Origin of the sequence: uncultured Corynebacterium sp., from assembly GCF_902489365.1 — a bacterium.
In the GTDB taxonomy this organism is placed as follows: domain Bacteria; phylum Actinomycetota; class Actinomycetes; order Mycobacteriales; family Mycobacteriaceae; genus Corynebacterium.
This window is the reverse complement of record NZ_CABTZR010000008.1, coordinates 1-51,781: the sequence shown is the minus strand read 5'-3', so window position 1 is coordinate 51,781 and position 51,781 is coordinate 1. Positions and strand designations below refer to the sequence as shown.

General features: G+C 61.7%; 46 protein-coding genes, 1 tRNA gene and 2 pseudogenes. 17 read left to right on the top strand and 32 right to left on the bottom strand.

Going from position 1 to position 51,781, the window contains the following annotated elements; translation table 11 throughout:
- Both RDN59_RS02525 and RDN59_RS02520 read right to left on the bottom strand, forming a co-directional pair.
- Positions 1 to 2,687 (bottom strand): adhesin domain containing protein (locus RDN59_RS02525; RefSeq protein WP_308606445.1); only part of this gene is annotated, 2,687 nt, incomplete at its 3' end.
- Positions 2,688 to 3,036: 349 nt separating this feature from the next.
- A complete protein-coding gene (locus RDN59_RS02520; protein WP_308606444.1) occupies positions 3,037 to 3,813 on the bottom strand; it encodes a hypothetical protein in 777 nt (258 codons plus the stop codon).
- 161 nt (positions 3,814 to 3,974) lie between these two features.
- Here RDN59_RS02520 and RDN59_RS02515 point away from each other — a divergent pair, with 161 nt between their 5' ends.
- Positions 3,975 to 5,114, top strand: coding sequence for an Mrp/NBP35 family ATP-binding protein (locus tag RDN59_RS02515; RefSeq protein WP_308606443.1), 1,140 nt, complete (start codon positions 3,975 to 3,977; stop codon positions 5,112 to 5,114).
- A 7-nt stretch (positions 5,115 to 5,121) separates the two neighbouring features.
- On the opposite strand, the gene RDN59_RS02510 is transcribed toward RDN59_RS02515, so the two are convergent.
- The 3 genes from RDN59_RS02510 to sigE all read right to left on the bottom strand — a co-directional run bounded on the left by RDN59_RS02510 (position 5,122) and on the right by sigE (position 6,990).
- Positions 5,122 to 5,697 carry a Sec-independent protein translocase TatB gene (locus RDN59_RS02510; RefSeq protein ID WP_308606442.1) on the bottom strand — a complete coding sequence of 192 codons (576 nt, stop codon included), beginning with the start codon at positions 5,695 to 5,697 and terminating at the stop codon, positions 5,122 to 5,124.
- Between the two features lie 83 nt (positions 5,698 to 5,780).
- Positions 5,781 to 6,230, bottom strand: coding sequence for an anti-sigma factor (locus RDN59_RS02505; protein WP_308606441.1), 450 nt, complete (start codon positions 6,228 to 6,230; stop codon positions 5,781 to 5,783).
- A gap of 94 nt (positions 6,231 to 6,324) precedes the next feature.
- Positions 6,325 to 6,990, bottom strand: coding sequence for an RNA polymerase sigma factor SigE (gene sigE, locus RDN59_RS02500; protein ID WP_308606440.1), 666 nt, complete (start codon positions 6,988 to 6,990; stop codon positions 6,325 to 6,327).
- Positions 6,991 to 7,153: 163 nt separating this feature from the next.
- On the opposite strand from sigE, the gene RDN59_RS02495 reads away from it, so the two are divergent.
- Positions 7,154 to 7,801, top strand: a complete 648-nt coding sequence (locus RDN59_RS02495; protein WP_308606439.1) for an O-methyltransferase — start codon at positions 7,154 to 7,156, stop codon at positions 7,799 to 7,801.
- A 404-nt stretch (positions 7,802 to 8,205) separates the two neighbouring features.
- Here the strand turns inward: RDN59_RS02495 and glgC are convergent, their stop codons facing one another.
- Positions 8,206 to 9,423 carry a glucose-1-phosphate adenylyltransferase gene (gene glgC, locus RDN59_RS02490; RefSeq protein WP_046648300.1) on the bottom strand — a complete coding sequence of 406 codons (1,218 nt, stop codon included), beginning with the start codon at positions 9,421 to 9,423 and terminating at the stop codon, positions 8,206 to 8,208.
- Between the two features lie 188 nt (positions 9,424 to 9,611).
- On the opposite strand from glgC, the gene glgA reads away from it, so the two are divergent.
- Complete coding sequence (gene glgA, locus RDN59_RS02485; protein WP_308606438.1) at positions 9,612 to 10,766, top strand: glycogen synthase; 1,155 nt, start codon at positions 9,612 to 9,614, stop codon at positions 10,764 to 10,766.
- An 11-nt stretch (positions 10,767 to 10,777) separates the two neighbouring features.
- Complete coding sequence (locus RDN59_RS02480) at positions 10,778 to 12,235, top strand: GH32 C-terminal domain-containing protein (protein WP_308606437.1); 1,458 nt, start codon at positions 10,778 to 10,780, stop codon at positions 12,233 to 12,235.
- 467 nt (positions 12,236 to 12,702) lie between these two features.
- Here RDN59_RS02480 and RDN59_RS02475 read toward each other — a convergent pair whose 3' ends face one another.
- The 7 genes from RDN59_RS02475 to dapE are packed head-to-tail and all read right to left on the bottom strand — an operon-like array spanning position 12,703 to position 17,607.
- Positions 12,703 to 13,590: a methyltransferase domain-containing protein gene (locus RDN59_RS02475; RefSeq protein ID WP_308606436.1), complete on the bottom strand. Its 888-nt coding sequence runs from the start codon at positions 13,588 to 13,590 to the stop codon at positions 12,703 to 12,705.
- A gap of 10 nt (positions 13,591 to 13,600) precedes the next feature.
- Positions 13,601 to 13,768, bottom strand: coding sequence for a DUF3117 domain-containing protein (locus RDN59_RS02470; protein ID WP_010187237.1), 168 nt, complete (start codon positions 13,766 to 13,768; stop codon positions 13,601 to 13,603).
- Between the two features lie 35 nt (positions 13,769 to 13,803).
- Entirely contained in the window at positions 13,804 to 14,157 is a 354-nt protein-coding gene (locus RDN59_RS02465; protein ID WP_308606434.1) for a DivIVA domain-containing protein, read from the bottom strand.
- Between the two features lie 3 nt (positions 14,158 to 14,160).
- Complete coding sequence (locus tag RDN59_RS02460) at positions 14,161 to 14,898, bottom strand: glucosyl-3-phosphoglycerate synthase (RefSeq protein ID WP_308606433.1); 738 nt, start codon at positions 14,896 to 14,898, stop codon at positions 14,161 to 14,163.
- Positions 14,899 to 14,901: 3 nt separating this feature from the next.
- A complete protein-coding gene (gene folP / locus RDN59_RS02455; RefSeq protein WP_308606432.1) occupies positions 14,902 to 15,714 on the bottom strand; it encodes a dihydropteroate synthase in 813 nt (270 codons plus the stop codon).
- Positions 15,715 to 15,740: 26 nt separating this feature from the next.
- A complete protein-coding gene (locus tag RDN59_RS02450) occupies positions 15,741 to 16,511 on the bottom strand; it encodes a TIGR00730 family Rossman fold protein (protein ID WP_308606431.1) in 771 nt (256 codons plus the stop codon).
- Between the two features lie 7 nt (positions 16,512 to 16,518).
- Positions 16,519 to 17,607 carry a succinyl-diaminopimelate desuccinylase gene (dapE, locus tag RDN59_RS02445; protein WP_308606430.1) on the bottom strand — a complete coding sequence of 363 codons (1,089 nt, stop codon included), beginning with the start codon at positions 17,605 to 17,607 and terminating at the stop codon, positions 16,519 to 16,521.
- Between the two features lie 91 nt (positions 17,608 to 17,698).
- Here dapE and RDN59_RS02440 point away from each other — a divergent pair, with 91 nt between their 5' ends.
- The 6 genes from RDN59_RS02440 to RDN59_RS02415 all read left to right on the top strand — a co-directional run bounded on the left by RDN59_RS02440 (position 17,699) and on the right by RDN59_RS02415 (position 23,586).
- Positions 17,699 to 19,057, top strand: coding sequence for an amino acid permease (locus RDN59_RS02440; RefSeq protein ID WP_308606429.1), 1,359 nt, complete (start codon positions 17,699 to 17,701; stop codon positions 19,055 to 19,057).
- Positions 19,058 to 19,075: 18 nt separating this feature from the next.
- Complete coding sequence (dapD, locus tag RDN59_RS02435; protein WP_308606428.1) at positions 19,076 to 20,047, top strand: 2,3,4,5-tetrahydropyridine-2,6-dicarboxylate N-succinyltransferase; 972 nt, start codon at positions 19,076 to 19,078, stop codon at positions 20,045 to 20,047.
- 126 nt (positions 20,048 to 20,173) lie between these two features.
- The gene (locus tag RDN59_RS02430; RefSeq protein ID WP_308606427.1) at positions 20,174 to 21,604 is read left to right on the top strand and encodes an amino acid permease; all 1,431 of its coding nucleotides are present in this window, start codon (positions 20,174 to 20,176) and stop codon (positions 21,602 to 21,604) included.
- Positions 21,605 to 21,998: 394 nt separating this feature from the next.
- Positions 21,999 to 22,859, top strand: coding sequence for a DUF559 domain-containing protein (locus tag RDN59_RS02425; protein ID WP_308606426.1), 861 nt, complete (start codon positions 21,999 to 22,001; stop codon positions 22,857 to 22,859).
- Positions 22,860 to 22,913: 54 nt separating this feature from the next.
- Complete coding sequence (locus tag RDN59_RS02420) at positions 22,914 to 23,123, top strand: helix-turn-helix transcriptional regulator (protein WP_308606425.1); 210 nt, start codon at positions 22,914 to 22,916, stop codon at positions 23,121 to 23,123.
- Positions 23,107 to 23,586 (top strand): transcriptional regulator, encoded by a 480-nt coding sequence (locus RDN59_RS02415; protein ID WP_308606424.1) that lies wholly within the window; start codon positions 23,107 to 23,109, stop codon positions 23,584 to 23,586. Before RDN59_RS02420 ends, RDN59_RS02415 begins: the two co-directional genes overlap by 17 nt.
- Before the next feature lie 122 nt (positions 23,587 to 23,708).
- Here the strand turns inward: RDN59_RS02415 and RDN59_RS02410 are convergent, their stop codons facing one another.
- The 8 genes from RDN59_RS02410 to typA form a co-directional block, all read right to left on the bottom strand.
- Positions 23,709 to 24,272, bottom strand: coding sequence for a GtrA family protein (locus RDN59_RS02410; protein WP_308606423.1), 564 nt, complete (start codon positions 24,270 to 24,272; stop codon positions 23,709 to 23,711).
- Between the two features lie 105 nt (positions 24,273 to 24,377).
- Positions 24,378 to 25,184 carry a pseudouridine synthase gene (locus RDN59_RS02405; protein WP_308606422.1) on the bottom strand — a complete coding sequence of 269 codons (807 nt, stop codon included), beginning with the start codon at positions 25,182 to 25,184 and terminating at the stop codon, positions 24,378 to 24,380.
- The gene (gene dapC, locus RDN59_RS02400) at positions 25,185 to 26,270 is read right to left on the bottom strand and encodes a succinyldiaminopimelate transaminase (RefSeq protein ID WP_308606421.1); all 1,086 of its coding nucleotides are present in this window, start codon (positions 26,268 to 26,270) and stop codon (positions 25,185 to 25,187) included.
- Positions 26,271 to 26,273: 3 nt separating this feature from the next.
- Positions 26,274 to 26,597 (bottom strand): ferredoxin, encoded by a 324-nt coding sequence (gene fdxA / locus RDN59_RS02395; protein WP_005327491.1) that lies wholly within the window; start codon positions 26,595 to 26,597, stop codon positions 26,274 to 26,276.
- A gap of 50 nt (positions 26,598 to 26,647) precedes the next feature.
- Positions 26,648 to 27,040 carry a hypothetical protein gene (locus RDN59_RS02390; RefSeq protein ID WP_308606420.1) on the bottom strand — a complete coding sequence of 131 codons (393 nt, stop codon included), beginning with the start codon at positions 27,038 to 27,040 and terminating at the stop codon, positions 26,648 to 26,650.
- Positions 27,037 to 27,903: a PIG-L family deacetylase gene (locus RDN59_RS02385; RefSeq protein WP_308606419.1), complete on the bottom strand. Its 867-nt coding sequence runs from the start codon at positions 27,901 to 27,903 to the stop codon at positions 27,037 to 27,039. Before RDN59_RS02385 ends, RDN59_RS02390 begins: the two co-directional genes overlap by 4 nt.
- On the bottom strand, positions 27,896 to 29,497 hold the full coding sequence (locus tag RDN59_RS02380; protein WP_308606418.1) for an ABC transporter family substrate-binding protein: 1,602 nt from the start codon (positions 29,495 to 29,497) through the stop codon (positions 27,896 to 27,898). Before RDN59_RS02380 ends, RDN59_RS02385 begins: the two co-directional genes overlap by 8 nt.
- A gap of 68 nt (positions 29,498 to 29,565) precedes the next feature.
- Positions 29,566 to 31,476, bottom strand: a complete 1,911-nt coding sequence (gene typA / locus RDN59_RS02375; RefSeq protein ID WP_308606417.1) for a translational GTPase TypA — start codon at positions 31,474 to 31,476, stop codon at positions 29,566 to 29,568.
- A gap of 278 nt (positions 31,477 to 31,754) precedes the next feature.
- Here typA and RDN59_RS02370 point away from each other — a divergent pair, with 278 nt between their 5' ends.
- From RDN59_RS02370 to RDN59_RS02360, 3 genes are read left to right on the top strand one after another with little or no spacing between them, the layout of a single operon-like run.
- Entirely contained in the window at positions 31,755 to 32,474 is a 720-nt protein-coding gene (locus RDN59_RS02370; protein ID WP_308606416.1) for a hypothetical protein, read from the top strand.
- A complete protein-coding gene (locus tag RDN59_RS02365) occupies positions 32,474 to 33,010 on the top strand; it encodes a DUF402 domain-containing protein (protein WP_308606415.1) in 537 nt (178 codons plus the stop codon). The genes RDN59_RS02370 and RDN59_RS02365 overlap by 1 nt, the downstream gene beginning before the upstream one ends.
- A 43-nt stretch (positions 33,011 to 33,053) precedes the next feature.
- Positions 33,054 to 33,974, top strand: coding sequence for a DUF808 domain-containing protein (locus RDN59_RS02360; RefSeq protein WP_308606414.1), 921 nt, complete (start codon positions 33,054 to 33,056; stop codon positions 33,972 to 33,974).
- A gap of 3 nt (positions 33,975 to 33,977) precedes the next feature.
- Here RDN59_RS02360 and zupT read toward each other — a convergent pair whose 3' ends face one another.
- Together zupT and RDN59_RS02350 are read right to left on the bottom strand one after the other, a co-directional pair.
- The gene (zupT, locus tag RDN59_RS02355; protein ID WP_308606413.1) at positions 33,978 to 34,775 is read right to left on the bottom strand and encodes a zinc transporter ZupT; all 798 of its coding nucleotides are present in this window, start codon (positions 34,773 to 34,775) and stop codon (positions 33,978 to 33,980) included.
- Positions 34,776 to 34,784: 9 nt separating this feature from the next.
- A pseudogene (locus RDN59_RS02350) lies at positions 34,785 to 36,675 on the bottom strand (BCCT family transporter).
- A gap of 202 nt (positions 36,676 to 36,877) precedes the next feature.
- Between RDN59_RS02350 and RDN59_RS02345 the strand changes: the two are divergent.
- The gene (locus RDN59_RS02345) at positions 36,878 to 37,711 is read left to right on the top strand and encodes a hypothetical protein (RefSeq protein WP_308606412.1); all 834 of its coding nucleotides are present in this window, start codon (positions 36,878 to 36,880) and stop codon (positions 37,709 to 37,711) included.
- 448 nt (positions 37,712 to 38,159) lie between these two features.
- Here the strand turns inward: RDN59_RS02345 and RDN59_RS02340 are convergent, their stop codons facing one another.
- The 5 genes and pseudogenes from RDN59_RS02340 to RDN59_RS02320 form a co-directional block, all read right to left on the bottom strand.
- Positions 38,160 to 38,459, bottom strand: coding sequence for a HigA family addiction module antitoxin (locus RDN59_RS02340; RefSeq protein WP_308606411.1), 300 nt, complete (start codon positions 38,457 to 38,459; stop codon positions 38,160 to 38,162).
- Positions 38,460 to 38,467: 8 nt separating this feature from the next.
- A pseudogene (locus RDN59_RS02335) lies at positions 38,468 to 38,749 on the bottom strand (type II toxin-antitoxin system RelE/ParE family toxin).
- A gap of 181 nt (positions 38,750 to 38,930) precedes the next feature.
- Positions 38,931 to 40,721, bottom strand: coding sequence for a selenocysteine-specific translation elongation factor (selB, locus tag RDN59_RS02330; RefSeq protein WP_308606409.1), 1,791 nt, complete (start codon positions 40,719 to 40,721; stop codon positions 38,931 to 38,933).
- A complete protein-coding gene (gene selA, locus RDN59_RS02325) occupies positions 40,722 to 42,008 on the bottom strand; it encodes an L-seryl-tRNA(Sec) selenium transferase (protein ID WP_308606408.1) in 1,287 nt (428 codons plus the stop codon).
- Between the two features lie 21 nt (positions 42,009 to 42,029).
- Positions 42,030 to 42,124: transfer RNA gene (locus tag RDN59_RS02320), tRNA-Sec, on the bottom strand.
- Positions 42,125 to 42,159: 35 nt separating this feature from the next.
- On the opposite strand from RDN59_RS02320, the gene selD reads away from it, so the two are divergent.
- Positions 42,160 to 43,137: a selenide, water dikinase SelD gene (gene selD / locus RDN59_RS02315; protein WP_308606407.1), complete on the top strand. Its 978-nt coding sequence runs from the start codon at positions 42,160 to 42,162 to the stop codon at positions 43,135 to 43,137.
- Here the strand turns inward: selD and nrfD are convergent.
- The 4 genes from nrfD to RDN59_RS02295 all read right to left on the bottom strand — a co-directional run bounded on the left by nrfD (position 43,127) and on the right by RDN59_RS02295 (position 49,527).
- Positions 43,127 to 44,221 carry an NrfD/PsrC family molybdoenzyme membrane anchor subunit gene (gene nrfD / locus RDN59_RS02310; RefSeq protein WP_308606406.1) on the bottom strand — a complete coding sequence of 365 codons (1,095 nt, stop codon included), beginning with the start codon at positions 44,219 to 44,221 and terminating at the stop codon, positions 43,127 to 43,129. The two genes, selD and nrfD, sit on opposite strands and share 11 nt — an antisense overlap.
- Positions 44,218 to 45,261: a 4Fe-4S dicluster domain-containing protein gene (locus RDN59_RS02305; protein WP_308606405.1), complete on the bottom strand. Its 1,044-nt coding sequence runs from the start codon at positions 45,259 to 45,261 to the stop codon at positions 44,218 to 44,220. Before RDN59_RS02305 ends, nrfD begins: the two co-directional genes overlap by 4 nt.
- Positions 45,262 to 45,270: 9 nt before the next feature.
- Positions 45,271 to 48,543 carry a formate dehydrogenase-N subunit alpha gene (fdnG, locus tag RDN59_RS02300; RefSeq protein ID WP_308606404.1) on the bottom strand — a complete coding sequence of 1,091 codons (3,273 nt, stop codon included), beginning with the start codon at positions 48,541 to 48,543 and terminating at the stop codon, positions 45,271 to 45,273.
- A gap of 123 nt (positions 48,544 to 48,666) precedes the next feature.
- On the bottom strand, positions 48,667 to 49,527 hold the full coding sequence (locus RDN59_RS02295; RefSeq protein ID WP_308606403.1) for a PRC and DUF2382 domain-containing protein: 861 nt from the start codon (positions 49,525 to 49,527) through the stop codon (positions 48,667 to 48,669).
- Positions 49,528 to 49,997: 470 nt separating this feature from the next.
- Between RDN59_RS02295 and RDN59_RS02290 the strand changes: the two genes are divergently transcribed.
- Together RDN59_RS02290 and RDN59_RS02285 are read left to right on the top strand one after the other, a co-directional pair.
- Entirely contained in the window at positions 49,998 to 51,068 is a 1,071-nt protein-coding gene (locus tag RDN59_RS02290) for a biotin/lipoate A/B protein ligase family protein (protein ID WP_308606402.1), read from the top strand.
- Between the two features lie 117 nt (positions 51,069 to 51,185).
- A partial coding sequence (locus RDN59_RS02285; RefSeq protein ID WP_308606400.1) for a cation:dicarboxylate symporter family transporter occupies positions 51,186 to 51,781 on the top strand: 596 nt, incomplete at its 3' end.

The following is a 51,781-nucleotide window of genomic DNA, read 5'->3' as shown; positions in this document are numbered from 1 at the left end:
CCGTCCTCGTAGGTCACAGTAACCGGGATCTTGACCTGGTCACCGGGCTTCGCATCCGCAGGTGCGGTTGCGGTGATCTGGCCGTTGTCATCAATGCTGACGGTCCAACCGGCAGGAGCATCGCCCAACTTGTATGGGTTTTCCTTCGCGACGTTGACGTTGTCCGGCTTGTCGAGAGCGACCGGCAGCGTAGCGGTCTCGCCCGGGTACACGGTCTCAACCGGGTATGTCGGCTCCGCCTCCCAATTGTTGGTCAGCTTCACCACCGTGGTGACAGGGACCTCGGGGGTAGAGCCGTCCGGGGTCTTAACGGTGACGTTGACGGTGTTCTTGTCACCCGGCTTAGCGTCTGCCGGCGGGGTGGAAGATACGACACCGGTGTTCGGGTCGACCTTGTACTTCCAGCCGTCGACATCCTGCTCGGTGATTGGCTCGCCATTGTCGTCAGCACCGAAGGAGAACGTCGACCCCTTCGGGGCGTCCTGAACGTGGTGTTCCACAGCCTGGTTCGGGCCGGTGACCTTGACGTCGTAGGTCGGAGCAATATCACTCTTGAGTACAACGACAGTGCCCTTGACCTGCTGTGGCTTGTCGGCGTTGTCGTAGTACGCGAGCACCGGGACGTTCAGGATGTAGCCCTCGGGTGCGGTCCTCGGGATCTTCGTGGTGATCTCGCCAGTGTTCTCGTCGATCTTGACGGTCCACGTACCGCTGTCGTCAGTGTGGGTGTACTCCGTTTTGCCGTCCTCGAAGGTGTAGCGCTTCGGTGCTTCATCGTTCGTGTTACCGCTCAGGCCACGCTCCGGAAGCGTCGGCAACAGGGAGACGTTTTTTCCGGGCTTATTGGTCACCGTGTCGTAATCGGGGATCTTGATGTCCACGATGGCTTGGAACTGTGTCTCAATCTCATCGGTGGTCTGATCCGGGTAGGTGGCCTTGATCTTTGGGGTGATGATGCTGCCCGGCGGGACGGTTTCATCCGCCTTCGCGGTAACCCTACCGGTCTCATCTATGGTGACGGTCCAGCCATCCGGAACGGAGTCAGGATCCACCTCAAACTTCGCGGGATGGACCGGACCATGGCCCTTCATGATGGACTTGGTGCCGACCTGCGCGGTGATCTCCTGACCCACCTTGCCCTTCGAAATGCCCGGGCGCACAAGGTCGGTGACCTGGGTGTGGTTCGGCTCGACAACGACGAGCAACTCAAGCTCATCGGTAGAGCCGTTCGAGTACTCAACAATGACTTTCGGGCGAGCGAAAGTACCCGGCCTCGGCTCTTCCGGAGCGGTGACGGTGACGTTATAGTCCTCGTCCATCTCGACGGTCCAGCCCTCGTAGACGTAATTCTCGTCGAGTTCGACCTTGGCTTCGAAGCCCTTTTCGCCCTTCTTCTTCGCCAGATCCTTGATCAGGTCCGGCGTCTGGGTGAAGGTCACCTTCTGCGGCTCGGTCGCAAGCGGGCCGGTCGCGCTATCAACGCCCGAGATGATCGAAGCGTCGGTCTTGTCGTACCTCGGGGAGTGGTACTCGGTGTCGTCCAAGGAGAACGCCTTCGAGTCGATCACGTTCGCCGTGTTATAGCGCGTCAGCGAATTCGAACTGTCGAAGGTCTTGCCTTCTTCGCCGATGTTGTTTTCAACGGCATTCTGGAGCTGGTCAACGGTACGTGGCTTCGCCAGAACGGAGAAGTTGACGTTCTTGTCAGTCGCCAAGTCAGTACCGCGGTACTCCGGCCAGGTGAAGTAGATGTCGCCGGTCGCTTCGTCGATTCGCAGCAGCTGCTCACCGCCGGAGGCTTCTGGGTCTGTGGTGCCGATGAACTTGCCGTTGCCGTCGTAAGCTTCCACGACCATGCGGGACATGGAATCGTCCTCGCCGCCGTTCTGCACAGCAGGAATGTTGACGGTACCGACCTTGGTTTCCTCACCAGGGACGATCACGTGCTTCCCGAAGTCCTCCCACGACACCGTGATGGGGTTACATTCGATGTTCTCGCTCGGCCACGGGTTTACAGTAGCGCCAAAAGCAGCGCTGGAGCCCTTGGTGGCATAGAGATTGCCACTATGGCCCTTCGTGTAGTTCCCCTGCCAGGCGTAGCGCACGGGATTGTCGGCAGTGGCCGAAGCGAATTGCTTGACCTTCTCCTCGGTCATCTCTGCGAAGATATTCAGGTTTCGTTGTACGCGAATACCATCAATGACGATGCTTTCGTCGGCCTTGTGAGTGACGCTCTTGTCAAGGAAGGTCTGGCCGGCCTCCATGGAAGGCACCTCGCCGGTATTCAAGAGTGCGCCAAGGTTACCCGTATTGGTGAAGTGCCAATCCGCGAACGTGCGGTCCTTCGAGTTATCAAAGGAGACACTCAGACCCCAAGCTTTCTTGTCGGGGCTGGTCGCACTCGGCTCCATGGTGTTCCAGCTGAAACCAGCCTGGCTTCCGCTCGGGGAATTCTCATAGACCACACACGAACCCGCCGGCAGGTCGGACGCCTTCTGCGCGTCCTTCTCCACCGCGCCGGACTTATCGCGGATGCCGCCGGTGAACGTAGCGGCGGCGGCCTCGGGGGCCACGGTATTAAAAGACGTGACGCTCAGCCCACTGAGCGCGAGAGTAATAGCGGAGACAGCGGCCACTCCCCTGCGGGAGGAGCGACGCCACGACGTACCACTGCTTTGTGCATTCATTCCAATAGACCTTTCCAATGCAACACTCTGCCTCGCCCCCCCGTGGGAAAGCATTGGTCTTAGGACTTGCCAAGCGCTCTCCCCACAAATACCCGAGAGAACAGACAGGGAATAGACAGGTTATCGGTTAAAATAATACCTACCAAGGAGGAGGAAAGCAAGAAAAAATACCTACTCATCAGCCATTTATCGACAACAGTTCACAGCATTTCGAAAGCTGAAAAGTCGCTGAATTGTCCACCCCATGAGACGGGCTGAGGTTTCTGCATGTAGGGCACGGGGAGACGTCGCCAAGCACAGCGCGCCCACCGTCATGAAAAGTACACGAACAAGCGGTTGGCACAACCTTTTAGGATTCCTCGTGGACCAAATCCGAGCCACCAGAGGAATTGGAGTCGCCCTCCTCGTTAAGGTTCTGCTGGAGATTGGCCTCCATCCAGGCACGCACGGCTGCCTCGAAATCCTCGGAGTCGTCCACTTCCCCTACGACTTCATCCAAGTCCTGCGCGGTGAGGAACTTGGTGAAGGACGCAATCTCTAGTTTCTCATCGCGGTTGAATAACCCGTCCTGGTAGACCACGACATAGTTTTGCGGCAGCTCCGGCTTGGAGTTGGGGCACCCCTCCGCACCCGCGGGCTCTACCACGGAGACCTCTGGGGGCAACGAGGCCATGAGCGCAACGTGGGTGCGCTCCAAGAAATCCACGTCCTTGGTCCCCTCATCCTTGGCGGCCACATAGTCCTTGGAAATCGTGCGGGCTTCCTCCGGGTTGTAGACGTTTAGAAACTCGCCAGTGCAACCAACGAAGAAGTTACCGTTCGTGCTTATCCCGCTGACGTGTTCACCGCCGCGCCGCACCAACATCGGTTTCCGGGAAACGGTAACCGCGCGCCCCTCATCACGCAGAGTCTGGCGGTAGATTTCCGCCAAAACGCGCTGCTCATGGGACGTCGGGTCAATCATGATAGTGATCGGCGCCGAGTTCACTGGGTTCGGATCCGGCTTGGGTTCATACCCAGAGCAGGCGCTTAACGACGCCCCCACAACCCCCACCAAGGCCACCCCAACAACGTGGGCGAAGGTGCGGGAACGTGCAATAAGGCGGGGCATCAGAATCAGGCGCATTCTTTCTATTCAACCGGACATGTCGAGCACACATGCCGCTGTTCTTCAGGGTCCTCAGTCCGCAGCGCTGGGCCGCAGCATCTGGCTGAATCTTACACACCCCGCTGGCCAGACGGCGGTGTGGCTCTCCCCGATAGCAAGTGACTAGACTAATGCGCGTTATGACTAGCGCTATTACTGAATCTTCCGTTCGCGACGCGCTTAGCCGCGTCGATGACCCAGAAATCGGCCGCCCCATCACGGAGCTCGGCATGGTGAAGTCCGTGGCCGTTAACGGCTCGGACGTGGATATCGAGCTGTATCTCACCATCGCAGGCTGCCCGATGAAGAGCACCATCGAGTCCAATACCCGCGCGGCCGTGGCAGAGCTCGACGGTGTCGGCGAGATCAGCATCTCCATGACGCCGATGAGCGACGAGCAGCGTAAAGAGCTCAAGCAGAAGCTGCGCGGCGGGCAAGCCGAACCGGAGATCCCCTTCGCCAAGCCCGAGTCCACCACCCGCGTTTTCGCGGTAGCCTCCGGCAAGGGTGGCGTGGGCAAGTCTTCCGTCACGGTGAACCTGGCTGCGGCCTTGGTCAAGAAGGGTCTCAAGGTGGGCATCGTGGACGCCGATATCTACGGCCACTCCGTGCCCAGCCTGCTGGGTTCTACTGCCGGGCCAACCGTGCTTGACGACGAAATGCTGCTTCCCCCCATCTCCCACGGCATCAAGCACATCTCCATTGGCCAGTTCGTGGAGGGCAATGCACCCGTCGTCTGGCGCGGGCCGATGCTCCACCGCGCCCTCCAGCAATTCCTCGCGGACGTCTTCTGGGGCGATTTGGACGTGCTCCTGCTGGACCTGCCGCCGGGTACTGGCGACGTTGCCCTGTCGGTGGCCCAGCTCATCCCCAATGCGGAGCTGCTCATCGTGACCACGCCGCAGGCGGCTGCGGCCGAGGTGGCTGAGCGCGCCGGTTCCATCTCGCAGCAAACGCGCCAACGCGTGGCCGGCGTGATTGAGAACATGGGTGCCATGGTCATGCCGGACGGCTCCACCATGGACATCTTCGGCTCCGGCGGCGGCAGCGTGGTGGCCGAGCGCCTCAGCGTACTGCTGGGCCACGAGGTTCCCCTGCTGTCCAGCATCCCACTGGATCCGAGCCTGCGCGCCGCGGGCGATGCCGGAACCCCCATCGTCATCTCCGCGCCCGACTCCCCCGCTACCCAAGCCATCACCAAGGTGGCCGATTCCATTGCGGTGCGCTCCGATTCCCTCGTGGGCAAGAAGCTCGGCTTGGGCGTGACCCGCAAGGGCTAAATAACCTTTAGGTGACATCCTCCCAGGAGGAGCTGCCCTCGCCGGTGGGTCCATTCCCACCGCGCGGGGGCTGTGTCGTTTTCGCCTTCTCCCCCGTCGGCTGCTGTGCTCCGGCGCCTAGGTCCGGGTAGACCTGCGAATAATCAAAAGTCGGCCGGCCAGTATTCTGCTCCGGCGCCGGTTGCGCCGGCCCCTGCTGCGTGTGCGCGGGTTGGTTGCTCATGTCCGCGTCGTGCTCGTACGGGCTGGTGCTCTTCTTGATGTCCTCCGCCATCTTCTTCGGGTTGAAATCATCCCAGGCGGAATCGTCGCCGTCGAAAAGCGCCTTGGTGATAACCCCGCGCGGGCCCATGCGCGTCCACTCCGCCGCCTGGCTCAAAGGCACCCGGAGATCATCGAACTCCGCACCGAGACCGCTCATTTCACCGTTGAGCTCCGCCTTGGCATTCGCAATGGCCTTGCGCGCCGCGTAGATAGCCGCACGGACATCCATGATCACACCGGGCAGACGCTCAGGGCCGATGATCACCAGACCCAGCAGCACGATGACGAGGATCTCTACCCAACCAATTGAGGAAAACACGAAACTATCTTAACTACTTCAACGAAGGCGACAGGCTAACGGGCACGCGGGGGCTTCGGGGCTTGAATTAACACCCTCTAGAATTATCCCCTCTGGTTATGCCGAATGGCACGCACAACCATCTCCACCTTGTCCAGGAAATCCTGGCGTGGCTGGTGAGCAGGCGCCTCCGCATCTGGCCCGGGGCCTGCCCCTTGATGGGCAATACCCGCGAGCTTCGCCATGAGCGAGTCCGGCGCCTTAACGTGAGAATCCACGCTACATTCGCGAACCCATTCGGCGGCGTTGCGCTGGTGGTGGATTTCTGCCCGGCATTCCGGGCAGTGCACGAGGTGGATGCGTACGCGGTGGGCATACTTGGCTGGCATTTCACCGTCAACAAAAGCGACGACTGCTTCAGGCCCCAAGTGGCCGATGGTATCGGCCCGCTGGGCCCGTGTCTTTGCCTTATCGCGAGCTTTGGCTTGGGCCTCGGTGAAGAACCCGGACAGGCTCAGGGAATGCCCGTCGCTGCTCTGCCCTTCTGCTTTCACCTCAACGTCACCTCACCTCAGTGCATGCTCTTCTGCAGTGGCCTCGTGCTTGGCTGCGGAACTCTCACGCTCCAGGACTCAAACGCTGCCCAGTCTAGCGCGTACGCAGCAGGCTGCGGGTGTCTGCGTTGGTCTGGGCTTCCTTTTCCAGAGCAGCACGCAGCTGGGAGCGGCCACGGTGGATGCGGGAGCGCACGGTGCCCATCTTCACGCCGAGGGTTTCAGCAATCTCGTCGTAGCTCATGCCCACGACGTCACAGAGAACCACCGCCACGCGAAAATCCGGTGCGAGGTTATCCAGTGCCGCCTGCAGCGCCGGATCGAGGTTAGCCTCCGTGTAGGCCTGCTCCGGGGTCATGTCAGTGCCGGGGACACGCTCATAATCCTCCGGCAGAGCTTCCATGCGGATCTTGGAGCGGTGGCGGACCATGTCCAAGAAGAGGTTAGTGGTGATGCGGTGCAGCCAGCCCCCAAAAGTTCCCGCTTGGTACTTATCCAAGGAGCGGAAGACACGCATGAAAGTCTCCTGCGTGAGATCTTCAGCATCGTGCTGGTTACCGGAGAGGCGGTAAGCCAAGCGATAGACATCATCGGCGTGCTCAGCCACGAGTTCGCCCCAGGAAGGCATATCGGCCTGGCCGGCGTCGAACGCAGCGGTTCCGGTCAACTTCTCAGTTTCAGCGCTGGCATCATGGCTGCCAATGGCAGAGGATTCGGTGGAACGGTGAGCGGGCTCAAACTCGCGCTGCTGTGTGGTCATGCCGAATATCTTTCTATAGTGCGCGGCGAAACTCCAGCCACGGCCCTGTGAGCAGCCTGTGAATCCGTCACACCGCTTACATGCGCTTCTTGCGTCACAGCTGAGGAGAGTTGCGGGCGATTCTCAGCACGCAATGGTGACGATTTCACTATGGTTTTCTTTTGTGACTACTACGGCTTATGACGCAATGCGAACCTATATTGAATCCACCAGCGAGGTCTCCGAGGTGCTCGCCGGCGCCCGCGCCCATGCGGAGGAGTACGGCCTGCCGGCCCCGGATGAAGCCACCGGCCAGCTGCTCAGCACGCTTGTGGCGGTCTCGTCCGGCACCACCTCGCGCCCCCAGGCGGTGGCGATTACTCCCGCAGCATCCGTCGTAGGCCTGTATCTGCTGGCAGGGATGCCGGACAACGGAATCCTGACCTGCATTGACCCGGAGGCAGAGCACCAAGCCAGCGCCAAGCGAACCTTCCGCGAGGCCGGCTACTCCCCTAGCCGTGGGCGCTTCTTGCCGTCTCGCCCGCTCGACATCATGGGCCGCCTGGCTAATGACACCTATCAGGTGATCTACGCCGAGGTCCCCGCACTCGAAATGCCCGCGTTGCTCAAGGCTGCGTGGCCCCTGCTGCACCAGCACGGCACCTTGGTGTTGGCCAATGCGCTTCTCGACGGCACCGTGGCCGACCCCTCCCGCACCGACCGCGACACCGCCGCCGCCCGCGAGGCCGACGAGGTTGCCCGCTCCCTTGAGGGCGCGGCCGTCACGCGCCTGCCCTACGGTGCGGGCCTGACGCTCATCACCAAGCTGTAGTCGCCTTCTGAAACTGCCCGATCTGCCAAAACCATCGCCCGTTTTTCGATCGGCACGGAGGTTTTCGTCATCTAGGGCACCGTTGGTTTAGCCACTGATACGTCTCCGAGCTAAACCCCGCCTTGCGTCGCCGGTGGCCTTTTTGCGCCGACTTTTTACTCCTTCTACGTCCCCACCCTTTCCCCCACCCTTCGCGCTCACCGTGGGGGCTTCGCTAGGCGGGCTGCGCGCTCTCGGTGAGCGCGAAGGGAGTGTACTGAAAGGTGCGGTGTTGCAGGGCGGTGTTGCGCAGGCTCCTGAAGCATTCCGGGACTCGTCGGCGCCACCAAAACCACGAAAAGCGGACGTGGAGTGGACTTCAATCCACCCACACGCCCGCTTAAGGCGCTGCGCTGTCTCGCGGCTTAGACCTTTACGTTCTTGCCCACGACAACCACGCCGCCTTCGGAAACCTTGAAGCGCTCCTCATCGCGCTCGCGGTCCACGCCGATGATGGCGCCATCGCTGACCACCACGTTCTTGTCCAGGATGGCGTGGCGGACCACCGCGCCGCGGCCAATGCGCACGCCCGGCAAGATGACGGAGCCTTCCACCGTCGCACCATCGGCCACATGCACGTCCGAGGAGAGCACAGAGTTGCGCACCGTACCGCCGGAGACGATGCAGCCCGGAGCCACCATCGAGGACTGCGCGATACCGTTCTGCACAAACTTTGCCGGCGGGAAGTTTGAATCATCCGTGGAGTGAATGGGCCACGAACGGTTGTACAGGTTGAAAATGGGGTGCACCGAAATCATGTCCATGTGCGCCTCATAGAAGGAGTCAATGGTACCGACATCGCGCCAATAGCCATGGTCACGCTCCGTAGAACCGGGAACCTCGTTGGCCATGAAGTCGTAGACGTGTGCCTGCTCGCGCTTGACGAAGTAAGGGATAATGTTGCCGCCCATGTCATGTGCGGAGTCCTCATTCTTTTCGTCTTCCAGCAAAGCGTCGATAAGCGCCTGCGTGGTGAAGACGTAGTTGCCCATGGAGGCATAGGTCATGTTCGGATCATCCGGGGTGGCCGGGGGATTCGCAGGCTTCTCGACGAACTCCGTAATCGTGCCCATCCCATCCGCCTGGATGCAGCCAAAGGCAGAAGCCTCCGAACGCGGCACGCGGATGCCCGCCACCGAGCAGTCCAGGCCGGTCGCGATGTGCTCCTCCACCATCTGGGCCGGGTCCATGCGGTAGACGTGGTCGGCGCCAAAGACGATGACGTAATCCGGCTTCTCGTCATAAATCAGGTTCAGCGACTGCAAAATGGCATCGGCCGAACCGTTGTACCAACGCTTACCGCGGCGCTGCTGGGCGGGTACGGAGGCGATGTACTGCGGGGTCGGCCCAGACAGGTTCCACGCCTGGGAAATGTGGCGGTCCAAGGAGTGGGACTTGTACTGGGTTAGCACCGCAATCTTGAGGTATCCGGCGTTAACGAGGTTCGACAGCACGAAATCGATCAGGCGGTAGGAGCCGCCGAAAGGAACGGCGGGCTTAGCGCGGTCTTCCGTCAGGGGAAAGAGGCGCTTTCCCTCGCCGCCGGCAAGGACAATGGCAAGGACATTAGGAAGGCTTCTCACACCACCCAATCTATAGACGTTTTCTGGATCGCGCAGACGAAGACTGCGTGATTTTACCCCCTTTACCGCCCACCCGCTTCCTGCGTCCTCTCCTTCCACTAGCTTCCTTAATTGGCGTGCCAGCCGCGCCTGTAGCGCGCAATATGAAGGTTTAGCGCGCACTGCAGAATGTCCGTATTCTGGCGAGTATGAGAGCCGGAATTTTTTCTAAGGAGTATCCGCCGGAGATTTACGGCGGGGCGGGCGTCCATGTTGCAGAGCTCACCCGTTTCATGCGCGAGATTATCGATGTCTCCGTCCACTGCATGGGGTCTGAGCGCGACGAGAAAGACGTCTTTGTCCATGGCGTTGACCCCGCATTGAAGGAGGCCAACGCCGCGCTGCAGACGCTGTCTACGGGTCTGCGCATGGCCAACGCCGCCTCCGACATCGATGTGGCTCACTCCCACACCTGGTACACGGGCTTGGGTGGACACCTCGCCAGCCGCTTGTACGGCATTCCCCACGTGGTCACCGCACACTCCCTCGAGCCGCACCGCCCGTGGAAGCGCGAACAGCTAGGCGGTGGTTACGAGGTCTCCTCTTGGTCCGAAAAGAACGCCATGGAGTACGCCGACGCCGTGATCGCAGTGTCCGCTGGCATGAAGGATTCCATCTTGGATGCCTACCCCCGCATCGACGCCGATAAGGTGCATGTGGTCCTCAACGGCATCGATACGCAGGTGTGGCAGCCGGGTGAGTCGGCGGTGCTGGATAAGCTGGGCGTCGATAAGCAGCGCCCCATCGCCGCCTTCGTCGGCCGCATCACCCGACAGAAGGGCGTAAAGCACCTGCTCAAGGCAGCCCAGAGCTTTGACGAAGACATTCAGCTCGTGCTGTGCGCGGGCGCGCCGGATACGCCGGAGATTGCGGCGGAGACCGAAGCCCTCGTGGAGGAGCTGCGCTCGCAGCGCGATGGTGTGTTCTGGGTTAAGGACATGCTGTCCCGCGAGGAGATTAAGCAGGTCTATTCCGGTGCCGATGTGTTTGTCTGCCCGTCGATCTATGAGCCGCTAGGCATTGTTAACCTCGAAGCCATGGCGTGCGGCACCGCGGTCGTAGCCTCCAATGTGGGTGGTATCCCAGAGGTCGTCATGGATGGTGAGACCGGCGTTTTGGTCAATTACGACGCCGCTGATGAAGCCACCTTTGAGGCTGATCTCGCCGCCGCCGTGAATCGAGTTGCAGCGGACAAGGAACTGACGCAGCGCTTTGGTAGCGCCGGTCGCCAGCGCGCCATTGATGACTTCTCGTGGGCCACCATCGCGCAGCAGACCGTAGACATTTACCGTTCGTTGATGTAGGAAGGACTGCCGTGACTCTTAACGAACCGCCTCATCGCCCAGAACTTCATTTCGTTCCCGATACCGGGTTGCTCGACGCCCCCGCGGGAATCGTCCGCGACGGTAACACGTGGCACCTGTTCCACCAGTACCGGACCGCGGCTGACCAGCCCGCACGCTGGGGCCATTCCACGTCCGAAGAAACAGCTTTTGAGTGGCTCGACTGCGACGACGTCCTCGCCCCCGTGGGCGGAGAGCTGTCGCTGCGTGCTGGCTCCGTCGCGGAGGGCAAGGACGCCCTCAACTTGTATTTCACCTCGGTGACTTCGGTGGGCACGAGCGTGCGCCTGGCGCGCTACACCGACTACGCCGATGAATGCGTCGTCTCCGATGACCCTTCGGCGCTCGACCCGGATGTTGTCCGCTTCGGCGAAGCTGTCGGTGCCAGCACCAATTACGACCGCTTCCGCTCTCCCTCCGTGGTCCCGGATTGGGCTAAGGAGGACCGCGAGGAAGGCCACGATGGCTGGCTCATGCTTGCCCTGACCGGGCACTCCGACGCACCAGTGCCGGTGATTCTGGATAGCCCCAACGGCGAAGCATGGACGCTGCTCGGACCGTTGAGCTTCGAGGGTGATCCTGGCTTCGAGGACGGCGAGGTTCCGGCCACCTCCCCCATCCCGCCGGTGGTCTCGCCGCGTTTGGTGCGCCTGCGCGACGAGGTCGATAGGGAAATCTACGATGTGCTCTTCGTGACCTTAGAGCGCGAGGGCCGCGATGTTTCCGGCTATATCGTGGGCCGCCTTGATGGCACTGTGTTCACTGTGGCGAAGGGTTTCCAGCGCGTGGACTTTGGCCATGATTTCTCCCGCCCGCGCAACACCAACACCACGACCGGAACGATTCCGCAGGAGTGCCGCTACGACCGCGCGGTCATCCTCGGTCTGCTCAACGGCAACGGCCGCGGTGACGATGCCACCAAGCACCCATCCTGGGAGGCGGAAGGCTGGGCTAATAGTCTGTCCCTGCCGCGCGCGGTCACGCTGCAGGGCGGTGTGCTGTACCAGACCCCGGCAGAAGGTCTGCCGGATGCGGTGAAGCTTTCCGATTATGCCCAATCCTGGACTGGTGTTTTGGAGGTTCCGGAAGGCTCCGCCGTGAGCGTGACGCTGAAGGACGGTAACGGTGACGCCGCCGCGGTCATCCGCCACACCGGCGAAGAGATCAGCCTGGATCGCTCAATGTCGAAGGCCTTCGATCACTACTTCAAGGACTCTGCTCCCGCGGTGGCCCAGCTGGCTGAGGGCGATTCGGACACGCTTACCGTCATCCAAGACGGCGCTAGCGTTGAGGTGTTTGTGGACGGTGGCTTGGTGGCCATGAGCTCTCGCGTCTACTTCGAGGGCGGTTGCTCCGCCATCGAGGTCAGCACGGAGGGCGAGGCTGTCATTGAGCAGTCGTGGAGCCGCAAGGGAACCAAGCGCTCTTAATCGCATCGACTGCGACACGGCGTATAGGAGGAGGACCGAGTTGTCTCGGTCCTCTTTTTAATGCGCTCCCCTACCCTTCCCGCTCACCGCGGACCACACACTTCTGCCGCCTCCCCTCTCGGTGAGCGCGAAGGGAGACTGGGGCAAAAGAACCGACACGCTAACTACACAACCTCGACGCACCCCAGTACGGCAACGCGCCCCGCGCCACAATGCGCTAAAAGGACCGAGGCGGGCTAGGTCGAGCCGGGCCACCCCTACCCTTCGCGCTCACCAAGAAACTCAAACAGCCACCGCGCCCAATCCCTGTGAGCGCGACGGGAGGCCGAGGCGGGCTGGGTCGGTCGCGCCACCCCCTTCGCGCTCACCGAGGGCCACAAACTTCCACCGCCCCCGCTCCTGGTGAGCGCGAAGGGTGGTTTCGAAGAGAAGCAGCGAAGGAAGGTCTAAAAAAGGAGCGTCAGTAGTTAGGCCGAACGCAGGCGGTCCAGACGAGCGTGAGCCGTCACGGTCAGCGACTGCGGCAAGGAGGCCATGCGCTCGGCCAGCTCTTCCGGGCTGATGTGGCGCGCCGACGGGCTCATGCCCACCTGCGCGGCGATGGAGGCCTTATCCAAGACGATGGGGAAGGAAATATCAACCGGGTCGGCCGCCTGCTCGAGGAAACCTTCCGCCTGCGCGTAGAGACGCTCCACCTTTCCTTCCTCGACGCCGAGGATGCCCAAAGGCTCCCGCAGCTCATCGAGGTGGCCGGCCTGCGGAGTCAGCACAATGACCTCCCCGCCGGGGGCGAGCACGCGTTGGAATTCCGCCGGGTTGCGCGGGGCGAAGACCACCGAGATGGCGTGAATCGAGTCGTCCTTGAGGGGCAAGCGCTCCCACACATCCGCGACCACGGCACCGACGCGCTCATGTGACTTGGCCAGGTGCTTGGCCGCATGCGTAGAGATATCCAGGCCCACGCCGCGAGCGCCCTCAATCGAATCGAGCGTGTGAGCTAGGTAGTAACCCGTGCCCGCGCCCACCTCAAGGAGCGCGGGGGCGGTGTCCTCATCGAGGCCTGCCGCGCGCTCAGCCGCATCCTGGGTTTCCAAAGAATCCTGGACCGCGCCGGTCACTGCCTCCACGAAGGGCGCGAAGTGCCCCATGGCAAGGTAGGTCTCGCGGGCGGTAACCATCGCGGCATCGTCGCCCTGATGTTTCAGGCCCGCGCCGGCCGCCAGCGTGACGTAGCCCTGCTTGGCCACGTCATAAGAGTGGCCGGTCTCCGACACGAGGCGAGAAAAATCATCCGCGCCTTGCAGGGCGCTGCCATCGGCGGGATCGGCCAGAATATCGACGATATGTGAAAGCATGCTCCCTAGACTAGCTAGAAACTGCTACGAGGAGGGAACCCAACTCCGCTGCTTCTTCTTTGCTGAGCTCAATAACAATGCGCCCACCCCCGTCAGAAGGAATGCGCATCACGATCTTGCGGGACTCCTCTACCGCTTCCATCTCTCCACCAGTGGTACGGGGCTTCATCGCTGCCATGTTGAGTCTCCTTCGACTATTTTTAGAACGTCCTTCTAGTCTAGCTCTTTTTCAGCCGACAGCGGCAGGCTCGTTGCCGCACCCGCGGGGGAAGGTTCCGCAGAATCATCTGCAGGACCATCACAAGCCACCGGCGCAGCGCCCAAGCGGCGCTCCACGGCGGCCAGCAGCGCATCCACTTGGTCCTGGCGGTAGCCGCGTGCCACGACGTCGAAACGCAGGTCATCGAAGCGCCCCTCCTCGAGGGCGCGCAGATTCTCCTCGTTGGTATCCACGGCCGTATCGGGAGCCTCCATCACGGTCCCCCGACCCACGATGGTTCCCCACGCCCATGTGCCAATGATGACGAGGGCGATGAGGACAACGATAAGAAGAATCCAGGACATCATGCGCTAAATCTTACCCAGCAGCGGCGGGCGTTGGGTAACGGGGCCAACCACGCCCGCGCGCGACAGGATGGTACGCGCGACCACATCAGCCATCGGGGCCAGCTCCTCGAGCGGGCGGTTGCGGTGGGCACGAGTGCCCAGGTCCACCTCGGCGATAGCATGGGGCCCATAGCGCTTGGCGACGTCTATCAACAACCCCGCCTCCACCCCATAGCCGGCCGCAAAAGGCAGACCTAGGGCTGCCTCGCGGCGAATCGCATACTCCCCTCCCAGAGGTTGATCGATGTGCGCGAGCTCGGGGAAGAACATGCGCAGCAGCGGCTTGGCGCTCAGCTCCGTGACCCGCCCGCCACCGGTGGGCTGACCGTTCAGACTACGCGCATAACGGGCTTTGACCATCTGCACGTGCGGGTCCACGAAGGGCTCACTCAGCGCGGTAACCATGCCGGGCCGCGCGGATTCTAAGTCCGCGTCAATGAACACGACCACTTCACCCTGGGCCGCGGCGACCCCGCGCCACAGGGACTCGCCTTTGCCCGGTTGCGGTTCCTCGTCCCGCACCTCGCGCCAGTTGCACACCCGAGCCCCGGCCGCGGCTGCCCGAGCGGCGGTCTCATCGGAGGAGTCGGCGTCGATGACGATGACCTCTAAAGGCTCATCCGCCAGGCAGGCGCGCACCACGTGGGCGACGGTGCGCTCCTCATTAAGCGCAGGGATGACAACGGAAACGCTGGAAGTCATAGCTTAGGCCAGCCCCCGGGTCGTCGCTAAGGGCGCCATTGTCCCCTGGATGGCGGCGGTCATGCGGATGACATCGAGTGTCGGCCCTACCTCATGCACCCGAAACGCCGCCACGCCGCGCGCGGCCGACCACGCCGTCGCCGCCAGCGTGCCCGCGACGCGCTGGTCCACGGCGCGGTCAAGGGTCTCACCCACAAAGTCCTTGTTCGACAAGGCCATGAGCACCGGCCACCCCGTCGCAACAATCTCATCAATACGCCGCAATAGCTCGAGGCCATGGAAAGTGTTTTTGCCGAAGTCGTGCGTGGGGTCGATGAACGTCAGCTCCTCCGGGCAACCGAGGTCTGCGGCTCGTTCGGCCAGCCGCGTGGTTTCCGCGATGACGTCGGCAACCACATCGTCGAAGTGCACGCGGTGCGGGCGGGTGCGTGGGGTCACGCCACCGGTGTGCGAACACACGTAGCCGACCTTGTGGTGGCCAGCCACCTCGATGAGCTCGGGGTCCCAGCCGGCCCAGGTGTCATTGACTAAACCGGCGCCAGCGGCGATCGCCGCTTCTGCCACCTCAGCGCGCCACGTATCCACAGAGATCAGCGCGTGCGGGCGGCGGCGGTGCAACTCCGCGATGGTGGGCACGACGCGCTCGATTTCCTCGGCCGCATCCACGTGCTCACCGGGCCCGGCCTTGACGCCGCCGATGTCGATGATGGAGGCGCCGTCGTCAAGCGCCTGCTCAGCACGCTGGATTGCGGGGTCGAGCTCGAAGGTAGCGCCCTTGTCGTAGAAGGAGTCGGGCGTGCGGTTCACGATCGCCATGACCCGCGCAAGGTTAGGGCCAGGGTTCACTTGCTTTCTTGCTCCCGCAGGCGCTTGTCCGACATCACCTTGTGCGCGGCCAGGATGTGGGCGACGGCTTCATCGATATCATCCGTGATGAGGAAGAGATCAAGGTCTTCGGGGTTAATGAATCCGCCCTCAGCCAGGGTCGTCTTCATCCACTCCACCAAGCCGGCCCAGTAGTCGGTGCCCATGAGCACGATGGGATAGTTGGTCACCTTGCCGGTTTGGACCATGCACATGACCTCGAAGAACTCATCCATGGTGCCCATGCCACCCGGCAGGCAGATGAAGGCCTGGGAGTACTTGAGGAACATGGTCTTGCGCGCGAAGAAGTAGCGGAAGTTCAGCCCCAGATCGACGTAGGGGTTCAGGCCTTGCTCGTGGGGTAGTTCGATTCCCAGGCCCACAGACAGTCCGCCGGCCTCATGCGCGCCGCGGTTGGCCGCCTCCATGATGCCGGGGCCGCCGCCGGTGATAACGGCATACTTGGCCTCTACTAGGCGGCGGCCCAAGGCAACGCCAAGCTGGTAATTCGGGTCCTCCTCCGGGGTGCGGGCGGAACCGAAGACGGTCACGGCCTTGGGCAGCTTGGCCAGCGCGTCAAAGCCGTCCACGAACTCGCCCTGGATGCGCAGGACGCGCCAGGGATCGGCGTGCTGCCACTCATGATCCGCGCCGGACTGCAGCAGGCGCTGATCAAAGGTGGAAGACTGCTCTCCAGCAGTGCGCACGAGGAGAGGTCCGCGCAGGGTGCGCAGTTGCTCAGGAGTCATGGTGGTTTTATCCCTTCAGGTAATTCAAGAGTGCTGTTGAGACTTCGGCGATCTGGGCGATGGGCACCTGCTCGTCCTTCTTGTGAGCAAAGCCCGGATCGCCGGGGCCGAAATTAACGGCTGGGGTACCCATCTCGGAAAAACGGGCCACGTCGGTCCAACCATACTTGGCGCGGACGTTGCCGCCGACGGCGTCGACAAGCGCGCGTGCCGCCGGCTGGCCCAAACCGGGCAGGGCCGCTCCCGCAATGTCATCGACGTCCACGGTGATGTTCTCGTGCTCGCCGAGGACCTCCATCAGGTGCGCCAGCGCCTCCTCGGAGCTGCGGTCGGGGGCGAAACGGAAGTTGACGAACATCCAAGCCTCATCCGGAATGGTGTTGGTGGCCACGCCGGATTCGAGGTGGACGATGTTGAGGCCTTCCTTGTAGATGCAGCCGTCAATCTCGACGTCGCGGGGCTGGTAGTTGGCCACGTTGAGCATCACCGGCGCCAAGGTGTGCGCGGCATTGGAGCCCAGCCAGGCGCGGGCCGAGTGCGCGCGGGTGCCGTGGGCGGTAACGCGCACGCGGATGGTGCCCTGGCAGCCGGCCTCGATCATGGCGCCAGAGGGCTCGCCCAGCAGAGCTAGGTCTCCGTGCAGCCATTCCGGGTGATCCTTCTGCAGGTGGCCCAGGCCGTTGAATTCGGTGGCGACCTCCTCGCCCTCATAGGCGATGACCGTGAGATCGTGCTTGAGCTCATCGGAGTCGTACAGCTGCGCAAAGGCGTTGAGGTAGACCGCCATGCCGGATTTCATGTCCACGGTGCCGCAGCCATACATGGTGGCGCCGTCTTCTGACATGGTGTGGGGCACGTTATTGGCCAGGGGTACGGTATCGATGTGGCCGGCGAGGACCACGCGGCTTTCGAAGCCCCGATTCGTCCGGGCGCAGACGGTGTTGCCGTAGCGTTCCACCTCTACCTTGTTCTGGTCCAGACCACGCAGGGCTTCCTCGACAGCATCGGCGATCGCCTGCTCGTGGTGCGAAGGGCTGGGGATATCCACCAGGGCCTTGGTCAGCTCGATGGGATCGGAGAAGAGATTTAAAGTCACAACCCGCCATGCTAGCGCCCCCGGTTGCTTAGTGCATTGCGTAAAGTACTTCCCGTTGCAAACAATCAACAGCGTTGAAGGTGATTTCCCTATGGCTGCGGCCACTCAACTCAAAACCCGCCACCTCACCATGATGGGCCTCGGCTCCGCGGTGGGCGCGGGCCTCTTCCTGGGCGTCGGCCTGGGCATCCAGGTTTCCGGTACCTCCGTTCTCATCTCCTATGCGGTGGCCGGTGTGCTCATCGCCTTGGTGATGTGGATGCTCGGCGAGATGGCCGCCGCCCGGCCTTCGTTGGGTGCGTTTTCCACCTATGCAGGCCAGGCTTTCGGGCCGTGGGCGCGGTTCACGCTGGGTTGGATCTACTGGTTCATGCTGGTCATGGTGATGGGCGCGGAGATTACCGGCGCCGCGGCCATCATCTCCAACTGGTTCGGGGTGGACCCCTGGATTCCGGCGTTGGTGGCCGTGGTCTTTTTCGCCATCGTCAACTTTGCTGCTGTGGGCGGCTTCGGCGAATTCGAATTCTGGTTCGCCATCATCAAGGTGGCCACAATTGTGGCTTTCCTCGGCGTCGGCGTGCTCATGGCTCTAGGAATTCTGCCCGGCATGGACCTCTCGGTGGCGGGGCACAATTTTACGGAGAACTTCCTGCCCAACGGCGGCCCTGGATTTGCCGCCGGCTTGCTCGCCGTGGCTTTCGCCTTCGGTGGCATCGAGCTGGTCACCATTGCCGCGGCGGAATCTGAGGACCCGGCCCACAACGTGGCCACCGCCGTGCGCGCCATCATCGTGCGCATCATGGTCTTCTACATCGGCTCCATTCTGGTCATCACCATGGCCTTGCCTTTCAGCTCCATCCAGGACGCCGATGTGGCCGCGGACTCGCCCTTCACGCTGGTCCTTGCGGCCGCGAAAATCCCCTTCGCCGCGGGATTCATGGAGGCCATCATCGCCCTGGCGCTGCTCTCAGCCTTCAACGCGCAGATCTACGCCACCTCCCGCTTGGTCTACGACATGGCCAAGGACCACAGCGCGCACCACGTCTTTTTAAAAACCAACGCTTCCGGCTCCCCTATCTTCGCGGTGGTGCTCTCCATCATCTTCGCCTTTGCGTCGGTGGTTCTGCAGTACTGGAACCCGCCGGGGCTTCTGGCCTTCCTCTTTAACGCGGTGGGCGGATGCCTGCTGGTCATCTGGTGTTTCATCGTGGCTTCTTATATCAAGCTGCACCCCCAGATGAAGGCCAATGGCGAGCTCACGACGCTGCGCGTCCCGGGCTTCCCGTGGCTGCCGTGGCTGACTGCCCTAGCACTGGTGGGTCTTACGATTCTCATGCTTTTCGACGCCTCCGCCCGCAACCAAGTCCTCGCCGTCCTCATCCTGACCGTGGCCCTGGTTGTGATCTTCCACCTACTACCGGGTAACTCACGGCGCAAGGCCGAGGCGTAGCTGCTAGGGTGTGAGCCTATGACTTCAGCATCCGCACGCGGCCTGGCAACCATTACCCACGACGGCACCGTCTTGGACGTCTGGTTCCCCGCAGTTCATACCGATATCTCTGTAGAAGCCAGCGGCACCGAGCGCTTGGAGGAGGTTCCGCAGCAATTCGCTGACCTGGTTGGCCCCGACGAGGAGCGCGGCGTCGCCCGCATCGCCGTGGAGACCTCCATCAAGGATCTGAACGAGGCACCCGCCGACACCTACGACGCTTACCTGCGCCTGCACCTGCTCTCCCACCGCGCAGTCAAGCCTCACGGCCTGAATGTGGACGGTATCTTCGGCAAGCTGGCCAACGTGGTGTGGACCAACTATGGCCCCTGCGCGGTCGCCGATTTCCAGATGGTCCGCGGCCGCCTCGCTTCCCGCGGTCCGGTCGTGGTCTACTCCGTCGATAAGTTCCCGCGCATGGTGGACTACGTTGTCCCGTCCGGCGTGCGCATCGGCGACGCCGACCGCGTTCGCCTGGGCGCCCACCTCGCTGAGGGCACGACCGTGATGCACGAGGGCTTCGTTAACTTCAACGCCGGCACCCTGGGCGCCTCCATGGTCGAGGGCCGTATTTCCGCAGGCGTCGTCGTGGGCGACGGCTCCGATATCGGCGGTGGCGCCTCCATCATGGGCACCCTGTCCGGTGGCGGCAAGGAGGTCATCTCCATCGGTGAGCGCTGCCTGCTCGGCGCGAACTCCGGCGTGGGAATTTCGCTTGGCGACGACGCCGTCGTCGAAGCCGGCCTCTACGTCACCGCCGGCACCAAGATCGCCGTCTTTGGCAAGATCGCGGAGGCACTGGGCCTGTCTGAGGGCGACACCATCAAGGGATCCAAGCTCTCTGGTGTTTCCGGCGTGCTGCTGCGCCGCAACTCCGTGACCGGCGCCGTCGAGGCCGTGGAGTGGAAGTCTGAGGCCGTGGCCCTCAACGAGGACCTGCACAAGAACTAAGCGCTGCTGCTTGAGGCCCCCGTTGCTGCGGGGGCCTTTCGTGATCGTGGGGTTGAGCCCTCCACTTTGTACAGAAGCGCTATTTAATCGCCCCTTTATGCCCAAACGCCTAGGCAGCTGCCTACAATGCTAAAGGTGACTGCTCAAAACGATTCCTCCTCTCGCTCACTCGGCAGCGGCTTGAAAATCCGCCACCTGACCATGATGGGGCTGGGCTCCACTATCGGTGCCGGCCTTTTCCTAGGCACCGGCGTAGGTATTTCCGCCGCCGGTCCGGCGGTTCTGTTGGCCTATCTCATTGCTGGTTTCCTTGCCATCTTGGTCATGCAGATGCTCGGTGAGATGGGCACGGTCATCCCCGCATCCGGCTCCTTTTCCGAATACGCGGAGCACGGCATCGGCCGCTGGGCAGGCTTTACGCAAGGCTGGATTTATTGGCTTGCCACCGTCGCCGTCCTCGGTGCGGAAATCACCGGCGCGGCCGGGTTCATCGGTTCTTGGTTCGACTGCCCGCCCTGGATTCCCGCCGCTATCTGCGTCGCACTCTTTGGCACCATCAACCTCTTGCGCGTGCGCTTGTTCGGCGAGTTCGAGTACTGGTTCGCCTTCATCAAGGTCGCCGTCATCATTGCCTTCCTCATCATCGGTGTATTACTGATCTTCGGGCTGCTTCCCGGCCATACCTTCATCGGCACATCCGTCTTCCTTGCCGACGGCTTCATGCCCAACGGCCTCGGCGGCGTGGCCGCCGGTCTGCTCGCCGTAGCCTTTGCTTTCGGCGGCATCGAGGTCGTCGCCATCGCCGCTGCGGAATCCGAGGACCCCGAGAAATCCCTCGTCAACGCAGTGCGCACCACCATTACCCGCATTTCGGTGTTCTACCTGGGTTCTGTCCTCGTCATCACCTTCCTCCTGCCCTATTCTTCGCTCGGCTCCGCGCAGTCTGCCGCCGAGTCGCCATTCACCATGGTGCTGGACCGGGCTGGTATCCCAGGCGCGGCAGCCATCATGGAAGTGGTCATCGTCCTCGCGCTGCTGTCTGCTTTCAACGCGCAAATCTACGCTTCCTCCCGCATGATGCACTCGCTAGCTAGCCGCGGTGAAGCCCCCAAGCTCTTCGCCGCCACCGACCGTCGCGGCGTCCCGACTGCGGCCATCGCGCTGTCTGTCATTCTTTCCGCAGTGATGGTTGTTCTCAACTATGCGGATACCGGGTGGCTGCTGTCCTTCATGCTCAATGCCGCTGGCGCCTCACTACTCATCGTGTGGGTCTTCATCGCGGTGAGCCAGCTGCGCCTGCGCCCACAGCTCGAGGCCATCCACCCGCTTCCGGTACGCATGTGGGCCTACCCCTACCTCACGTGGTTCGCGTTAGCCCTCTTCGCAGCCATCGCGGTGCTCATGCTTACCGACGCTTCCGCCCGCATCCAGCTCTTCTCCGCCGCCACCATGTTCGCGGTACTCGCAGTTGCAGGTGTCATCAACGCCAAGGCCCGCGGTATCGCCCCGACGTCTCGCCTGCCCCTACCTACGGCCGAGGAGCTCGAGGCCCGCTAGCCGTCCCTCCCTGCAGCGCTCCTCTCTTAGCCACTGGCCGCTCTTCCCTCCGCGCAGTGCCTCACTGCCCGGTCCTCCTTTCCCTTTGCGCTCACCGGCGCCGGTCGTAGCGCCGCTTGTCTGCTCCCCGTGGCCGCCAAGGGCATGCCGCGTGAAATCCCCTCCCCACGCGCCCTTCACACCGCAGGTTCGTGCCCTTCGCGCTCACCAGCGATGGGTAGAGCAACGGCCGATGCTTCCCGGTGAGCGCGAAGGGAGTTTTGAGGGGCGTATGGCAACTTAAATTGCAGACGTGACAGCTTCTTAGCGCAAAATCGACCCCGCAGAGCCGAGTTATCCACAGGCGAGGAATTGACCCTCGACGCGTCGTTAAGCACTGCATACTTTGAGCGTCATGAAGGCATGGACAACCGCGGAGCTTCGCGCGCAAGGCTTGAGCAAGGAGGCAATCAGACGGAAGCTTCGCGCGGGGACGCTCTTTCGCGTGCACCGCGGGATTTATAGCGACGAGTGGTCGCCGATAGCTGTGGCGCGGGCTCTGGCGCACGGTCTCAGTCGAATACATTTCACGGGCAAGACTGCTCAGGAAATCTATTTGGGCCGAAAGTTGACGTTTCCACTGGAAGCCGAGGGCCCACGCACGCTTAAGGGCAAGAATTTTCGCGTAGCGCATTCACGCCTGTCGGCCACCGCCAAAGTGAATGGCCTACCTGTTGTTCAAGTGCTGTGGGCAGCCCGTCGTATAGCTGCGGCGTGCGGGCAGCTGCTGGAAGAGTACTATCGCGGCAAGACAGGGCCTGCGCGTCTAGAAGATGACCGGCAGAGAATGCGTCGAGTTCCCCGGCGTTTGAAAGAGACTATCCGCCGCACGCCCATCGGCGCGGACAGCGTACCGGAGCGCCAGCTTAGCCGAAGGCTTAGCGCGGACGGGATCTTTCCTGAGCACAACGCGCTCATCGCGGGCTACCGGTTTGACCTGAAGATTGGCAAGCTCATCATCGAGGTCGACGGATGGGAGTATCACAAAAACGATCGGGCATTTCAAGCGGACCGCTCGAAGCAGAACGCGGCCGTAGCCCATGGGTATACGGTTTTGCGCTTTACTGCCGACGATATCCGTTACCACCTCAACGACGCCTTCTTACTTGTCAAAGCGACTCTTAAGCTGCTCAAAGGGCGAAATCCCAAACTCCCTTCTGCCGCGACTCAGCCTTATTGGACTTGGCATCTATGCATGCAAACATTGCCATCGTGACAAGTTTTCTTTACACTTAAGCATGTAAGAGTTACACACCGTGAAGGAGACCAGATGGCCGAGCACCAGAACATGGTTCGCAAATGGCGGCGCTGGCTCGAGATGTCTCAAGCCGACCTTGCTGAAAGGGCCGGCGTTTCCCGCCAAACTATCGCCAATATCGAACGCGGCAACTACTCCCCCTCTGTGCACTTAGCACTCGACATTTGCCGCGAACTAGGAAAAACCGTCGAAGAAATTTTTGGAGATGAACAACATGATTAACGCCCTGGCCAACTACACCCTCAACGAGATCGAGCGCGCCTCCCACGATGAATTCGAGCGCGAGACTTTCTACAAGGCGTATGCCATCAGCGCTACCCCGACCCTCTTCCTCGAGCTCGTAGCCGCAGCCATCCTCGCTTGGGTTCTACCTGGGAAGATGAGCATGCTGTGCTTCCTCGCCATCGCGCCGTCTATCATCGGCAATCTCTTCGGCACGGCGTGGCTGCGCAAGCGAGTCGCCACCCCATCTGTTGGCCGTAATTGGCCTGCGATGACCGTCTCCCTCATCCCGCTCATTGTGATGTTCGCCGGAATTGCCCATAACGCTTACGCACCGGACTCCACCTCCTACTTGATTGGCGCTGGGGCTGGCGTGACCGCCGCCATCATCTTCACACCATTCCTCCGACGCCGCCAGCACCAACGCGACCAAGCCCGCCTTGACGCCGAGCTCGACGACTAGCTTGCCCTCCTTGCCGTCCCGCCCTTCGCGCTCACCGCGGACGGCGGGTCTTGCTTTTTACAGGCGCCGGTGAGCGCGAAGGGCAGGCGCGGGGCAGGTGCAGTGAGGAAGGGCGGAAGGGGTTAAGCCGGCTCGGTCTCGTGGACCACGACCGGCGCCTTGGGTGTCGAGCGGAACGTCCACAGCTTATTGAAGATGAAATTGATGGGCATGGCTACCACGATGGAAATCGCGTTGGCCCAGTAGTACATGGTGCGGAATCCGGTTGAATCGTCGAAGATATGGGGAGGCAGCTGCAGCGGCGAGGTTGGATTCATCAGCAGGTACTGCACCGCGAGGGTAACCAGGTAGGCACCGATGCCCGTAATGAGGAAAGGGAAAAAGCCGCGTAGCCACGACACTTTGTTGACGGACTTGAACGTCCACATGCGGTTGAGCTGGTAGTTCCAGGTGTTAGCCACAAGGAAGGCAATGGTAGAAAAGAGCATGAACCAACGCACATGGAACTGGGTGCCAAAGAGGTTAAACATGGCGTCGTGTGGGGTGGCGCCAAACCACGCCAAACCGCACTTCGCGGCAACAATGGCGGTCGCAATGTTGACCAACGTGCCCGAACCGCCGACGAGGCCGAATTTAATGAACTGGCCAAGATTCGAGGCAAAGCGAGCAAAGCTCAGATCCGCCATGGACACGTCCTTTGCAAAATGCTCAATAATGATGAATAAAACTTCGTATGAGTCTAGTCCCTCGCAAAGCGCACACTAAAACCCGCGCCGCAATAGCGCCGAATCTCACAGCTTAAACTCACACTCCCGGCCAGAAAGCGGATCCTGAAAGCTCAGGGCGATGTGAGAAAGCTGCAGCGGCGTGGAAAAATCATAGAGGGACAATCCACGATCCACCGGATAGGTATCATCCCCCACAATCGGATGGCCCAGGTGGTTGAGCACCACGCGAATCTGGTGGGTGTGTCCGGTCAGTGGCCAGACATCGGCTACCGCTCCCCGAGCGCGCACCCGTGTCACCGTAGGCGTGCCGGAAGGATCCACGCGGACCTGACGCTGACCACGCACGCGCCGCATGCCCAGCCGCACCGTGCCGTCATAGTCCAACCGCGTAGAGAGCCGAGCCCGGTAGTGCTTCACCACCGCCCGCTCCTGAAAAAGCTGCTGGTAGGCAGACCGCGTGCGCGGATTACGCGAGCACAGTACCAAGCCCGACGTCAGCCGGTCCAAGCGGTGCAGCGGCACAATGGAATCCTCCCCGTAATCCACGCGCAGGCGAGTCTGGAGGGTCTCGCGCACGATGCGCCCGTTCGACGTCGTGGGCAGGAAGTGCGGCTTGTCGACGACTATCAGGTCCCCATCCTCAAACACCACCCGGTAGTCAAAGGGAATGGGCTCTTCACGCGGGACGGATGGGTGATACCAGGCCAGCGTCGGGCCGGGGAGCACAGTGCCAGGCTCCAATCGAGTACCGGGCGAAAACACGGAATCACCCGCCTCACCTGCCCAATAGGTAGGTGTAACGGGCACGATGCCGGTGAGCATCACCTTGCGCGGGCTAATCCCTTCCCGCGCCGGCGGGCGAAAAGCCACCTACTCAGCCAAGCGCGCGACGGCTGCGGCAATGCGCTCGTCCGTGCCATTGAGGCCAATCCGCACGTACTGCTCGCCCGCTGGGCCGTAGAAATCACCCGGCGCAACGAGGATTCCGCGCTCGGCGAGCCAGTCGACGGTCTCACGGCAGTTCTCACCGCGCGTTGCCCACAGATAGAGCCCAGCCTCGGAGTGCTCGATTCGAAAGCCCGCGCCGGTCAGCGCCCGCATGAGATCCACACGGCGCGCGGCGTAGCGTTGGCGCTGGAGGGCTTCGGAGGGGTCGTCGTCAAGCGCGGCAACCATGGCCGCCTGAATGGGGCCTGGAACGATAAGCCCTGCGTGCTTGCGCAGTTCCAGCAGCTCGGCGATGAGCCTGGCATCGCCTGCGAAGAAGCCCGCGCGGTAGGAGGCCATGTTCGCGCTCTTGGACAGCGAATGCATGGCGATGAGCCCTGTGTTGTCGCCGTCCGTCACCCGCGGGTCCAGGATAGACACCGGCGGGTTCTCATCATCCCATCCCAAGCCCATGTAGCACTCGTCCGAGGCCACGATGGCATTGTTGGCGCGCGCCCAGGCGACAATCTCACGCAGCTTCTCGACGCCCAACACCCGGCCCGTCGGGTTCGACGGCGAGTTGATGAACACCAGTGACGCATCCTGGAAATCCTCATCGGCGCGCAGGGGCTTAGCCCCGGCCAAGAGCGCACCGACTTCATAGGTGGGATAAGCCACCGTCGGGAAAGCCACGGTCTCCCCGCGCATGCCCAGCAAAGTGGGCAACCAGGCGATAGCCTCCTTGGTGCCGATGACCGGCAGCACCGCGTCGACATTCATGTTGTAGCGGCGCTGCAGCGCCTTCGCGATGGCCTCGCGCAGCTCCGGGGTGCCCTGGGTCTGCGGATAACCGGGAGCCTCAGCCGCGGCGGACAGCGCTAGTTGCACGCCCGGGGCGACCGGATCGACGGGATTGCCAACTGATAGGTCGACGATTCCGTCTGGGTGCGCCTGTGCTTTCTTCTTGGCGTCAGCAAGCGAGTTCCACGGAAAATCCGGGAGCGTATGTCCAAGCGGCGTGCGGCTCATGGTCTACTCCTGGTTCTGAGGCGGGAGTGCAGCGATCATCGGGACGTCAAAGTCCTGCGGGCCGAGAGCTGCTGCGCCACCCGGGGAGCCGAGATCATCGAAGAAGGCGGCGTTGGCATCGTTGTAGTCCAGCCACTCATCCGGGACATCATCCTCGTAGAAGATGGCCTCCACCGGGCAAGCCGGCTCGCAGGCGCCGCAGTCCACGCACTCGTCTGGGTGGATGTAGAGCATGCGCTTGCCCTCGTAGATGCAGTCGACCGGGCACTCTTCAACGCAGCCGCGGTCCATCACGTCGACGCAAGGCTGCGCGATGGTGTAAGTCATAAGGTGTTTAAACTCCTGTGTGTCACGGGTTTTCTACGACTAACAGTATGCTACTCCGAGGCGAAAAATGGCCAAACGCTACCCGCGATTCCCGCGGCGAACAGCAGCAGGCTGAGAATATTATTGGGCAGCAGGCTACCGTCACCGATGGCGGCTCCCAGCATAAACGCGAGGAAACCCGCCACCCAAGCTAAACCGGGCAAGCCCGCGATGTAGGGATTCTCACTCCACAGCCGCGCTGTGCGGGTCAGCACCCCGTTGAACCAGAAGGCGATGAGGATGGTGATCGGAAAGGCCACGCTGGCCCCGTCGAACCATGGAACGCGGGCGGTGAGATAAACCACCTCGAGCGTCAGCGAGCAGAGTGCGCCTAAGACGAGCCACACTAGGCCCCCTACCTGCTCGCCGCGGGAGAAATCGGTGCGGATTGCGCGCTCGGTCATTTCTCCCCCAGTAACGAATCCTGTGGTTCACCCTGTCCCAATTGGTAGAACTCGTGGCGCAGCAGCGGCATGGTGAGCAGGTTGGACAAGGCATAGGCAGCGGGAATCTCCGCGGGATCCTTGAGGCCCGCCTGGGCGGCGTGAGGGTTGACGGTGGTGAGGGAACCGTCGGCAAGCCAGATTTGCGTGGCGTGCGCCAGCATCGCTGCGCGCTTGGCGCTGAGTGCTCGGTCGTTGAGCTCGTAGGTCACATCGCAGCCAGCGTTGGTGAAATTATCCAGGTACGCCTTTCCCGGCAGGCTCCAGCCCTCCGGAGGGGTAACCGCGTCGAGTCCGCGGTAGTGGGCGGCGCGCTCAAAGACGGCCCACCAGATGCGCTGCTCAGGCGCAGCAGCCGCATGCACCGCCTTGTGCACGGCGATATGGTCGGGGTGCCCGTAGCCGCCGTCCGGACCATAGGTCAGCACTGCATGCGGTCGCAGCGCGGCAAGGTGGCCCCGCAATAACTCTGCGGCCTCCTCCATGCAGTTGACCAAAGCCCGCGGATTCTCGTGAGCAGGCGAGCCTTCCATCCCGGAATCGCGGAAGTGCCCGAAGCCACCCAGCTGGATGCCGTCGACGCCTAACGCGTCGAGCGCGTGCTTGAGCTCCCAGGCACGAAAGCCTCCGAGCTGATCGGTCTCCGCGAGGCCCTGGTAAGGCTCGCCGATGATCTCGCCTTCCTCACCCAGCGTCGCGGTAATCACGGTGACCTCTGCACCGCGTGCGGACAGGTCCGCCAACGTGCCACCGGTAAACAGCACCTCGTCATCGGGGTGGGCATGCACGGCCACGACACGGTAGCCGGTGAGATCCTTATTCATCGTCTTTCCTCCACTGCGGTGCGCTGATGAGGCCGGAGTCCCAGTCCTCAATGCTTTGTCCGGGGCCAACAATACCCTTGCCCAAAGCGTGGATTCGCACCTCATTGAGCAACGGGACGAAGAGAGCTTCCTCCCTGTTGAGATGCTCCACGCGCTCCTGTGCGGCCGCGGAATCCACGTCGCCAGAGAGAATGCCCAGGGCAGTGTCAGCGGAGTTTTCCGGGCAGTACCCAGACAGGGTCGCCGCCGGGCGCGTGGGTGTCGCGCACACGAAATAGTTGGCCAAGCTGAGTGCGTCCTCGCCGTTCTCATCCCACGCCACCACAGCATCCACCTTGCCCGTTGGGAGCAGGTCGGAGGTAATCGTGGTCAGGCGTTCGGTAACGACCTCCGCGTCAATGGCTTTGGCTTGGAGCACGTCCACGATGGTGGTGGCCGCCGCCAAGGCGGTGGGGTACTGGGGATCCACGGCGATGCGCACTGGCTTCCGGCCCGCACGCTCGCGCAATGGGGCGAGCTCCGCGCGGCTATCGAAGGGGTTGTTCCCAGGCTTGAGCTCCGAGGCGCGGCCGGTGGCCAGGCGGGCTAGCTGGTCGGTGTCGAGAAGCGAGGCCAGCGCGCGACGCTGCGCTTGCTCATCGAGTGCTCCCTCAACGGCCGACATGTTCAACCGCAGCTGGCGCTGACGAGTCACCACCCCCGTATTGACGTTGCTGAGCAGGCTCAAGTTCTCCAGGGTGGTCTGCTGCGGTGTGATGTCAGCAAAACCGATCTGGTGCGAGCGCAACATGTTCACCGCCTGCGCGGTATCGCGCACAGCGCGCAGCTGAATGACGTCAATATTCGCGGGATCTTCTCCCCAGAACCGGTCATTGCGGTTGAGGGTAATGATTCCTCGGCCGCGATCCATTCCGGCGACGAGGTAGCGCCCGGCCGAGGCAGGGATTCCGTCCGCTAGGGCCGAGGCGAAATCGCGGTCTTCCAGAAGGTGGGAGGGCACGAGGTTGGCAAACAGCTTGTGCCAATCCTCCACGCGATGCCCGAAGTCAACGGTGACCACTCGCCCATTCCCGGAGGTCCGTACGGCTGTAATTGCCCGGTAGCCAGCCACGTCCTTCGCGCCCGGCGTGCGCGTTATCTGGGACCACAGGTAGTTGAAATCAGAGCCGCTGATCGGCGTGCCATCCGACCATTGCGCCGGCCCGGCGATGGTATAGCGCACCCGCATCGCAATGCTGCCGGGGGCTTCAATCTCCTCTGCGGATTCCAGGACATCCGTATCCATCTGGGAGCCGTGGAAGGCTGAGGGAAGGACCAGCTCCGCAATCTGGTTAACCAGCTCGGAGTTGTTCGCCACCAGGTGTGGGTTGAGCCCACCGCGCAACGGGTCGACCCCAATCGCCACGGTGCTGCGCTCCGGCAGAAGGTCCTCTTCGGGTGCTGCCTCAGGGGGTGGGGCCGTGGTGGTTGAGTTCGTTGGCGTAGTACTGCGTTCGTTCTCATCTACCACCGGCGGCGGACCGGGATTAGCCTGGCAGGCGGTAAGCAGAGCGGCCGCGAGGACAACGCCGAGCCTGGGTAGGAAACGGTCCACTCCACACAACCTTTACATTCCGAAAACTTTCCCTACCACTGTAGTTGCCCGGGGCGGCGCTGAGCGAACTACTTGTTGAGCTGCTTGGCGCGGGCGGCCGCGCGCTTGCGTTCGGTGGAAGACAGCTCGACCTTGCGCACGCGCAGGACGTTCGGGCCGACCTCGACGCACTCGTCGGTTCCACAGAACTCCAGCGCCTCCTCCAGGGACAGGGTCCGAGCCTTGGCGAGGGTGACGGTGGCATCCGCGGTGGCGGAGCGCATGTTGGTCAGCTTCTTTTCCTTGGTGATGTTGATATCCATATCCTCATCACGGTTATTGGCGCCGACAACCATGCCCTCGTAGGCCTCCATACCTGGTTCCACGAAGAAGTCACCGCGGTCCGCCAGCTGCTGGAGAGCGTAGGCGGTGATCTGGCCGGAACGGTCGGCCACCAGGGAGCCGGTCGGGCGGGCCTTGATATCGCCGGCCCAGACGTCGAGGCCATCGGAGATCGAGTTGGCGATGCCAGCGCCGCGGGTCTCCGTCATAAACTGGGTACGGAAACCGATGAGACCGCGAGCGGGGACGCGGAAGACCATGCGGACCCAGTCGCCCTCGCGCACGTCCATGGACTGCATCTGCCCCTTGCGGGTGGCCAGCAGCTGGGTAATGGCACCCTGGTGCTCGGACGGAGAATCGATGGTGAGCATCTCGTAGGGCTCCATCGTCTTTCCGTCGATGACCTGGGTGACCACCTGTGGCTTACCGACGGTCAACTCGAAGCCCTCGCGGCGCATGTTCTCGATGAGCACGGACAGCGCCATCTCGCCGCGGCCCTGGACTTCCCAAGCGTCGGGGCGCTCGGTCGGCAGCACCTTGAGGGAGACGTTACCGATGAGCTCCTGGTCCAAGCGAGCCTTGACCATGCGGGCAGTGAGCTTATCGCCGCCGCCCTGGCCTGCCATCGGGGAGGTGTTGACACCAATGGTCATAGAAATAGCCGGCTCGTCGACCTTGATGCGCGGCAGCGGCTGCGGGTTCTCCACGTCCGCGATGGTGTCACCAATCATGATGTCGGAGATACCGGAGATGGCCACGATGTCACCGGCGATGGCCTCGGTATCCGGCTGGCGCTGGAAGCCGACGGTGCGCAGCAACTCCGCCACCTTGACGGTCTTGGTGTGCATCTCCCCTTCCTCGTCGTAGTGCATCCAGGCCACCTGCTGGCCCTTCTTGATGGTGCCGGAGTAGATACGCAGCAAAGCGATACGACCCAGGAAGTCATCGGAGTCCAGGTTGGTCACGTGTGCCTGCAGAGGAGCGTCAACCTTGGCGGAGGGCTCGGGGAGGACGTCATAAATAACGTCGAAAAGCGCCTGCAGATCATCGGCGTTCGGGACGTTGCCGTTGCCTGGGTTCTCGGTGGAAGCCTTGCCCTCGCGGCCGGAGGTATACAGGACCGGCAGATCCAGCAGTTCCTCGGCGGCAGCGGCGGCCTCCTCATCCTCGAGGCCGGCGGCGATTTCTAGCAGGAGATCCTGGGCCTCGGTGACGACCTCATCGATGCGGGCATCCGGGCGGTCGGTCTTATTCACGCAAATGATGACCGGCAGCTTCGCCTCCAGTGCCTTGGTGAGGACGAAGCGGGTCTGCGGGAGGGGGCCTTCGGAGGCGTCGACAAGCAACACGACGCCGTCCACCATGGAGATACCGCGCTCGACCTCGCCACCGAAGTCGGCGTGGCCCGGGGTATCGATGACGTTGATAATGAGATCCCCGCCGTCCTTGCCCAGGCCCTTGCGGTGGATGGCGGTGTTCTTCGCCAGAATGGTGATGCCGCGCTCGCGCTCCTGATCGTTGGAGTCCATGACGCGATCCGAGTGTTCGCCATGGTCGCCGAAAGCGCCGGACTGCTCCAGCATGCCGTTGACAAGGGTGGTTTTACCGTGGTCAACGTGCGCGACGATGGCTACGTTACGGAATTCAGTATTACTCACGTGTGGGGTGCTCCTTCAAAGCATGGTGCGTTAGCGATGTGAACGGCCCTTAAATATACTCTCTAGCCCTTTGATGTGCAGCATCGCGCGGGATCCCGCAGAGTGCTGCGAGATGTAACAGATTTATATCAAGAACCGACATACCGCACAGTAGGGCTCTAAAAAGAGTTGACTACGCCGAAAAAGTGAATATTGTGACAACAGATACTATTGTGACTGATGTGATCACTGTGTAGTTTCTGTGACGTCACTTCCCCACCCACACGCAAGGATTCTCCATGGCCTTTTCTGAACAGCACTCCACCGGTTCCGCCCGTCGCGGCGTAGCCGGACTCACTGCTGCCCTGATGATGGGCCTGCTCAGCATCACGCCCGCGCATGCCGGCGCCCCCGACCTCTCCTCGCTGGTGAACGTCTCCCAGAGCAGCAACCCGCTGGACAGCCTCGGTCGTCCCACCCCGGAGACGCAGGAGCGCGTTCGTGCTTTCGCGGCACAGCCATGGATCCCGCAGGAGGCCCGTAGTGCCATCCTCACCGCACTCAACTTCACCGCCGGTGAAGGCGGCGAGGGCGGTGTCGCGATGCCGGAGGGAAATAACCCCGGCTTCCGCCAGTTCTACTGGCCCACGGTCTCCGCGCAGTGCATCGGCGGGCAGGGCGATTCGGTGGGTTCCGCCATCGCCGTACCTGGCCCGACAGGCATGCCCGCACCTGGTGCGGGCGAAGGCGAAGCCGTCTTCCTCTTCACCGCCCTGGGTACCCCGACCGCCGCTGAAGAGCAGGGCGCCATGCGCGTTCAGTGGTTCAACCTGGACACCTTCCAGTTCGGCACCACACCCCTCTTCAACAACGGCATCAACACCGATGGGCCAACCACGGTCTCGGGCCGCGCAACGACCGGCAAGGGAACCATCGTGGCGGTCCTCTCCGGTGCGGTCAACACTGCTGAATCCTCGTGTTCATTCCCACCTACCGCGGCTTTCCTCGAGGTGAACTAATGAGCACAGATCTGCACCCAGTCAAGCAAGAGACCTTCAATACGGCCGACAACATCAATGTCGACCCGAAAGGTTTCCAGCGCGAGGTAGACACCTACCGGGTCACCGACTTTGGCCTGTACATGGCCCGCGGCGCCAACCACCCGCGCTTCGGCTACCTCGAGTCTTGGCTGCTGCCAGAGCTCGGTCTGCGCGCCAATATCTTCCACTTCCGTGAAGGCGTGGACGTCCACCAAGACTTTTACATCGACATCGCCGACATCGACGTTGATGGGGACGTGTGGACCACCCGCGATCTCTACGTCGACTTGGTCGCCACCTCCGGCGAGCCGGTTGATGTGCTCGACATCGACGAGCTAGCCGCCGCCACCTCCACTGGCCTCATCAGCGCGGAGGAGGCCGAGCGTGCCATGGAGCGCACGCTAACCGCAGTCGAGGGCATCACGCGCTACGGCGATGACGCCATGAACTGGCTGCGCACGCTGGGCATGGAGCTCACGTGGGCTGAGAATGTGGAGCTCGTTCCCGCCGAGTAGCCTAGGGTGAGTACTTCTCCCCTACCTTAAAAGGATGTGAGCCATGGCCGGTGGCCTCTTTGCCCTGCTTGACGACGTCGCCCTGATCGCCCGCTCCGCTGCCTCCAGCGTCGACGACGTGGCAGCGCTAGCCGGAAAGACCTCGATGAAAGCAGCGGGAGTCGTCGTCGATGACGCCGCTGTCACGCCCCAATATGTCGACGGCGTGAAGCCGCAGCGTGAGCTGCCGATGATTTGGCGGATTACTAAGGGCTCGCTCATCAACAAGCTCGTCATCATCCTGCCTATTGCCCTGATCCTGTCCTGGATCGCTCCTTGGGCGCTCACCCCCATCCTCATGTGTGGCGGCACATACCTGTGCTTCGAGGGCGCGGAAAAGATTTTCCATGCTGTCCTCCACCGCGGCGAGGAGGAGCAGCAGACAGTAGAAGAAAAGGGCGCCGACGCCGAAGATTCTCTGGTCAAATCCGCGATTACTACGGACCTCATCCTCTCTGCCGAGATCATGGTGATCTCCCTCAACGAGGTCATGGACCAGCCTTTCTGGCTGCGTCTGGGCACCTTGGTCACCGTCGGTATTCTCTTGACCTTGGGCGTCTATGGAGCCGTCGGGCTCTTGGTCAAAATGGACGATATCGGCCTCGCGCTGCTCAAGCGCCACGATGGCGATTCGGCCGTGGGTACCGCCCTGGTCAAGGGCATGCCCATCGTGCTCAACGTCATCGGCATCATCGGCACCGCCGCCATGCTGTGGGTCGGCGGACACATCGTGGTCAAGGGCTTGAGCGAGTTCGGCGCCGAGCAGCCCTATGGATTCATCCACCACGTGACCGAGAGCATCAACAACGGCGCCCTCGCCTGGTTGGCGGACACCGGCTTGTCCATGTTGTGCGGCTTCATTCTGGGCGCCGTTATCGTCAGCATTGTCATGGCGGTCAAGGCCACCGCAGAGCGCGTGAAATAGACCTTAGATAAACAGCGCGAGCGAGACCGCCATCACCGCCATGCCGGCGATAAGGCCGTAGATGGCGCAGTGGTGCTCGCCGGTCTCCTCCGCCGTGGGCAAAAGCTCATCCAAGGAGATAAACACCATGATGCCGGCGATGACGGCGAAGCTGATGCCAAACGTCATCGGCCCGATAAACGGCATCAGCAGCGCGAAGCCAATGAGTGCGCCGAGGGGCTCTGCCAAACCCGATAGCGTGGCCCACCAGAAGGCCTTCTTCCGCGAGCCCGTTGCGCTGCGCAGAGGAACAGCGACCGCAATGCCCTCGGGGATGTTGTGAATGGCAATCGCCACGGCAACGGGGATCGCGATCTCCGGGGCTTCAAGGCCCGAAAGAAATGTGGCAAACCCCTCGGGGAAGTTGTGGATAGCCAGCGCGAAGGCGGTGAACATGCCGGTTTTCATCAGCCTCTTGCGGCGTGCTTCTTCCTCTGTAGTGGCCGGCTCGTGCGGGTTAATCTCCTCGGGAACGAGGCGGTCAATAATGCCAATGACCGCGATGCCGGCGAAGAACGCCGCCATCATCGTCCACGTGGCAGTGGCCTCTCCCCCAAGGGTGCTTTCCAGCTTCTTCAGGGCCTCCGGCAGGATTTCCATGAAGGAGACGTAGAGCATCACACCTGCGGACAGGCCCAGGGCTGCGGCCATAAACTTCGGCCCGGGCTCGCGCTTGCCGACGGCCAAGGCAGCACCGATGGACGTCGACAAGCCCGACAGCAACACAAGGCTGAAAGCGAAGGCGATGGTGGCTAAGTCCATAGTGGGAAACTATAGCGTGTCGGAGTTCTCCTCTGGGGGTAGCACCAGTGACTCGCCATCCTTCACGGTTGGATCATCGTCAGTGTATTCGCCGGTTTCATAGTCATAACCCACCGCGTGGCCTTCTTCATCCGTGCGCGCGTACCATTCGGTGACTTCGGCCGCGGTGGAGTCGAACTCCGCGCCGGTGGCGTAATCGGAGTCATCCGCAGTCGGCTCAATGGCCAACGCAAAGTTATCGCCGTGTTCCCGCACTCCGTGGATGATGGCATTGGACACTGCTTGTTCTTCATAGAACGTGCGGATCGCGGCGGGGTCGTGGCGCAACTCTCGAATCAACGCGATGCACATAAGCACAATGATGACCGCGAAAGGAAGAGCCGTCACGGTAATAAGGTTCTGCAGCCCCTGCAGGGCGTTGCGGCCGCCCGCCAAAAGAATCACCACGGCAATGCCAGCCATGCATATGACCCAGAAGATCGTAACGCCAGGCTTCGGCTTCGGGTTGCCGCGCTGTGTGAGCTGTGAGTTCACGATGGATGCGGAATCGGCCGTCGTGATGAAGAAGACGATGAGCATCGCGAGCACGAGCGGAGCCATGATCTGCGAGCCAGGGAGGTGATCCAAGACAGTGAAGAAGATGTCTTCGGCGGGTGGCATCGAGTCGATCGTTCCATCAGGGGCAATATCGCCGTCGCGGCGCTGCAGCCAAATTGTTGTGCCGCCCAGAATGGTGAAAGCGCAGACAATGATGGCCGAAGGAATGAGCAAAACTCCCAAGATGTACTGGCGGATGGTGCGGCCACGCGAGATCTTGGCCACGAACACACCAACGAAGGGCGACCAAGACACCCACCAGGCCCAGTAAAACGTGGTCCACGAGGACAGGAATGACACCATCTCCTCGCCTTGCCCCATGTTGGCAGACAGCATGCTCGGCATCTCATCGAGGTACTCAATGATGACGGCGGGCAGCATGTTAGCCAGGAAAGCCGTCGGCCCGACGACGAAGAAAAAGACCGCTAGCCCCAGCGCTAAGACCAGGTTGATATTGGACAGCCAACGGATTCCCTTAGATACGCCCGAGACCGCGGAGAAGATTGTGCCGATGGAGAGCACGATGATGATTACCAATGCCGCCGTATTTCCCGTGGTGGACCAGCCGCTGACAATTTCGACGCCGCGGCCGATCTGGAGGGCACCAAGACCAAGCGTTGCCGCCGTGCCGAAGAGAGTGGCGATAATAGCCAGGCCATCGATGATGCGCGCAGGTGTGGAGTCCGTGTCGCGGTTGCCAAAAAGCGGCATGAGGATGGAGCTCATCAATGGCACTCGCCCACGTCGGTAGGACACATAAGCCACGCACAGCCCCACGATGGCGTAGATTGCCCACGCGTTAATGCCCCCAGTGCATCGCCGCCTGAGCCATCGCGCCCATGACGGCCTCATCGCTGGCTGCTTCGTAAGAACCGGGGCGGGGCGAAAGATAGTAGCTCAGCGGCTCGAAGGGGCCGAAGAAGATGATGCCGATGCCGATTCCGGCACCAAAAAGCATCGCGGCCCAGCTCACAGTGGAGAACTCTGGCTTCTCACCATCCACGCCCAAAGGTATTTTTCCGTATTTGGAAAAAGCAAGGATGAGGAGCAGGAACATCAGGAATGTGGCCAGCGCGGTAAAGACCCAGCCCAGATTACGCATGACCCAATCCAAAGCCGCGGAGGAGGCATCGAAGACCTGATCAGGCGCGATAACACCCCACGCCACGAATGCCACGATGAGCCCACCCACGACGATCAGGATGGGTTTGTCCACTCCATACTTCACCTTCTGGTCTTCAATGGACACGCCCGGCACCAAAGCTGGATGAATGTTGTGCGGATAAATAATGTCTTTGAGAATCCGCTTAGCTTCGCGCGTGCGCCTCTTACTCTTATCGGTGTTATTCACCGAACTATGAGAATCAGCCGAGATGGGTCTTCACTCCTTTATCGATATGTTGTTGTATAAGTCTCCTATCGACCGTATCCGAGATCCGGCCTCTGCGTAAGCTTGAGAGAAGCCCACCGCTTCCCATCTGACTCATGAGGTGACTGTCATAACCATGGCGCTGTATCCGCTGGCCCCCTCCTACTTTGGTGTCGAGCACGTCGCGATTCTCGAGCATCTTAGTCTCGGCACTGCGCTGAGTATCCCGGGGTTGGCGCAACAGCCTGCGCTCATTGACGTGTCCTTGCTCCCCGACCCCACCACCGGCGGGTGGCGTGTGCGCTCGGATTTCGGTTTTCTGGGCGCGCTCGATGGCGAAGAATCCGCGGAATATCCTGCGTTGGATCGCCTCCGCACAACAGGACTCAATCCCGCAACACACGCCACCGTCGAGATCGTTGACAGCGAGGTGGAGGTTGCCGTTGCCTTGGGCTTGGACCCGTGGATGATTCCCGCGAACAATCAGCCTGCGGGCACTGCCCTGCTCAGCGGGGGCCACGGCGCCCTCGTTCGCGTCGCGGAGGGAGAGCTCACCGCTCATCAGCTGCGCGAGATGGGCACCAAGCAGCTTATCGTGACGCTAACGCTTCTCGACGACACCGTCCTCGCCACCCACGACGACCTCGTCCTCGGACCCTGCGCGGAGCTCTCCGATGCCCCGGCGCTGGCCGCCGCGTTCGCAGCTGCCTCTCAGTCAGGTGCTTCCCTGGCCGCCCGGGCTTATGCTGCAGGGGGCCGCATCGCCGTGGATCTTCCCCTCGACCCCGCTGACCCTGCTGAGCTCTTCGCCCCAGCGGTCCCACCACTGCCGCTCGACCCGAACAATCCGGCCGTCCCGCCGGCCCTCGACCCCGACGCCGACTGGGAGTTCACCACGCCTGCGGATCCCCTCGCCTCACCGCTGCCCACCGGCTCGCGCGCCTTCATGTCCCCCAAAGGCACCTTTTAGCTGGCACCTTATGCACTTGCGCTAATTCATTGACCTGGGCTTTCTCCGAAATCCGCCCGCAAACAGTGCCTTTACTGTGGTTCCTTTGCCCCTGCTCGTCGGGGCGACCTTGAGTGCCGTACCCACCACTCGATTAAAGTTGCGTTCACAGCAACTCACTCACTTAAGAACCCAGGAGCACGTCATGCCCACGAAACGACACAGCAACCGTAGAAATCAATCCGCCACAGATTCCAAAACTGACCGCATCCAAGCTTCGAAGAAACGTTATACACAGAGGATGGAGCACCTTGCCACCCGACAAGAGCGCTATGCCGATCGCGATTTTGCGATCTGGGCCGAAGACTCCTGGGGAAGCGATGATCCTGACCTAGGCAGCCGCCATTCAGTTCGTTCTGCTTCTGGAGGACGTCCCCAGTCCAATCGCTCCCGCTACTAGCCTGTGATATTAAGCCGCACCGAGGGGCCGGATGCCATCGATTTCATCAGCGACGGCATCCTCAGCCACCTCCAATTCATAACGGCTTTGCAGGTTGAGCCAATACTGCGGTTCAATTCCGAAGTACTTTCCTAACCGAAGAGCGGTATCTGCGGTGATTCCACGCTTGCCGTGGACAATCTCATTAATCCTCCGCGGCGGAATGCCAATTTCTACAACCAGTTTGTGTTGTGTAATCCCAAAAGCCTCGATGAAATCTTCATTAAGCACTTCGCCGGGGTGAATCGGCGGATAAAGCTTAGTACTCATAACTGTCCTTAGTGATAGTCCTCGATAACAACGTCCGCTGGACCGGCCTCGGTCCAGCGGAAGGTAATCCTCCACTATTGATTGACTCGGATACTGAATGTTCCTTTCCGGTCGCCTTTCAAAGCTTCGAGGCGGTTACCTGGTGGAACTCGTAAGGAGTTCAGTGAAACAGCAGCATCGAGCTGATGGAGTTTTCTATTAGCAGTTTTGTGGATTCTCGGATCAATCCGCGGCGACGCTTCGCGTAACCAGACAAGCTCGGTATCACGGTTACCGAAAGACTGGATCATGGGTTCACCCTACAAAACATAACGGTGACCGTCAATGACGGTCACCGTTAAGCCATTGAAGACACTTGCACCCTCAAAACTTTTCCAACGGCCCCCAAAGGAACCTTTTAACTGGCACCTTATGCACTTGCGCTAATTCATTGACCTGGGATTTCTCTGAACCCGCCCACAAATGGTGCCTTTACTTTGGTTCCTTTGCCCCTGCCGCGCGCACAAATCGCTTTCCGTCGACCAGGCGGGTCGCGCCCGTGGCGTCGAGATGCTCCAGTAACGGGATGGCAACCCGGCGCGTCGTTCCCAGAGCCTGTCGCGCCTCCGAGAGGGTGAAGGGCTGTTCCAACTGCGCAACCACGCTGAGTGCCTCCCGCGGAGCGGAAGGTAAAAGCACAACGCCTTTGTCCAGCCGGAGCACGCGCCCGGCGCGCTCGGCAGCGGCGAGCTCCCTGGGGCCCAGTCCCAATTCCTTGAGGTCCGCAGCCTCTGGAGCGGCGAAAGGCTCAGCGCGCAGTCGCCGCTCAAGTTCAGCCACTGACCTTTCCGCGGGGCCAAGGTCGACGGCCTGCCCGGGCATGCGCAGTACGCCATCAACTGTCTCGAGCTTGGCGGCTGCTACCGCTAGGCCTAACAAGGCCGGCTCGGTCAGTCCCAGTGCATCCATGGCCGCTGCCTTCGCCAGACCCGGGGACAGTGGATTCGCCTCGGCATGAGCTTCAACTGCCTCACCGAGAGTATTCTTCCACGCGGTTACTTGGCTGGCGGCGATCCACCAGTCGCGGAACTCAATGACTCCCGCCGGCTTTTCTTCCACCGAAAAGCCATCGCGCACGAGGTCTTCGTGTGCAGCGTAGCCGCAGCGCTTGAGCCACTCAGCCGGATTCGCCGGCTCTAAAACTTCTAGCTCAACAGCGCGTTTCTTGGCATCGCCGCGCCTATTTAATTCAGCTGGGTGTACATCCACCACTTCAAAACCGGCCACGACGTGTCGCCCGCCGGGGCTGCGCACCACGAATCTATCGAGCAGCGTGAGAGGTAGCGGGCTTTCCAGTGTCAACCGCGCGAATTCACCGCCTAAAGGCCGCAGACGGGCACCGACCCCCGCCGTGCCGATGTGCACCACGAGGTTCTGGGGAAGCTCGGTCATCACGATCCCAAAGGTGCGACGAATATCCACGGTATCGAGCACCCGCCAGCGCCCCGGGCTAAGTAGCGCATCCCCGCGATGAACCTGGTCCGCGGCCACCCCGCGCAGGTTGAGCGCCACGCGCGTAACCGGACCCGCACTATCCACTGCTGTGTTCTCACTGTGCACGCCGCGCACCGTGACGCGTTGCCCACTGAGCTCAAGGTCATCACCAACCGATACCGTCCCGGCCGCCAGCGTTCCCGTCACCACGGTTCCAGCGCCCTTCACGCTGAAGGCGCGATCGACCCACAAACGCACGCGCGCCGTTGGATCGGGCACTGGCATAGCAGCAAGCACCCTATCCAGTTCGGCGCGCAGCTTCTCCACGCCCTCGCCGGTCTTTGCGGAGACGTCGACGATGGGGGCGTCGGCAAGCGCTGTTCCAGCCAGTTCTGTCTTGACCTGCGCGGCTACCTCTACCCGGCGGGCAGTCTCTGCCCTATCAGCACGAGTCAGCGCTACCACGCCGTGCTCGATCCCCAGGGCGCGCAATGCATCGCGGTGGTCAGTGGACTGCGCCTGCCAGCCTTCATCGGCCGCCACCACAAAGAGAACCACCGATGCCGGCCCCACCCCGGCCAGCATGTTGCCTAGGAACTTCTCATGCCCCGGCACATCGACGAAAGCTACGTCGGCGCCGGAGTTGAGCTTCGTCCACACGAAGCCCAAGTCAATGGTCAGGCCGCGCCGCTTCTCTTCCTCCCAGCGGTCCGGTTCCATTCCTGTCAGCGCTTTCACCAGGCTCGACTTGCCGTGGTCCACATGCCCGGCCGTAGCCACAACATACACCTACATCACCGCCTGAATCGCAGTAATAAGCTCCGCATCCTGCGACTCCGGCACGCAGCGCACATCCACCAGGCAGCGGCCCTGGTTCACGCGCGCCACCACAGGAGGCTGCCCCAACCGCAACGGCCGTGCCAGCTCCTCTGGCAACGCCACGGCCCACCCCGGTAGCGGCACCTCTGGGGCTCCGCCACCGCCGACGCGGCCTGCATGTTCGACGACCTCACCGCCGACTGCCGCGGCCACCTTCTCCGTGCGCTCGCGGTGGCGCTGCGGATCAATGTGCAGCGCGTCCTGCACGGCATTGGAGGGGGTTGAAAGCGAGGCTTCGAGCGCGTTGAGCCGCAGCTTATCGATGCGCACCGCCCGCGCCAACGGGTGTTTCCTACACACAGCGATTGCTTCCTTCTTTCCCACGAGCACCCCGGCTTGTGGTCCACCGAGCAGCTTATCTCCCGAAAAAAGCACCACGTCTGCACCATCGCGAAGAGCCTGGCTGGCGGAGGGTTCCTCGGGCAAAGCATCGTCTGGGTGCAGCAGCCCCGAGCCGATATCCACGATGAGCGGCACATCCGTAAGCGCACGCAACTCAGCAACCGGCACAGACGACGTAAAACCACTGATCAGAAAATTGGAGGGATGCACCTTGAGAATCGCCCCGGTGTTCTCCCCCAAAGCCCGCTGGTAGTCCGCCACGTGTGTGCGGTTCGTCGCGCCCACCTCCCGCAACCGGGTGGCCGTGGACTCGATGAGCTCGGGCAAGCGGAAGCCCGCGCCAATTTCAATGAGTTCGCCGCGGGAGATGATGACCTCCTTGCCGGGGGCCAACGCTGCGGTGGCCAGCAGCAGCGCGGAGGCTCCGTTGTTGACGACCAGCGCGTCCTCCGCGCCGGGGCAGGCGGCCAGGACAGTCTCGACCGCGCCGCGTCCCCTATCCCGTGAGCGCTGACCGCTGTCTAAGTCCATCTCGACGTCCGTATAGCCGGCTGCAGCCACCAGCGCATCCACCGCAGCCGGTGGTAAAGGAGCCCTGCCCAGGTTCGTGTGAATAATGACGCCCGTGGCGTTGATGACGCGGCGCAAGGAATAGGGCTGTGCGCTTTCGAGTCTGTCGGCCAGCTCCTCCTCAATCTGGGAGGGAGCGAGTAAGCCGGAGCGGGCGTCGGCAAGCACGGCGTCGATGATCGCGCGCACCTTGTGGGCTGCACTGCGCTCCCGCGCAGTGCGCACCGCTGGGTACTGGAGGATCTCATCCATCTTCGGGATGAAGCGGCGGGGGTCTGTCGTCATGGGTCCTCCTAGCAGCACGGATGGCGGAGACGGACAGGAATCGAACCTGCCAGACCGAGATACTCGGCCTCACCGGTTTTGAAGACCGGGGCGCCCACCAGGACACGTACGCCTCCGTCTGCTCACCATACACGCGGCTACAATGGCCCCCATGTCTGACATCGCACTTACGTCCTTTGCCGCCGGTGGCGGCTGCGCCTGCAAGATTCCTCCGGGAGAACTCGAATCCGCCGTTGCGGGCCTCGTGGGTACTGCGGACCCCAACGTGCTGGTCGGGCTTGACGACGGCGACGATGCCGCCGCCGTACGCATCCACGACGGCCTCGCGGTCATCTCCACTGCGGACTTCTTCACCCCGATGCTCAACGACCCCTATGACTGGGGCCGGGTGGCGGCAGCCAATGCGCTGTCCGACGTCTACGCCATGGGCGGCACGCCCATCACCGCCATCAACCTCGTGGGCTGGCCGCGCGAGAAACTCGGCCTCGATATTTTGCGCGAGGTTCTGCGCGGTGGCATGGATGTGGCCAGCGAGGCCGGGATCTCCATCACCGGTGGTCACTCCATCACCGCCCCGGAGCCCACCTATGGTTTGGCCGCCACGGGCACCGTCCACCCCGACAAGATTATGCGCAACGACGCCGCCGAGGCGGGCCTGCCCATCACGCTGACCAAGCCGATTGGCGTGGGCATCCTCAACAACAAGCACAAGGCCACCGGCGAAGTCTCCCAGGCCGCGGTGGATTCCATGACCACGCTCAACCGCGAGGCTGCCGCGGCCGCCGTGGCCGCGGGCGTGCGTGCGGCTACCGACGTCACCGGTTTCGGGCTTCTGGGCCACCTGTACAAGATGTGCCGCGCCTCCGGGGTCGGTGCAGAGCTCGACTTCGCCGCCGTTCCTGCCGTGGAAGGGGCCAAGGAAGCCCTAGCGGAGGGCTTCATCCCGGGCGGCTCGCGCCGCAACCTAGATTGGGTCCGCCCCCACCTCGACTCCAACTTGAGTGAAGAGGACTTAGTCTTCCTCGCCGATGCCCAAACCTCCGGCGGCCTGCTGGTTATCGGCGAGGTCCCCGGTTACCCGGTCATCGGCCGCACCGTGCCGGGCGGGGCGCGCATTACTATCCGCTAGTCACTGTCGAGTGCGTGAGGCCCTCTGCCTGGCGGCGGGCCTCAGCACGGCGCTTTTGCGGGCCGATGCTTGTCGCGGGGTCCTTCACCGCCTCCAGCCCCGCATTGAGCACGCCGAAACGCGTGCAGGCAGAACCCGCCAGAAGCGCCAGGCCGGAGACCACCGACACCGCGCGCGACTTTGTCGCCGACGCGATTACGGTTCCCACCCCACCCGCGGCGATGAGCGCCTCAGAGGCCTTCATGAGTTTCCCGGGCGTGCCTTCGTGCAGCGGGCGAAGAGGCTCAGGCTCCATGTTCGCTTCCATGACACGGGTCGCGGCCAGATCGGCCGCTGCGGCAGTAATACCGAGCGCTCGTGCCGCGCCCGCTTTCTCCACCGGGGTAAAGACCATGGCAGCGCCCGACGCCGCCGCCGAAGCCGAGGATACGAACACATAAGGCAGATGCTTCTTCGCGTCATTCCACGTCGGGTTTGATGTGTTGGCCAACAGCACCGCGGTGTAACCCGCCAGTGGTCCGCCAAGCACGCCGGCGACAGCGCCTGCTGGGCCCGCGGCCTTATTGAGGAGGCGGCGAAGCGGCTTCGGCAGCATACCACCGACCAGCTCGTCCGCTTCCACGACCGCGGGCAGGGCCGCGGCGGAAGCGAAGCTGCCCAGGATCCACGAGCCGATGGACATCGGCGAGGTCACCTTGAAAACGCGGAACATGTTGAGCAGGCGCTCTGGGCGGCCGAGGTCGAGCACCAAAAAGACCGAACCTACCGACGCCGCGGAGAAAGCCGTCAACCGCGTCGAGCGTTTCAGCGGTGCGTTCCCAGTGGCCTGGGCACCGGCGGCCAACATCGCAGAACCGCCGGCCACGCCGCCGAGGAAGAGATAGCCGCCGATGGGCCACTCCCACGGCGGGGCCTTGACTACGGGCTTGCCGTAATACGAGGAGAACTCAAAGTCCTCGGCCATGCGCTCTTCTTTGGAACCATCCTGTGCGCCGGCTCCGACTCGTCCACGCCGGCGCTTCTTGCCGCCGCCACGCCTGCGCCTAGGCTCCTGCGGCGGGCGGTACTCATCAAACTCGCTCACTTGCGGCCTCCCAACATGAATGCCCCGGCCACAGCCAGCGCCATTCCTCCGATAGCTTTCGCTGCGGTCTTGTACATCTGCGGCAAATCCGCCGTGGGCACGCGCGGATCCGGCGGCAGCCCATAAACCTCAGGAGAGTCGAGCAACAAGAAGATTGATCCCGTTCCCCCAACACCATCTTGCGAGTTTGCTCCGTAGAGACGAGCCTCCGTCAGCCCTTGCTCGTGGAGGACGCGCACGCGCTCCCGCGCGGCCGCGAGCATCTCCTCATAGGGGCCGAATTGGATGGAGTCCGTCGGGCAGGTCTTGGCGCAGGCAGGTTGCTCACCAATTTTCAGGCGGTCATAACACATGGTGCACTTCTGGGCCACGCCCAGATTCTTAATAGGCATGGACTGTCCTGGCGTATGGTCGGGGCCTTGCGGCTTAAGCTGCTTCAGCTTTGCCAACACGTTCACGCCCGCGTGGTCCGGAACCTGATAATCCACGGTGGCTGTCTTGTCCGCCTTCAGTGTCACGCCGCCGTCATCGCGGCGCTCAATCACGCCGAACGGACAACCGGCCACGCATGTCCCGCAGCCATTGCACACGTCATCCTGCACCACGACGGTGCCGAATTCGGAACGAAAGAGCGCGCCCGTCGGGCACACGTCCAAGCATCCAGCATTGGTGCAGTGCTTGCACACATCGGAGGACATGAGCCAGCGAAAATCATCGGTATCTGGGGTCACGCTTGGTGCAGAGGTTGTGGGCATACCCAGCGAGATGAGTGTGCGCCCCTCCTCGCGCGCTTGCTCGATGCGCTCGTTGCTTTGCTCAATGAAGGCCACGTGGCGCCAGGTATTAGCGCCTAGCCCGCCGGTGTTGTCATAGGAATTGCCGGTGACCGCATAGCCTTCCACCGGGTTGCGGTTCCATTCTTTACAGGCCACCTCGCACGCCTTGCAGCCGATGCATACCGAGGTATCGGTAAAGAACGCCATGCGCTGATAGGACTCATAGCCGTGTTTATCAGCCTTTTCGGTGAAAAGATTAGCCATTAGTCCTCCTTAGCCTTCTTTGCCTTCGTAGTCCGCCACATTGCCTGCGGTGGTGTCATCGCCGGTGTTCTCCTCAGAAGCATCGCTCTTCGTGCTAAAAGCATCTGAGACGTCCAGGATCCGGTTGCCCGAGTCAACAGTAAGGTGAGCCCGCTCTTGGTACTCACGCAAGAGCTTGACGCGGGCCTCGCCACGTGGACGACGACCCGGCCGGATATCGCACGCACCGACCTTGGAGTTCTGGATGAACACGTTCGGTTCCAGGGTCAGGCCCAACAGGTCATTGGCGCCGTCACCGGCTACCTCGGTCGTCCCCGATTCGCCATAGTGATACGGCAAACCGATCTGGTGGAAGTCCTCTCCATTGATGGTGAGCATCTCCATGCGGTCCGTTACCAAAACCTGCGCCTCGATGACACCACGTGGTGACACGATGGTGGCCCACTCGCCGTTGACAAGGCCGCGCTTGGCGGCCAATTCCTTGTCCACCTCGCAGAATAGTCCCGGCTGCAACTCCGCCAAGAAAGGCAGGCGGCGTGACATCGCGCCAGAGGTATACATCTCCGTCAAGCGATAGGTGGAAAAGACGAACGGGAAAACATCGGCACCGCGCTCCCCCGGCTCTGGTCGGGAGAGGTTATCTTCGCGCTTAATCGTCAGACGCGTTGGCGACTGCTGTTGCTTGTACAAAGCATTGGTGACCGGGGATTCCTGCGGCTCGTAGTGAGTCGGCAGGGGGCCGTCCGACAATCCCTTCGGCGCGAACAGCCAGCCCAGGCCGTCGGCCTGCATAATGAATGGATCATCACCGTCGAGGGCGTCGGGGCCGACGGCGTCGACAGGCGCGACATAGTCTGGGCGCTTCGTGGCTGGGAAGTCCGGCACGTCGTCACCAACCCACTTGCCTTGGGCTTCATCCCACCACACGTACTTCTTGCGCTCCGACCACGGAGTTCCATCCGGCTTTGCGGAAGCACGGTTGTACAGGATGCGGCGATTGGCCGGCCACACCCAGCCCCAGTCGAGAGCTACCTCGTTTTGCTCCGAACCCGGAACCTTCTTCGCTGCATGGTTGATACCGTCCTTATACACGCCGGTGTAAATCCAACACCCGCCAGACGTCGAGCCATCGGCTCGCATCTCTGTGAAGGCCGGCAAGAGCTGACCCTTCTTCGGCCCATCGAGGTAGTAGCCGTTGATCTCCCGCAGGATTTCATCCGAGCTCGGGTCGCCGTGCTCGTCCTCCGTGTAATCCCACGTCACGGACTTAATCGGCAGATCGCGCGGGTCAGTCGAATCCGCCAAGCGCTCCCTAATCTTCTTGCCCAGCTGGTAGAAGAACCACGCCTCGCTGCGGGCCTGGCCCGGCGGCGGAGTCGCTTGGAAGCGCCATTGCACCATGCGCTGAGTCTGGGTAAAGGTACCGGACTTCTCCACGTGGGTAGCTGCCGGCATGAGGAAGACCTCAGTAGCGATGTCCTCAGTCTTCAGCTCGCCGTTCTTAATCTCCGGCGAATCCTTCCAGAAGCTTGCAGTCTCAATCTCCTGGAAATCCCGCACGACCAGCCACTTCAATGAGGCTAGACCGCGGCGCTGCATACCACCATTGGATTGTGCCACCGCCGGGTTCTGCCCGAAGACAAAGTAGCCTTCCACCTCGTGGCGCAGCATGGCCAACAAGGTCTCATAGGTCGAGTGCGCGCCGGACAGGCGCGGCATGAGATCAAAGCCCCAGTTGTTTTCCTCGGTGGCGGCGTCACCCCAATAGGACTTCATTAAGGACACAGCATAGTTTTCACCTATCTGCCAGAAGCCCTTCTGGTCTTCCTGACGGAAGGAATCCAGGTAATCCGCCCAGGTCTCCTGATCCGCGTGCGGCATCGGCAGGTAGCCCGGCAGCGAGTTAAACAAGGTTGGAATATCAGTCGATCCCTGAATCGAGGCGTGCCCGCGCAAGGCCATGATTCCCGAGCCAGGTCGGCCCACGTTGCCCATGAGTAGCTGCAGGATCGCCGCGGTTCGGATGAACTGTGCGCCCAGGGTGTGCTGGGTAAAGCCCAGCGCGTAGGCGAAGCACGTGGTGCGCTCCGGGGTGGAGTTCTGCGCAATCGAATCCGCCAAGTAATAGAAGTCCTCCGGCGAAATGCCACAGGTCTCCTCCACCATCTCCGGGGTGTAGCGCGAGTAGTGGCGCTTGAGAATCTGGAAGACCGTGTTCGGATCCTCCAGCGTCATGTCCTTCTCCACGTTCCACGAGGAGCCCTCAGGCTTTCGCACGTACTGCCACGAGTCCGTGACATACTTGCCCTTCTCTGCGTCGTACCCAGAGAACAGTCCCTCGAGGTCCTCGGTGTCCTGGAAATCCGGCGAGATGATCGACGCCGCGTTGGTGTAATTCACCACATAATCGTGGAAATACAGGTCATTATCCAGCACGTACTTGATAATCGCGCCGAGCAGTACCACGTCCGTGCCACCGCGAATACCGATGTGGCGGTTCGCAAAGGCAGACGTACGCGTGTAGCGCGGATCCACGTGGATAATGCGTGCACCACGCTTCTTGGCTTCCACGACCCACTGGAATCCCACGGGGTGGCATTCCGCCATATTAGAACCCTCGATGACGATGCAGTCCGCATTCGCCATATCCTGCAGCGGTTGGGTTGCTCCGCCGCGGCCAAACGATGTTCCTAGACTAGGAACGGTGGCGGAGTGTCATATGCGCGCCTGGTTCTCCACTTGAATGGCACCGGTGGCGGTAAACAGCTTCTTAATGAGGTAGTTCTCCTCATTATCTAGCGTCGCGCCACCCAAACCGGCGATACCCATGGTGCGGTTGAGACGACGCCCGTGCTTATCGACGTCCTCCCAGTGCCTCGCGCGTGCCTCCACGAAGCGGTCCGCGATCATGTCCATCGCGGTCTCTTCGTCGAGCTCCTGCCATTCAGTAGCATAGGGCGCTCGGTACTTGATGGTGGTGATGCGAGTCGAGGAGTTAATGAGCTGCTCAGACGCAGAACCCTTGGGACAGAGGCGTCCGCGGGAAATCGGGGAATCTGGGTCCCCTTCGATTTGGATGACGCGGTCATCCTTGACATAAACGCGCTGGGAGCAGCCCACTGCACAGTAGGGGCACACCGATTGCACCACACGGTCCGCGTCGACAGTGCGTCCTCGCAAATCTTCGCTCTTAGCCGACTGCGTGGACACATCGCGACCGAAGGCGTCCTTATTGCGGATCTGGCACACAACGGGCCAGTTCAGTGGGCTAAAACGTGACATGATTCAAACCTACTGGTTTGCCTCCATCTTTTCCACCCTTCCTAAGACCATAAGACAAGGATCGGGCCTAAAACGCGAAAAGCTGGAGCTTTGCAGCTCCAGCCTCTTAGCCCTTAACCGAGATTACTTGCGGGTCTCGGTGATGCCGTCGGTATCGATCTGCTCCTTGCGCAGCTCCTCGGTGTGGGTCTCGGTGTCCTTGATGGTCTCCTTGGAGAGGTTAACCTTCTCCACCGGGACGGTCTTCTTCTCTACGTTCACACGCTCTTCATGCAGGGTGACGGAGGCTTCTTCGGCTCCGTTATCGCCAATGGTGCCGGTGTAGTTGGCAGCGTCAGCCTCAGAAATCGGGGTGCGCTCGACGCGAACCTCTTCGCGCTCGACCGGAACCTCGACGGTCTCAGTATCGGTCACGACGTACTTGCGCAGGCGCGCCTCGCCGGTGGCCACGCGCTCCTTGTTGACGTCCAGGCGCTCCTCGGAGCGGATAACCTCGCCCTCGTTGTTGGTGAGGTTGTGGTCGGTAGCAGCAGCACGGTCAGCTTCAACGCGGTCGGTAGAAGCGGTCTCATCCTTAGCGTGTGCACCAGCACCTGCAACACCAGCGCCAGCTGCACCAGCACCTGCAACACCAGCGCGCTCATCACGCTCGTCACGGTAGGTGGTCACGTCCTGCGCGTTCTCGAGGCCGTAGTGCTTGAAGATGTCCGCCTGTGCCTCAGGAGTCAGCGGCTTATCGGAGTCAAAGTCCGGTGCGTTCTCGATGCGGTCCTTAGAGAAGGCCAGCTTGAGCTCTTCACCGGTGAAATCGTGACCGCGGAGCGGTACCAAGCTAGAGCTCATGCCGAACAGACCGTGGTTGACCTCAACGAAAGTCGGCTGACCGGACTGCTCGTCGACGAAGACCTCCTTGACAGAGCCCAGCTTCTCGCCGGCCTTGTCGTATGCGGTTGCGTTAAACAGATCCTTAATGTTCTTACCCATTGTTTCTCTAAACCTTTCTATATTTGGTCTATATGGAACTGGCAAACCACAGCTCTCAACATCACCCCCATATGTCATAAGAAGTGGGGGACGATTTGCTATTTCGTTTGCGCTGTCACCCACCATACGGACAAATAAACAATGCGCCACCGCAGCATCCCCTTCTTTTGCCAAAATCGCGCTTAGCCGCAGGTCATATTGGCTATAACGATTAGATTACAGACTATTTAAGCTCTTCAAACGCCTGCCAGTCCCCGACCTACACTCCTACCCCACATCCCCAAACGAGACATAAAGGCACTAACTTCCACCCGCAACATAGCGCCCAACAACGACCCTCTACGCAACTCTTTACGCTACTCACAGGCACAGCCAAAAAATGTTGGCTACCCCCTTCCCCAAATTCCGCATTCATTAAATGGTCTATTTTCACAATCGCCACAACGCTATACCCGAGTACCCTAAGCACCATGAATCAAACCAGACACTTCGAACTCAAAGTCCCGGGCGGCAAACTACTCGTCGTCGATCTCGATATTGACGCCGACAGCACCGTAACCGCAGCAAAGGTTTCCGGTGATTTCTTCCTCGAACCGGAAGAGGCTTACGAGGCACTAGCCCCAGCGCTGGTCGGCATCACTACAGCCGCCTCGACAGAAGAGATTCAATCCCGGCTCGATGCCGCCCTTGCGCGAATCGATTCACCCGTGGCCCTTCACGGCTTTGACACACACAACCTGGCAGTCACGGCCAAGCGTGCCCTGTCGGGCGGTACCGATTTCACCGACCACAACTGGGAAATCCTGCGCCCAGGAGTTCTCCCGACCCCAGTCAACGTCGCCCTCGATGAGGTCCTCCTCAACGAAGTCACGGAAGGAAAACGCGGTCCTACGCTCCGCTTCTGGGAATGGGAAGATCGCGCCGTAGTCTTCGGTTCCTACCAGTCTTATTCCAACGAGTTAGACCAGGAAGGCGTCGACAAGCACGGCATTGTTCCAGTGCGCCGAATCTCCGGTGGTGGCGCAATGTTCATGGAGGGCGGCAACTGTGTGACTTATTCCCTGTACGCCCCAGAGTCTCTCGTGGCCGGTTATTCCTACGAGGCTAGCTACGAGTATCTAGACCAATGGGTTCTCTCGGCGCTCAGCAAGCTTGGTGTCAATGCCTGGTACGTGCCGATTAATGACATCACCTCGGACGGCGGAAAGATTGGCGGTGCCGCTCAAAAGCGCCGCAAGGGCGCGGTACTTCACCACACCACGATGAGCTATGACATCGATGCAGACAAGATGATGGAAGTCTTGCGCATCGGCAAGGTCAAAGTCTCCTCCAAAGGCCTGGCCAGCGCAAAGAAACGTGTGGACCCGCTGCGCCGCCAAACCGGCGTGCCTCGCGAGGAAATCATCGAGACCATGGCGCGCGAGTTTGCCACCCGCTACGGCGCCGTCGACGCTGAGCTTTCCGACGACACCCTCGCCGCCGCCCGCCACCTCGTCGACACCAAGTTCCTCAACGATGAATGGACCAAACGCATCCCATAATTTGCAAGGGAATTTCTGGGCAGCGTACGGTGTTACACGTTCTAGTGAACCGATCGGTATGACTTCACCGAACCGTTTGGTCCATTTCTATACAACACTGTCTAGAAGGATAATCTCGTGTCCGATACTTCCTCCCGCGCATCCTCGCGCGCGCTACCCTCCTGGGCCACCGGCTTTGGCGCCCAGGTCATTGCCGGCCTCATCATCGGCCTCATTCTCGGCTTCATCGCTTCCGGCATGGAGTCCTCGTGGCTCTCCAATACCCTGTCCGGCGTCGGCGGCGCGTACGTCCAATTGCTCAAGGTGATGGTCCCGCCGCTCATCTTCGCGGCCGTCGTCACCTCGGTTGCTAACCTACGCAAGGTGGCTAATGCAGCCTCGCTGGCAATCTCCACCCTTGTATGGTTCGCCATCACAGCATTCTTCTCTGTCCTCGCCGGCATTCTCGTCGCCCTCGTGATGAAGCCGGGCGTAGGCACAACTGTCGATGCTTCCACCGCCGCCGACCCATCCAACGTTGGTTCATGGACCGCCTTCCTCCAGCAACTGGTCCCCGCCAACTTCTTTGGACTCAAGGCTTCCCTGAGCGATGGCGAAGCCTCCCTCAGCTTCGGCGCCCTTCAGCTTCTTGTTATTTCCTTGGCCTTGGGCATCGCCGCGGTCAAGGCCGGCAAGGCAGCCGATCCCTTCCTGCGCTTTACCGAGTCCTTCCT

Coding starts and splice junctions, on each gene's coding strand:
- RDN59_RS02520 (WP_308606444.1), bottom strand. CDS start 3,813: ATGCGCCTGATTCTGATGCCCCGCCTTATTGCACGTTCCCGCACCTTC.
- RDN59_RS02515 (WP_308606443.1), top strand. CDS start 3,975: ATGACTAGCGCTATTACTGAATCTTCCGTTCGCGACGCGCTTAGCCGC.
- sigE (WP_308606440.1), bottom strand. CDS start 6,990: ATGACCACACAGCAGCGCGAGTTTGAGCCCGCTCACCGTTCCACCGAA.
- glgA (WP_308606438.1), top strand. CDS start 9,612: ATGAGAGCCGGAATTTTTTCTAAGGAGTATCCGCCGGAGATTTACGGC.
- RDN59_RS02475 (WP_308606436.1), bottom strand. CDS start 13,590: ATGCTTTCACATATCGTCGATATTCTGGCCGATCCCGCCGATGGCAGC.
- RDN59_RS02470 (WP_010187237.1), bottom strand. CDS start 13,768: ATGGCAGCGATGAAGCCCCGTACCACTGGTGGAGAGATGGAAGCGGTA.
- RDN59_RS02465 (WP_308606434.1), bottom strand. CDS start 14,157: ATGATGTCCTGGATTCTTCTTATCGTTGTCCTCATCGCCCTCGTCATC.
- RDN59_RS02460 (WP_308606433.1), bottom strand. CDS start 14,898: ATGACTTCCAGCGTTTCCGTTGTCATCCCTGCGCTTAATGAGGAGCGC.
- folP (WP_308606432.1), bottom strand. CDS start 15,714: ATGGCGATCGTGAACCGCACGCCCGACTCCTTCTACGACAAGGGCGCT.
- RDN59_RS02450 (WP_308606431.1), bottom strand. CDS start 16,511: ATGACTCCTGAGCAACTGCGCACCCTGCGCGGACCTCTCCTCGTGCGC.
- RDN59_RS02440 (WP_308606429.1), top strand. CDS start 17,699: ATGGCTGCGGCCACTCAACTCAAAACCCGCCACCTCACCATGATGGGC.
- dapD (WP_308606428.1), top strand. CDS start 19,076: ATGACTTCAGCATCCGCACGCGGCCTGGCAACCATTACCCACGACGGC.
- RDN59_RS02430 (WP_308606427.1), top strand. CDS start 20,174: ATGCTAAAGGTGACTGCTCAAAACGATTCCTCCTCTCGCTCACTCGGC.
- RDN59_RS02425 (WP_308606426.1), top strand. CDS start 21,999: ATGAAGGCATGGACAACCGCGGAGCTTCGCGCGCAAGGCTTGAGCAAG.
- RDN59_RS02420 (WP_308606425.1), top strand. CDS start 22,914: ATGGCCGAGCACCAGAACATGGTTCGCAAATGGCGGCGCTGGCTCGAG.
- RDN59_RS02415 (WP_308606424.1), top strand. CDS start 23,107: ATGAACAACATGATTAACGCCCTGGCCAACTACACCCTCAACGAGATC.
- RDN59_RS02410 (WP_308606423.1), bottom strand. CDS start 24,272: ATGGCGGATCTGAGCTTTGCTCGCTTTGCCTCGAATCTTGGCCAGTTC.
- dapC (WP_308606421.1), bottom strand. CDS start 26,270: ATGAGCCGCACGCCGCTTGGACATACGCTCCCGGATTTTCCGTGGAAC.
- fdxA (WP_005327491.1), bottom strand. CDS start 26,597: ATGACTTACACCATCGCGCAGCCTTGCGTCGACGTGATGGACCGCGGC.
- RDN59_RS02390 (WP_308606420.1), bottom strand. CDS start 27,040: ATGACCGAGCGCGCAATCCGCACCGATTTCTCCCGCGGCGAGCAGGTA.
- RDN59_RS02385 (WP_308606419.1), bottom strand. CDS start 27,903: ATGAATAAGGATCTCACCGGCTACCGTGTCGTGGCCGTGCATGCCCAC.
- RDN59_RS02370 (WP_308606416.1), top strand. CDS start 31,755: ATGGCCTTTTCTGAACAGCACTCCACCGGTTCCGCCCGTCGCGGCGTA.
- RDN59_RS02365 (WP_308606415.1), top strand. CDS start 32,474: ATGAGCACAGATCTGCACCCAGTCAAGCAAGAGACCTTCAATACGGCC.
- RDN59_RS02360 (WP_308606414.1), top strand. CDS start 33,054: ATGGCCGGTGGCCTCTTTGCCCTGCTTGACGACGTCGCCCTGATCGCC.
- zupT (WP_308606413.1), bottom strand. CDS start 34,775: ATGGACTTAGCCACCATCGCCTTCGCTTTCAGCCTTGTGTTGCTGTCG.
- RDN59_RS02345 (WP_308606412.1), top strand. CDS start 36,878: ATGGCGCTGTATCCGCTGGCCCCCTCCTACTTTGGTGTCGAGCACGTC.
- RDN59_RS02340 (WP_308606411.1), bottom strand. CDS start 38,459: ATGAGTACTAAGCTTTATCCGCCGATTCACCCCGGCGAAGTGCTTAAT.
- selA (WP_308606408.1), bottom strand. CDS start 42,008: ATGACGACAGACCCCCGCCGCTTCATCCCGAAGATGGATGAGATCCTC.
- selD (WP_308606407.1), top strand. CDS start 42,160: ATGTCTGACATCGCACTTACGTCCTTTGCCGCCGGTGGCGGCTGCGCC.
- RDN59_RS02305 (WP_308606405.1), bottom strand. CDS start 45,261: ATGGCTAATCTTTTCACCGAAAAGGCTGATAAACACGGCTATGAGTCC.
- RDN59_RS02295 (WP_308606403.1), bottom strand. CDS start 49,527: ATGGGTAAGAACATTAAGGATCTGTTTAACGCAACCGCATACGACAAG.
- RDN59_RS02290 (WP_308606402.1), top strand. CDS start 49,998: ATGAATCAAACCAGACACTTCGAACTCAAAGTCCCGGGCGGCAAACTA.